This is a genomic window from Marinospirillum insulare DSM 21763, from assembly GCF_000686905.1.
Taxonomy (GTDB): Bacteria; Pseudomonadota; Gammaproteobacteria; order Pseudomonadales; family Halomonadaceae; genus Marinospirillum; species Marinospirillum insulare.
Map to the genome: position 1 here is coordinate 1 of NZ_JMLW01000023.1, position 49566 is coordinate 49566.

Consider the following 49566-nt stretch of genomic DNA (forward strand, 5'->3'; position numbering starts at 1 on the left):
GTTTGCTGAGCATCAAGCCATTGCAAAAGCACTGAATTGTGACTTTTACTTTGCAGACCCTTATGCTTCTTGGCAACGTGGATTGAATGAAAATACAAATGGCTTAATACGTCAATACTGCCCCAAAGGTTCATGCTTTAAGCACTTAGATGATGAGCATTTTGAATTCATTATGCATCGTTTAAATAACCGACCTAGGAAAACACTTGGAATGAAAACACCAAATGAAGTATTGTTTGAAGAATTACAGGCTGTTGCACTAGCAAGTTGAATCCAAGCTTTCTGTTGGAGCAAGTGTTGATCTAACTGAAGGCTTGCAGCTAGTTGTAGATCATCATAGGGAGGATAAAGAATCGCAGTATGGCTCTGGCAAACCCTCTGAATACGAATATAATTCGACTGATTTAGCATTAAAATACAAAGATTCAGACCTTAGCTTGATTTTTGGAGTTCAAGGTTTTGATGGCGAAAGACAACAAGCGGCTTCACAGTACAATGCAGAAAACAAAACTACCAAAGCTAATCTAGCTGGTTTTGTACTAGGGCAATATAAGTTTGGCTCTAGTTTAGTTAGTGCGGGTGCCCGTCATGAGAAAGTTGATTATAAATACAATGACGGAACAAGCGTGTTAAAAGATGATCACAAGCTAACTGCCTGGGATGTAGGCTTTAATCAGCAGTTTACCCAAGAGTTGAGTGGTTTTATTAACCTGAATCAAGCTTACCAAGCACCTGATATTGATCGTTTTTTTAAAAATGAATTAGACAGCTTTTGGGCTTATGATAAAACTATTTTTAATGGTTTTATTGATCCAGCCAAAACTAAAACCCTTAACTTGGGTTTAAACCACTTAACAGAAGCCAACAAGCTTAAAGTAACGGCTTTTTATACTAAGTTAACAGATGAGATTTACTACTATAGTGCGCCTTCGCCAAATGATAAAAATACTAACATTGATAAATCATATAAGTATGGTTTGGAAATTCAAGACCAGTGGCAAATCACCGAGCAATTAAGTACTAACCTAAACTATGCTTGGGTTATCGCTAAAATAGACAAAGAAGATGAAGGTGCTGGCGCTTATAATGGTAAAGATCTACCAGGCGTTTCAGAGCACAACGTTTCTTTAAGCCTAGATTATGCAATTACTGAAAAATCTACTGTGATGTTAACCCAAGTTTGGCGTAGTAAAGCCTATGCAGCCAATGATTTCGAGAATAATTTTAGTCAAAAGCAGCAAGCCTATAACCTTACAAATTTAGGCTACAGCCATAAGTTAGAGCAGGTAACCTTATTTGCTAAGGTAGATAATATTTTTGATAAAGGTAATGGCATCTGGATTAGTGATAATAATATTTACCCAGTAAACTTTACTCGCACTTGGCAGTTGGGTGCGCGTTTAGATTTCTAAGCTTAAATAAACAAGCCCTTAATTACCTAGTAGTTAAGGGCTTGTTAACAGAGGTAGTTATGACAGAATCAAGCAAACCTGAACGCCATAAAAAGCGTATGGAACGCCACAAGGAAATAGTCGATAGTAAAATTGCTCAAGCCACCACAGAACGCGGTGTAGTGGTAGTGCATACCGGCAATGGTAAAGGTAAAAGTACCGCTGGCTTTGGTATGGCGGCCCGTGCGCTAGGTCATGGTATGCAAGTGGGCATAGTGCAATTTATTAAAGGCAGCTTTAGTACGGGAGAAGAAGCTTTTTTTCGCCGTTTCCCCGAAGTTAGCTACCATGTAATGGGTCAAGGCTACACTTGGGATACGCAAGATTTAGAAAAAGACCTAGCCACCGCTGCTAAAGGTTGGGCGCAGGCTAAGGCTTTTTTAGAAGATGAGAAAGTTGATTTAGTGGTATTAGATGAGCTGAATATCGCTCTAAAATACAACTACATTGCTATGCAAGATGTATTAGATGCCCTAGCTAATCGCCCAGCTATGCAGCATGTAGTCATTACTGGCCGTGGTGCCAGAGACGAACTCATCGCCGCTGCCGATACAGTTTCAGAACATAAAGAAATTAAACACGCCTTCCACGCTGGGGTAATAGCGCAAAAAGGCGTGGAGCTTTAAATTTTAGTGGCTGGTACTGGCATCTAGTGGTATTTGATTTAGGCGTGTTAAGGCTAAGTCTAACCTTGCTCGGCTAAAAATTTTAAGCTTTCGGTCTGCCCAGTATTTACCCGCTGGCCAATTAGCTAGCCCATCTAATAGTGCTGGTGCAGTAGCCGCCACTTGTTGCTGGCTTATTAACCAATCAACCGTAGAAAGTAACTCCATACCAAAAGGTGATTCAAACCCATCAATTAGCTGAGTGGTTTTTTCTAAGGCTGGTAAGTAATCTTTTGCTTCATTTTCTAGGTAACTTTTTAGTTGATTATACTTACTATCATTAAACCAGATTACATCGTGTGGACCACAATCACTAATACGCTTGTCACTTATAAGGTAGCTACCATCTAAACCATCGAGTAAATGACGTAATTTATCAGCATAAGGGCCGTAGTTTTTAGCATTAAACTTCAAGTTTAATGGGTTAGTTAATTTTTGTGATTCAATAGCTCTTTCTAAAAACCAGGCAAGTTTTTGAATTTCTAATAGACTGCACTCCATTCCCAGTATCCAATAACGGCGTACTAGTTCAGCAATAAGTGCTCGAGCAGGCGTTAGCTTCTCAAAGCCACTAGCTTTCCTTATGTTTTGATATTCATAAGTAGGTTCATAAATAAAAATATCTACATTCTCTAAATCAAAGAGTGCTTCTTCTATATGCTGTTTAACTTCAGACCAATTTAAACCACCATTACCAGCACCTAAGGGTGGTATTGCAATAGATTGCACGTTGTTTGCTATTATAAAACAACGTAAATCAGCTAGGCCATCAATAATCCATTGCATTTGTGATTTAGAACGCCAGTGCTGCTTAGTTGGAAAGTTGATTATCCAGCGCGGTGCTAAAAGTTCATTAGTTTCTGTTACAAACATCTTGCCAGTTTTTACTTCTTTATCCTTACAAGCTTTAGCATAGGCTTTCATGTTGTCAGGAAAACGCTCTTTAAACATTAGCGCTATGCCTTTACCCATAACACCAACGGTATTAACTGTATTAACTAAAGCCTCTACCTTAGCTTCTAACAAGTTGCCTTGAGTATAACTAATCATTTAAGCTCCTAAAAAAACCAGTTTGGGCGACAAATAACTTTAAGTGGAATACCAGGATCTTCGACATGCTTTTGTACTGTCTGTTGAGTTGATTCTGTATAGCAAACAACGCCTAACAAACCTTCTACAGGTAGCTTTTTAGGAATAAGAGCTTCAGCTTGGTAACGCTCAATCTTTTCTGGATCATTAGGGTCTCTTTGAAAATTTCTTACCTGTAGCAATGGCCAATTTATAGCATTTAGACTATCTAGCTTATTGAAGTAATTAGCTGTAATTGAATAAGCATGACGGTCTGTGAATACGAAAGGCAGTCCTAAGCTATGCAGATGGTACAGGCTAGACACTAGAATGATAATCTTAGAGTTCTCAACCTTGCGAACACCCCCACGCCCAGTATGTATGTTATACAGCATAGGCGAAAAAGGAGTGAAATAAAAAGGAATGTAGTCGTTAAGATAGCCACCTGGAGAAATAGGTACTTGGCGCGTGGCTCGTTTATTAATTAGGTCAATGTTACCAATAATTTCCCAGCTGTTCGAGTGGATTGGACTATTTGCTGCATGTAATCCATTCTCAAGTATCCAAGGCAGGTTGTCTCTATGAGTAATTCGCCAAATTAGAGCTTTGTCAGGGTTCAAGTCTTTATAAGTCATTTTATTAAACCAAATGCCAAGTTTGGGTGGTTGTTTCGTATTCTGCTAAGCCCACTGCTGCTAACGATTGTAAGCCTTCTTCAATTGATTTGGTGGGTTTGCGTTTAAAGGTTTCAGCTAAGCTTTCTAAAGTGTAGGAGCCTTCGGTTAGGGCTTCACGAAGCACTTTTAACTGTTCTGGTAGTGTTTTAGGGAAGCTGGCTTTATCTTTGGCTGCAATAGCTTTTGGTTTGCTGGCGGCAACGGTTTCAAGTGCAAGGTCGGCTTGCTCTTGAACGTCATCGGGTGCTTGATAGTCTGGGCGTAACCAGCGAACAATACCTTTGGCTTCTTCTTCAGCACGTTGTTTGTTTAGTGCTACCAAGCGCATGAGCAGCTCCTCTTCTGCTTCGGCTTGTTCGGCTGGCTTGTCAGGTAACGGTGTTGTTGCACCAGGCTTGCCGACTAGCTTTTCGGCTAAGTCTGACCAGCCGTAAGCTTCAAATACTGCGGTGTCTAGGTCGTCGTGGAGTTCGCGCAACAAAGACAGCAAACCCTCTTGATGAGTGGTTTTATCTTTTTCAGTGAGTTCTTCGCCTGCTCTAAGCTTTTCTAAGACGTTGTACATACCTGTTAATGTTAAATTAGGGTGTGCTGCTTGCTGGCGCTTACGGTGGGTGTCGATTTGTTCAGCAAGCTTGGCTATTTTTACTGACTGTTCATCATTTAAAGTAGGGAAAGGAAAAGCTTCAAAGCATTTACCTTTGTTGTAAACAGGGTCATTACCAGCACCAAGAGCACCGCCAGCAACTAAAGCCCAAAGCATACTAACTCGGCTAGATAAAACTCCTAAACATTGCGCATCACTTAGAGCAATGGCGATAAGTTTATCATCAGGCACAATTTCAGAATTAAGAAAAGTGAAGTATCTGTGTTTAGAAGTTTGGACAGTAGCTATGTACTTTGTTAAACCTTCGTGAGCAGCACGTAAAACTTTTCTTGGTTCAGCAAAGCGCCACCATCTTTCACGCACTGACTTTCTTTTGTTTTCGTCACGGTCGGGTTTTACACGTTCAAAAAGCCATTGCCATGTTTCTGGGTATTGTTCTTTTAGTTGCTCTTCTTCTAAGTCAAAGGTGTCAAGAACTAATACACCGCGTGGTTTGCTAGCTAAATCGCGTCCATTTCTATAAGGGCGCATCAAAGCACCCTTATCTAGGTTCTTGCCTTGCTCATGAGTAACTAAAAAGCCTTCGCCATGCGGAATCATGCCACGGTTACTGATTAAATTATTGGATTGCAAAATAACAGCACTAGCAATATCTGCACCTATATTAAGGTCTGAAAATAGTTTGCCTTTTTGCTGTTTCAGGTTGACTAAGCGGCTTCCATCTTCACTTTCAGATTCAGAGGTTAGGGTAAAAAGTGCGCCTGACAACTCACCTTTAGCACCAACAGTCATCGCTATTCTTACTGCTGCACCATCATTACCGTCTACCCAAGGATGATCTGGAATAGCGTACAACAATGAAAGAGGTTTTTTTGTATTATGAAGGTGAGGCTCTATAACACGACGATTAAAAGTCTGCTTAATGCTATTAGTGGTTATAAAACCAAAGCGATTAACTTCACCTAGTCGGGATTTTTCAGCAGCGATATGCCACCAGAACATAACGAAGTCGGCTGACTCTGGAACAGAACCTTTATATACCTGACGAATAGCATCTACATAGCCGTCACCTAGGGCATTTCTAAGTCGCTTGTTACCAATAAACGGCGGATTACCAATAATATATTCTGCATCTGGCCAGTGCGCTGGGCGTGGGTTTTGGTAGTTGTAAACTGTCGCTCGCCCTGTTTCATCTGGAATTAACTCGCCCGTAGTGGGGCTGGCTTTCATGCTAATACCGTCCCAAATAGTCACTGGGTTGCCGCTGTCATCTAACAAAGCTTTTCGGCTGTCGTAGTCAATTAGGGCATCACGGCATTCAATGTTTTTAAAGTCTTTAAGAATGGGTTCAGGAATGTTTAGGTTGCCATTTAAACGGTAATGCCACTGTAAATAGCCTATCCATAGCACCAGTTCGGCAATTTGTGCGGCTCGGGTGTTAATTTCTAAACCTAAAAATTGGTGTGGGCTAACGGTTAAACCTTCGGCATCTAAGGCGCTTTGCCCACCACTTAATTCAGCAATAAAAGCTAATACTTCGCCTTCTAAACGCTTCATGTGTTCTAGCGCAACGTATAAAAAGTTGGCACTGCCGCAAGCTGGGTCTAGCACACGGGTTTGGCAAAGCTGAAAATGAAAGGCTTTAACTTCTTCTAGTGCTTTGTCTTGTTTGCCTTGGCGTAATAAGGTTTCCGCAGCGGCTCGAATATCACCCCATTGTTCGCGTAAAGGGTCTATTAGCGTTGGCATTACTAAGCGTTCTACATAGGCGCGGGGCGTGTAGTGTGCGCCTAACTTGTGGCGTTCTCTTGGGTCTAGGGCGCGTTCTAACAAAGTACCAAAAATGGCAGGTTCAACGTAACGCCAGTCAGCATTGGCGGCATCTATTAGCAGTTGAATTTGGTTGGTGTCTAGTGCTATGGGGTCTATACCTTTGAACAGCCCACCATTAAAGCATTTAACATTAATCATTAAGCGTTCGCTGTAGCCACCCGTATTCATGGTTTCCCAAAGAGCTTTTAGTGCATGGGGGAAGGCTTCAGGGTTTTTATTTTTAATATCAACCAGTAGGTCATGAAAAGAAGAGGCAGGTAAAAGGTCAACATCTTCTGCAAACATGGTAAATAAGCAGCGTTTTAAAAAGCTGGCTACCCGCTCAACGTCATAACCGCTTTGTTCTAACGATTTGGCTAGTTGTGCCAGTTTATTACTGACTTGGCGAGTGACTTTAGCCGTGTGTTTGCTTGGGTCTAGACTGTCTGGGTCTTGCCATAATTTGCGTAAACGCTCTTGTATTTCGGGCTTGTGTAGATCGTCTAGCTTAATTTCGTGGTGGCGAGGGTCAGGATAAGCAACGTAATTACCGCCGGTTCGGGTAAATTCCGAATAGGTATAAATGGCGTTGCCAACATCCACCACAATAATAAAAGGTGGGCGGCCTTGTTTTATTTCATTTTTTGGTAAGCCGCGTACATAGCGTTCGGCTTGGGCAACGGCTGCATTAATGGCGTTTTGGTGAGTGCGTGTGGCGAGCTCTTTGCCGGTTTGTTTGCCTTCTAGTACAAAGTGGTCACGCTTGTAGAGGTCAATAAAACGCTTTTCGGTAGTGGAGTCGGCACGCTGGGGTGCAATAAAACGTTCAAAAACATAAGCGTTTTGACTAGCTTCACTTTCACCCGGCTCAGGGTGAGGAAGGTCTAACAGGGTGCAAAGGTCACGAATAAAGGATTGAAAGTTAGAGCGTTCACTTCCGGCATTTCCTTTCCAGCGTTTTAAAAAATCTTCTACAGCAGCAGGGGTGGCGATGGCATCCAAGCGGGTTACTCCTTAACTAGAGCTAGATATTGAGTTTTTAGGCAGATTATACAGCCTATCACTTAATTTCTATAAGGCTACCTAGAAAAAGCCTCTTTGGAAGCTTGCTGTGACTAAAGATACCTTTATAGTATAGGTTTGCTGTTGATTAACTTAAGAGGGTTAAATTATGGAACTTGGAACGATTAAAATTGCGAATATGCAGGGTGAAGACTGCGTAGCTACTATTAACAAAGCACTAGGCGATATAGGTGGTGTGACGAGTGCTAAGGCATCTCTAGCCAACCAAAATGTAGCGGTTAGCTTTGATGAAACAGTTACTTCTTTAGACAAGCTAAAAGAAGCCGTTCTAGCCAGTGGCTTTAATTTAGCTGTTCATGGTGAAGATGGTAATTGCTGTGGTGGTTGCGGTAGTTAAAAAGTCACTTCTGGTAGGCTTTCAAATGCAGGTTTTGCAAAGTAGTAGCCTTGCATCAGCTCTATACCTGCATTTTTTAGCCATAGGTATTCTTCTTCAGTTTCTATGCCTTCTGCTAGGGGTTGAACACCTAAGTCTTTAAACATGCTTAAACAGTTTTTAACTATATGCTGGCGAACTGTGCTGCTAGCTATATTGCGAATAAGCTCCATATCTAGCTTGATAATATCGGTTTGAAAATCTGCCAGTAGGTTTAAGCCAGAATAGCCTGAACCAAAGTCATCAGTAGCTGTTTTAAAGCCTAGAGATTGGTAGTACTCAACCACAGTGCGTATGTGGTTGTTATCTTCTAACTTTTCCACTTCTGTAAACTCAAACATAATGTTTTCAGTAGGGAAGTTGTATTTATGGGCTGCCTCTAAGGTGGTTCTTATGCAGCGTTCGGGCTTGTAAATGGCATTAGGCAAAAAGTTAATGCTAAGCATAGTGGTTATTTTTAGGCGGGCAGCTAGCTCTATGGCTTTAATGCGGCAAAGTTGGTCAAAAATATAGCGGTTGTCATCGTTTACTTGCGAAATAATGGAGTAGGCAGATTCATTATTCACGCCACGCACTAAAGCTTCGTAACCAAAAATTTCTTGAGTTTGGCAGTTAACTATGGGCTGAAATGCCATAGTAAAATCAAAGCCTAGGTTGTCTGCATCTGCACATTGGCTACATAAAAAGCGTTTAAGTTCAGTTTCTTGGTTCATAAATATTTTCCTAGTTCAGCCAGCGAGCTTGGGTATTCCATTGCTCTAGCCAGAGTAAAAATTGTTCTTTAGGTAGAGGGCGGCTAATACCGTAGCCCTGTACCCACTTGCAGCCTAATTCTTGTAAGCGTAGACCATGTTGTTGGGTTTCTACCCCTTCAGCGATAACGGCTAATTTAAAGGTGTCTGCCATGCTTATAACGCCTTTAACTATCGCTAGGTCATCTGCATCATCTATTAAGTTGCGTACAAAGCTTTGGTCTATTTTTAGTGTGTTGACTGGCAGGTGTTTAAGGTAGCTTAAAGAAGAATAGCCAGTACCAAAGTCATCAATCGAAATAAGTACACCTTGCTGCCTTATTTGTAATAAAATTTCTGATGTTTTTTCTAAGTCTTCAACGGCAATGTTTTCTAACACTTCTATTTCAAGGTTATTAGGGTTGACTAATGGGTAGTCAATAAATACTTGTTTTAAGTTATTTATAAACTCAGGTTCATGCAATAAATTAGAATCCATATTTATACTGATGGGGCATAGAATACCAGCTTGCTGCCATTCATTAAGCTGTTTGGCTGCAGTTTGCATTACCCAATAGCTAACCTGCTGCATAATAGTATGATTACTAATATCTGGCAAAAATAACCCGGGTGCTAAAAGCCCTTTAACTGGGTGGTTCCAGCGTATCAGTGCTTCAGCACCTATAACCTGGTTGGTTAGGCTATTAATTTTAGGTTGGTAATACAGTTCAAATTCACTGTTATCGAGTGCTTTTTGAACCTCTTTTGCCTTGGTTGATAAGTTGCGCAGGTTTAAGTCGAGCTGAGGATCAAAAACCTCAAAGCAGTTTTTGCCTTGTTGCTTGGCGGCATACATGGCTTGGTCTGCATGGCGTATTAACTGTTCTGTATCGCTTGGGTCTTGTGGGTAGTAGGTAACGCCAAGGCTTGCTGTCACTTTTATGACTTCATCATTAGCTAAGCTACGCTTGGCAATGGTTGCCAGTAGTTCATTGAGTAAATCGGTAGACTGCTGAATGTTTTCAAGCTGGGTAAAAACTAAGATAAATTCGTCACCGCTTAATCTACCAAACAAGTCTTCTGGTTTAAGCAGCCTTTTTATACGCTTGGTTAATTCAACTAGTAGCTGATCGCCCGTTTCATGCCCGTACTTATCGTTAATTTTTTTAAAGCTATCTAAGTCAAAATAAACCACGGCAAGTTGGGTATTTTGTTCGTTTGCTTGAATAATAGCTTCACGAAGCTGTTGGGTTATTAGCCGCTCATTAGGCAAGTTGGTTAGGGTGTCGTAGTGGGCAAGAAATTGCAGTTGTTTTTCGTTGTCTTTTATATGAGTAATATCAGCGGCTACGGCTAGGTAGTTGGTAATTTCTTTAGGGAGTTTTTCATTGTAAATTGTATTGACAGACAAAGTAACCGCATAAGGTTTACCGTTACTTTTTTTGCTCCACAGCTCACCCTGCCAGTGCCCTTTATAAGCTAGCGCCTTCTCAATTTCTTGGTAGGTTTCTGCGTCTTGTTGGTTAGATTTAAGCAAATTGGGGCTTTTGCCTAAGAGTTCAGACTTTTTATAGCCAGAAATACGCTCGAAGGCGGTGTTTAGATCAACTATTTTACCGTTTTGGTCGGTGATAATGATGGCATCATAGGACTGTTCAAATACCTGTGCCGCTAGTTGCAGTTCTTGTAGGTATGCCTCTTGCGTCTGCTTGTTCTTTTTCTCGCGCAAATAGCTAGCATATAAACCAAGGATACCCAAAAGGCCTACACCTAGGTGGGTAACTAAAAGCTGGTATTTATGCTGTTTAAAGTTGGCGAGGTAGGGGGTTAATAAAACTGAAGCAGTAATTCCACCTCTAACTTCGCCTACCTTATAGCCTTGATGAGCATGGCAGCTCAGGCATTCAGCTTCTACATAAAAGGGGTGGATACTTTTGTAATAGGTTTGATTATCTATCTCTACCAGATCACTAACCATATCTTGTTGATCAGTGAAGCCGGCTAGCACTTTTTCTTCCCAGGCATCGGCTTGGTTATTGGGGTTAATAGGGTTGCTGCTGATGAGCTGTGTTTTAATCCCTAAGTTGGTGACTGACTGTTCTTGCAAGTCTCGCATTAAGTAAGCTGGGTTGAGTAGGGTGAGGTTAAGGTCTTGTTGAGTGGTTAGGTTTTTGAGTGGATGAACCAAGTAAGGGTTAATGTCACTGTCTGGATTGGCTAACACATAAACACCACCTTTTTTTGCAGCCCAGCTTCTAAAGCTGATATCTCTATCAACAGTAGCTTTAGCAGCAGTGCTAGCGTTTCTAAGGGTTTCTTGGTAAGCAGCATTATGATTGTAAATAAATGAGGCTAAAAGTGTTAGTACCCAGAGAAGAAGAAAAAATAGGTATTTTTTTAACATTTAGTGATGGTGCCTTAATAAAAAATACGGTCAAGCTTTGGCTGTTGCTAGGTAAGGTTTATACTAACTCATGACCTGTAAAATTGTTACACAAAATTTCATAAGCCAACAACTAAACTAGCTTGTTTCTACAAGACGAGAGATAGAATGCCGCATTTAAACAGACTGAGATGGTTTTTTATTGTGTCAGTCTCATTTCTCTCAAAGCTCACAAAAAACAACATGGACTAGAGTGTTTTTTGCGCTCTGTTACAAATCTTTTTGTAATTCAGCTAGGTTTACTTGGTTTCTACCTTGGGCTTTGGCTAGGTAAAGGGCTTCATCGGCCCGGTTGATAGTGCTTTCAATGGATTCTTGGTTGGCAATATTCATTTCTGCAACGCCAATACTGATGGTTATTTTAAGGTTGGTTTTTTCATCTATAACAATGCTGTGTGCTTCTATACCTTGGCGAATGCGTTCGGCACATTCTTTGGCTGCATTAGAGTCAGCGCTGGGCAGAAGAATAACAAACTCTTCACCACCAAAACGGGCGATTAAATCTTGCTCTCGGCTAAGAGTATTAAATAGGTTGGCGACTTGGATTAACACTAAATCACCTGTTTTATGCCCATGTTGGTCATTGATAGCTTTGAAGTGGTCTATATCGAGCATCATAACCGATAGGTGGCTGGTATTTTGCTGTGCTTTCTCAACTAGGTGGCTGGCTTCTACTAAAAAATAACGGCGGTTATACAGCTGGGTTAGAGGGTCGGTAGATGCTTGTTTGGTTAGCTCGGCTTGTTTGGCACGAATGCTTTCTAATATTTTTATGCGGTGAGAAATAATAAAGGCTAGGGTTAGTGCTTCTAGCACTATGCCTATACCTACACCGTGGCTGTTTACATAGTTGGGTTCTATTAAGCCTTTGTAATACAACACGGCATAGGCATTAAAAATAACAAAGAAGGTATGGCCGATTAAAAAGTATTTAACCAGCGGATTGCCTTTGCGGAATAAGGAAATGCTAACGGAAAAGGTGACTAGCATCATGATTAACGCTAGGCTGCTGGCGTATTTTAATGCACTGGAAATATCAAACAGGCCATAGGCAAACCCCAGAACCAATAAGACTAGAATAGCTTGTAAGCCTTTATGTTCTTTAGGGTAGGTTTGTGAGGTTTCAAAAATAGCCATCATAAACAAGACTAAAAAAATAGGCATGGTGAAAACCGTTAAGTTAAGCATAAACACCCAATCACCATAGACATTAAAGGTTTTGCTAATTAACCCGTAGGCAAGGGCTATCCAGACCTGACCTGAAATTAGGTAAAGCGAGTAGAGGATATTTTCTTTTTTGCTAGTGGCTAGGTAGAGCAGGCTATTATAGAAGACAAGTGCGGCCAGCATGCCAACCAGTAGGGCAATATCTAAATGCCCACCCACTAGGGCTTTTTTAGATTGTTCATCGTCGTAAATCTCTGCCGCAAACCATTGGTGCGAATAGGCGTGGCTTTTAATGTATAAACTAGTGGTGGTTTGTGCTGGCAGTGTGAAGGGGTAAACCACTGTGCCTTGGTACATTAAAGGGTGGTTGTTGGCAGTGTTTAGATCGATCGAAGCTTGGTTTATTAAAGAGGAAGATTCTTCAAATATGGCTACTGAACGTAAGTGATAAGCTTTAGGTAGATGCAGGTAAAGTTTTTGCTGTTGTTTTTCTTGGTTGTGTAGTTTTATTCGATACCAAGTAACCGATGCTTGATTGCCTAGTGTGGTGGTGCTGTTGGTTGGGTGAAAGGTTTGGTTACGCAATTGTTCAAACTTCATTGTTTGTGAAGTGTCGATAAAATATTCGATAGAGTAATTTTTTAACTTTGTTGTGTCTTGATTGATATTGATGATAGGCGAGGCTAGTGCACTTAAACTAAAGATGCACAAGAAAAATGACAGAAAAAATAGGCGAGAGCTTGCCACTAAAAAGAACCTTTTTTTGGTTAGGTATTTATTGGTTAGAACGTTGATAAAGCCAGTTTAACAGTCTGTTTTTTTTAGAATATCGCATAGGTAAGGGTTTTGATAATCATTTATTTATTTTGGAGTGGCTATGCGTCAGCTTGTTTTAGGTGGTGTGCGTTCAGGTAAAAGCCGTTATGCAGAAAGCTTGGCTAAAATAACAGGCTTGCCAGTCATTTATATTGCTACAGCAAGGGCTGGTGATGATGAAATGCAAGCACGTATTCAGCAGCACCAGGCTTACCGACCTGCTGACTGGGTTACTTTAGAAGTGTTTGATGCAGACTTGCCCAAGCAGCTTGCCAAGCTGATGCAGCAGCCTAAGGTAATTCTTTTAGATTGCTTAACGCTTTGGTTAACTCAGTTGCTATGTGAAGCGCCTTTAAGTGAGGCTTTGTTGGAAAAAGTAGATGGGGTATTAGATGAGCTAGTGGAAATAGTTGCCGCTGGTGGGCAAGCAGAGTTAATTATGGTGGGCAATGAGACAGGTTTAGGCATTATGCCAATAGATGCTCTTTCTAGAGCTTTTGGTGATAGGGCAGGGTTGCTGCATCAGCGTTTGGCTGAAGTGTGTGAGAAAGTGGTATTAACCGTTGCTGGCTTGCCTTTAGTGGTTAAAGGTTAGCTGTAAGAAATTTAATTATGGCCTGTTTAGTGGCCTGATAGAATTTTAGGCAAAAAAAAGCCCCTGATAAATCAAGGGCTTAAAGAATAAGTTGGTGGAGGGCCAGAGATTCGAACTCTGGGAGGGCTCACACCCTCGTCGGTTTTCAAGACCGGTGCTTTCGACCACTCAGCCAACCCTCCAACACGGGGCGTATATTACCACCAGAATATTTTGCGTCAAGGCTTTTCTACAATATTTGTAAATTATCTATTTTCTATTTGAATCAAGGGGATATCTATTGCATCCATTAGCCTTGGTGCTGCGGAAAGATCATAAATTTCACCGTCTTTTACTGATTTAGAATTAATATCTAGGCTTTTTGCAAAGTCGCAGTGGGCATCTTGGTGATAATCTTCACCATGCATAGCGAGTAGGTGTTTAGGTCGTAGCCATTCATAGAGCTGTTTAATTTCATCTTGAGCAGGGTGCCCAGAAGCATGAATAAGGCCATCTTCATCAGTTAATAGCTGAATACCGCGTGCGGCAAGCTGTTCTGTTAGGCGTTCTACGGCTTCTTCATTACCAGGAATGGTCTTTGAAGAAAAAATAACATGATCACCTGCTTCTAATTCCAAAAACTGGTGCTTGCCTTCAGCTAGTCTGGCCAGCGCTGCTTTCGGTTCACCTTGGCTACCTGTACAAATAATTAACTGCTCATGGCGGGGTAGGTAGCCTAGCTCTTGGGCTGCTACTAGTTCTGGAAAGTCATTTAGGTAGTCGAGTTTTTTACCTATGCCATGAATCCGCTGCATGCTTCTACCTAAAAGGGTGACTTGCCGCTTAGTTTGCTGGGCAATTTTACCCAAGCTATAGATGCGGGCTAAATTACTAGCAAAACAGGTCACCAATACACGGTTGGGCAGGGGGCGAATCATGTCTAGCAGACCTTTTTGTACACGGGTTTCTGATTCGCTGTGTCCTGTTAAAGGTGCATTAGTAGAGTCACCAATAATAACGTCTATGCCTTGCTTACCTATGGCTTGTAAACGCTGGGTGGCAGTTGTTTTACCTAGCACTGGCGCTGGGTCTAGCTTCCAGTCACCCGTATGGTAAAGATTACGACCTGCAACCTGTATAAATAAGCCGTTAGCCTCGGGTATAGAGTGGGTAACGGGAATCCATTCAACACTAAAAGGGCCGAATTGATTGGTTTTTAGGGGCTCTATGCTATGTAACTGACTAAGTAGGCGTTTATCTTTTATGCGTGAAGCTATCAGCTCTAAGGCGAAGGGGGCTGAATAAACAGGGCATTTAAGTTTTTTCCAAAGATGCGGTAAAGCACCTATATGATCTTCATGCCCGTGGGTAATTAATATGGCTTGTATTTTTATACCGTTATCTTTGGCTGCTTGTATGTCTGGGATCAAAACCTGTGGATCACCGCTGGGGTTATTGATAAAACCTTGTCCGCAGTCAACGGCTATCCAATATCCTTGACTACCATACAGATAGAAGTTTGCACCTATCTCACCTGCGCCCCCAAGGGGCATAAAAAAAGGACCTTTTTTTTCTTTAATTTCCAATTTATTTTTACTTAACACTATTAATCCTAACAAGTTGATAGTAAAGAACAATTAAAACAATACTGTATAAATAAATATACTGTTTAAAAGAACAGTAAGGAGTTTTGTAATGCTAACAGCAGAATACGTCACTGGCCTGTCGATTAGAAGAGGCACCGCAGATCGTAAGTGGGTTGCCTTGGTTGATGTTAATAATTTTTATGTAAGTTGCGAGCGTGCTTTTGCTCCTAGACTCATTGGCCGGCCTGTTGCTGTGCTTTCTAATAATGATGGTTGTGTTATCGCTAGAAGTGATGAGTTAAAAGCTTTGGGTGTAGAAATGGGTAGGCCAACTTATAAGCTTAACCACCTTGTAAGGCGTTACCGTGCGGTGCTTATGAGTTCTAACTATGCACTTTATGCGGATATGAGTCGCCGATTCAATGATGTATTAGGGCGCTTTTCAGATGAAGTTGAGCCTTATTCTATTGATGAGTCTTTTGTTGCCTTGCCTGGATTTTTTACTGACACGCTACGCGAGCTAGGTCAGTCGATTGAAAAGACCGTAGCTAAAGAGGTGCATTTACCCGTGGGTGTGGGAGTTGCTCCAACGCGTACTTTAGCTAAGTTGGCTAACCGGGTTGCAAAAAAGCTGCCAGAAGGTCAGAGGTTCTACTTGTTAGAGCCAGATTCTAAAGAAACAGAAAGTTTATTAAAACAGACAGCTATAGGCGATGTATGGGGTATAGGTGCAAAATTATCTGAGCGTTTACAGTCACTAGGTATTAATACTGCTTGGCAGTTGCGTGAATCTTCTGAAGATTTAATTAAGCAGCGTTTCTCGGTTACTTTACAGCGTACCCAGTTAGAGTTGCGTGGAATAAGCTGTCAGCCATCTACTCAACAGGTTAAGTCGCGTAAGCAGTTGGTTGTTTCTCGTTCTTTTGGTCAAGCAAGTGCTGAAGTGTTGGATGTAGCTGAAGCTATTCGTAGTCATGTTAACCGTGCTGCGCAAAGGCTTAGAAAGCAAAAGAGTGTGGCCAAGGCTATGACGGTATTTATTAGAACAAATCCCTTTAACCAAGATAAACCCCAGCATAGTGATTCATTGGTTTGGGTGTTTGATGAGCCAACCTCTGATACGTCTGAAATGTTGCAGGCTGCACAAAAGCTTTTAAGGAGAATTTGGCGTAAAGGTTACTTTTACCATAAGGCTGGCGTGCAGCTGATGGACTTAACAGACTCATCTTCTGCCCAGTTATCGCTTTTAGATGAATCCAAAACTGCTGAACTGCGCGCAAGAAACCAGCGTTTAATGGATGTTATGGATAGCATTAATGAGCAACAAGGTCGCGATACTTTGGTAATGGGGGCTAAACGTAAGGTTGCTGCCTGGCATACTAAACAAAAGGCCTGCTCACCTGCTTACACAACGGCTTGGTCTGATATACCTAGGGTTGTTGCACGGTGAGCAGTGCTTGGGTGTTTAGGCTGACTTTTTAATTGCGTTAACTGCAGCTGAGTGACTTGAGGATGAAGGGCTTTCCGTAGCAGTGTTAGTAGGATTAACAGCCTTTTCTTTGATGTTGGTTTCTTCAGTCACAGCTGTACTGCTGATTGCGACACAAAAACCGCCGGCTGTTGCTACATAACCTTTTTTAGACATAGTTGTCTCCTGCTCTTCTTAGGTTGAGGAAAGGAGCGGTAAGCGAGTACCACTGATGTGTGTTTTTAGGTTCGGAAAAGACAATAACTGCTTTATTATGTAATTGAAAGCCTTTTCTTGTGCATTGCACAAAAAGTCTAATACAGGTCAACTGTCTGCTTTTGGCTTCAAATGAGTTCTTCTAGCAGGAATTTGCCTTGAGTTCCTTGCATTAGCAACGCATTAAGTTCGGGTAGTAGGCTCTTAAAATCTGTAGCTAGGCAGTAGGGTGGATTGATGATTAACATGCCGCTACCAGTCATGCCTCGGCCGCTGGTTAAGGGTAAAGGCAAGTGTTCAACTCTTAATAAGTTGGGTAGTCCTGCTTTTTGAAAGCGCTTTATCCAAGCATTGGTTGCTTGAGCTTGGAGTACAGGATACCAAATAGCATAGGTGCCTGTGGCAAAGCGTTCTAAACCATTTTTTACAGCTTTTATGAGTAGGTCGTAATCGGCTTTAACTTCGTAAGAAGGATCAATAAAGATTAAACCACGTCTTTCAATGGGCGGTAGTTGCGCTTTTAATGCAGCAAAACCATCACTAGCTTCTATTCTAACCCGCTTATCTTTTTGAAAGTTGTTGGTTAGCTTTTGGTTATCTTTTGGGTGTAGTTCATGCAGTACCAGTCTATCGGTTGGCCGCATTAGTTTTGCTGCTATAGCAGGTGAGCCTGGGTAGAAATCTAATCGACTAGCTGAATTGAAGCTGCTAATAAGTGTTTTAAATTCTTTTAAAAGAGGGTGTTTGGGTTGGCTTAAAAACAACCTTTCTATACCTTCACGAAACTCTGCTGTTTTCTCTGCCTCTGGTGAATGCAGTGAATATAAGCCTGCACCTGCATGGGTGTCTAAATAAAAGTAGGGCTTGTCTTTGCGATTAAGGTAATTAAGTAGATAGCTAAGGGTGAGGTGTTTGAGTAGGTCGGCAAAGTTGCCAGCATGAAAACTGTGACGGTAGCTAAGCATTACTGGGTATCCAAAAGTGTAAGGTGGCTAATTTTTAAGGGCTAGAATAGCAAAAAGCCGCATCTTCTATTAGATTGCGGCTTTTATTTTACTTAGCAGACAAGAAAGGGGTTAAATCCAACCTTGGCTTTTTGCGTGGGCTTCCATTTCGGTATAACCACCTATGTGGGTTTTATCGAAGAAAATTTGTGGAACGGTATTGACTGGCTTACCGATAGTTTTTTCCATGTCTGCTTGTGAAATACCTTCGGCATGAATATCGATATAACGGTGAGTAGCACCTTGAGAGGCTTCTAGCTTTTCTGCTAGCTCTACGGCTCTTACACAAAATGGGCAGCCAGGACGACCAAAAATTACTATATGCATTTTTCACCTCGAAAAATTGAGTTAGTTAAATTGCCACTTAAGCTTTAATTGGGATTTTCGCCTAGTAGTTTAACTAAATCCAATCTAAAAAAACTAAACAGGTGATTAAATTTTTGTATCTTGTGTTTTTTCTGGGCTTTAGAAAGCGAAACGCCCCGCTTAAGCGGGGCGCAGACAGCAGACTTTATTAGTCTGTGTACTTCTCAACTGCTATTGAGATTCTTGCCTGTTGAGCAGCTGGACTCCATGTCCTAAAGCTCAGAACCTATGTTAGAGAGATCTTGGTGTTGAGTGTAGATGTAATTGCGTAGCTTCTTGTAGGAGATTGCGTACAAAACCTTGTTTTCTTAGGGGTTATATTTAAGCTGGGTGAGCCAAGCGTAACTGTCTGTTGAAGCGGAAGGAAACTCTGCTGCTAACCAACCTGAATAACCTAGTTGCTTCAGCTGGTTAAAGATAGCTTGTAAATCTATTTCACCACTGCCTGGATGACTGCGCCCTGGGTAGTCGGCAAACTGTATGTGTGCAAGAGCAGCTGCATATTCATCTAGCAGCTGAGTTAGAGGTTCTTGCATTCTAGCTGCATGATACAAGTCTAACTGTAAACCAAAGTTGGGTTGGTTTACCTGCTTAGCTAAGGCTTGCCAGTCACTCGCTCTTGAAATTAAGTAGTTGGGTTGGTCTAGGTTATTAATGGGTTCACAGCTAACCGTTATTGGGTAGTCGGCTAGGGTTTTGCAGGCTAGGCTGATGTTTTTGATTAGCTGGTTTAAGCAGGCTTGTTCACTAAAACCAGCTACTTGTCTGCCAGCTAAAATATTGACAACCTCAGGTTGCAGCTTTTCTATATACGGCAGGCTTAATTCTAATGCTTGGATAAACTCATTTTGGCGTTTTGGGTGGCAGGCTAGTCCATCACCACCTTGCATCAAGTCACCAGCTGGCAAGTTAACCAAGATAAGTGGCAGATCAGCTTCTGCAAGTAAAGCTTGCCAGGTTTCTACTGGTAACTCGTACGGAAACTGTACTTCAATGCCTTGAAAGCCAAGCTCAGCCGCTTTTGAGGGGCGCTCTTGTAAGGGTAGGTCATTGAACATTAGGCTGATATTGGCAGCTATTTTCATGGTTTAATCTTTACCTATTCTTCGCTTACATCATTTATATATTGGCGCTTCACACGGGGCAGTAGGCAGGTCAACAGGGTATAGCTGATGGTGTCGCAATAGCTGGCTACTTCATTAACCGATAAGTTTTCACCCCAAAGAATTACCTCGTCGCCTACTTGTGCGTTAGGACAGTTGGTTAAGTCTAGGGTTAGCATATCCATAGATACACGACCTGCCAGTTGGCACTTAATACCCTTAACCAAGGCGGGAGTACCGTCAATAGCTTGGCGTGGATAGCCATCACCATAGCCGCAGGCAACAACACCTATGCGCGTAGGTTTTTGGGTTACAAAACGTGCGCCATAGCCTACGGGTTCACCGGCTGGTAAATCCCGAACACTAATCAGCTGGCTTTTTAAGGTCATAACTGTTTGTAACTGGTCGCCTAATAAGTGACCGGGAGCAAAAGGCGATGCACCATAGAGCATAATGCCTGGACGCAAATAACCAGTTTGGCTAGCTGGCCAGCCAAGGGTGGCAGGTGAATTGGCAATGCTGATAGGGCAGGCGAGTTGTTTTTGTAAATCAGTTAAAAGTTTTAGTTGTTGGTTGGTGGCTTGGCTGGTTAAATCATCGGCACAGGCAAAGTGGCTGGTTAGGGTTATTTCTTTAATGGCAGCTAAGTCTTTTAATTGGGTGTAAATATCTGCCGTTTGCTCTGGTGAAAAACCTAAGCGGTGCATGCCTGTGTCTACTTTTAACCAAAGGCTTAAACTTGCTTTAGCTTGTGGATGCTCAGCTAGGTAATGAATTAACTCTGTTACTTGCCAGTGGTTATGAATGAGCGGTTGATAGCTGTTAGCAAAAATAGTGGGTAATTCGCTAGCATCAAAAAAACCTTCTAATAAGGTTATGGGTTGTGTAATACCTGCAGTTACCAACTCATTGGCTTCTTCTATACTAGCCACTGCAAAGGCTGGGGCAAGGTCAGCTAAGGTTTTGGCAACTTTAACAGCACCATGCCCATAGGCATTAGCTTTGACCACTGCCAGTGCAGAAGAGGTTGCAGACTGACTCAATGCCAGTTGATAATTATGACGCAGTGCAGCTAAGTTAATTTCTGCAACAAGAGGGCGTGCCATGCCTGTCTCCAAGTAGTTGGATTTTAGAGTCGTTTATTGAATGTTAACTAAAATTTTAAATGTCTGCTCATGTTGATGAGTTTAGTGATTGCACATAGAGGTGCAAAGGGCACAGCACCAGAGAATACACTGCGCGCAATTCAGTTAGCCGCTGAGCAGGGTGCCCAATGGGTTGAACTCGATGTTATGCTGACTGCTGATCAAGTACCTATTATATTCCATGACCCAGTCTTAGTTTTATCTGCAGAAGTTCCTCTTTTAGTAAAAGATACGCCTTGGAAACGCATGCAAAACTTGCAAGTGGCTGCGCCGGTGGGGAGTAAAGAAGCCTCAGCACCTATAGCCACCCTTGAGCAGGCAGCTAAGCTAATTCACCAATTAGGGATGGGATTAAATTTAGAAATTAAGCCGGCTGCTAAAGGGTTAGGTGAACTAACATTAAAACGCAGCTTAGAGGTGTTAGAAAAGAGTCCAGCACTTAACTTGGTGATATCTAGCTTCGATTTTACTGCTTTGCAGGCAGCTAAACAGTTAGCACCCAATATTCCCCGCGCTCTTTTGTATGAAACCTTAACAAAGCATTGGCGTGATGAAGTTCGCAACTACCAAGTTAGATCCATTCATTTAGCTGATGTAGCTAGTTTAAATCCAACAATTATTGCTAGTATTCGCGAGCTAGGCTTGGAAGTGTACGTTTATACCGTTAACTCTGTTGAGCGAGCAGAAGAACTTATTAGTTGGGGAGTGAAGGGGATTTTTACCGACTATCCAGCTAAGTTTACTCGCTTAATAGCCACAACTAGTAAGCGAGTCAGTGCTTATGGTGACCCTGTTTAGGTTAGATGTTAAAAGTAGCTAGTTGCTGTCAGATGCTAATAATAGTTGCACCAGTTCATCATGAATCGCAGGCGTAGTAATAACCCAATCACGGGTATCTAGGTAAAAAGAGGTGTATTCGCTAGGGTAAAGGTGACTTAGCTTAGCACCGGCTTCTTCTGCTATAAGGACTGCTGCTGCAAAATCCCATAGACTTAAACTTTCGTAATAGCCATCTAAGCTACCATTTGCAACATGACAGATATCTAAAGCTGCAGAACCACAACGGCGCAGGTCTTGGCATTCTGGTAAAATAGTGGCTAAACGATCAATTAAGTGCCTAAGTTGGCTTTTATCGTAAGGAAAACCTGTCGCAATAAGTGCAGGTCGTAACTTGTTTAAACCGCTAACTTTAATAGCTTCTTGATTTAAAAAAGCACCCTGACCTTTAATGGCTGTAAAAGTTTCTTGTAAAAAAGGCGAGTGTACAACACCTACTTGGGGAACACCTTTAGAATAAAACCCTATAGATACTGCAACATGCGGCTGACCGTGAGCAAAGTTGATGGTTCCATCAATGGGGTCTAGTATCCAAAGCCCTTCAACTTTCTCTGCGTTCTCGCTATCGGTATCATTTTCTTCACTAAGAATTTTATCTTCAGGAAAAGCTGCTTGAAGTTCACGACACAGAAAGTCATCTATTTCTTTGTCAGCACTGGTAACTAGTTCTTCATGGCCTTTATAACTTTGGCTAAAGTCACCTGTTTGGCGAGCTTTTTGCATTAGTTCACCCGCTTGTAGGGCTAAACTGAGCGCAACTGACTGACGTTTTTTAAGCTCATCAAGAGTGTAGGTTGCAGTTTTAAATATATTCAATTTTTCGGCTTCCAGTTGACTTTGTTCCATGCAAGGGTAGCATTCTGGGCAGTATAAACAAAAGGCTAGGTATAATGGATGGTAGAATAACTACAGGACTCGGCTGGTTTTTTGGCTGTTCACTTATTTTAATAGGCTTCTGGCTGACTGGCTTTTATTTTTTATCGGGCGTGGCTTTAGCTTTAGTTGGTTTTTTATGGTGGCCACCTTCACGACAGCAAATTATTCAGCGTTTGGGCCTACCTAAAATGCCTGTGTTGCATGTGGCCTTAACCCTTTGTTTGCTAGTCGTTGCTTTGTTCGCTTTTATTGGGCGTTATTCCGCTTTATTAGAAGAACAGGCGTTAGAAGCTGGTTATCCAAGCATTGAAGCTTGGCAAGATGCTCAATTACAAGAACAGAAGCAAAAAAACTAATGTCTAAAGACCATCATTTACACCCATTACAAGAAGATGAGCTCGAGCTAGGGCTTAAATTACCTTGGACAGTTTATAGTGCCAGTGGTCAGCTATTGATGAAAGAAGGCGCACTCGTTGATAACCAGCGTAAGCTAGATAACCTGCTCATGAATGGCCACCGAGAAAAGCTAGGTAAACCCGGAAATGATGCTGAGCAAGGCCCACCACCAGACGAACCTCAACCCGTTAAATTTGCTGAAAATACTAACCCTTTTGCTGAATTAGATGAATTAGGCTATCAGCTAAAAACACTTTTTGAACGCATCGATGAGCAGCGTGTTAAACCAGGTGAGGTAGAGCGTAAGTTTTATGAAATGGCTACCCAAATTCAAGGGCTGGTCATTTTAAACAGTGATGCTGTTTTGGGGGCAGTGCATTTAAACCGTCAACATGAATACATTATTCAGCATCCTCTGCATGTTACCGTTATGGCTGCTTTAATCGGTAAAACCTTACAGATACCGCAAAAAGTTCAGCTTTCTATGCTGGCTGCTTCTTTAACCCAAAACATTGGTATGAATGGCTATCAAATGCGCTTGCATGGCCAAGCACAACCCTTAGATAAAGAACAACGTAAAAAAGTAGACCAGCACCCTTTAGTGGGTGTAAAAATGCTGAGTGAAGCAGGTGTTACCGATAAGCTGTGGCTGCAAATTGTGTTTCAACACCATGAAAAAATTAATGGTACTGGCTACCCTAAAAAACTTAAAGGTAATCAAATTCGTGCAGAAGCACGGATTGTAGCTTTAGGTGATGTTTATTCAGCACTTGTCAGTGGTCGACTTTATCGCCCTGGGCTTAGTGCTCAACAAAGCTTGCGCTCCATCTTCTTAGAACGAGGGCAGCAATTTGATGAAAAACTAAGCCGGGTTTTCTTGAATGAGCTAGGTCTTTACCCACCTGGTGCCTGCGTAAAGTTAAAAAATGGTGAAATAGGAGTGGTGGTCAAGCGTACTTCAGACAGTCGCGCACCTAAAGTTACGAGTGTTATGGATGAAAAAGGGCAATTATTTATGCGTATGCAAGAGCGCGACACCAGTGACCCTCAGTATGCTTTGGTAGCCAATGTTAATCCTCAACACATGCCGCGTCTTAATCCTACTTTGCTCTGGGGAATTAAGCTTAAAAGAGTGAGTTAAGAAGAATGTTACTAAATCGATTACGTCTTATAGCCTGTTTGTTTCTTGTGGTTTGGTTTTCAGCTAGCCCTGCTGAAACCGATCTTTTAGACGAGGGCATTAGTGCTGAAGAGGTAAACTTACGCATCGATACTTTTGATGAAATGGATCAGCTTTTTAAAGCTTTAAGGTTTAAAATCGTAAACCAAAGAAGCACTAATCGAGAAGCTGCTTTAATCTATTCTAACCAACTGGTGACTCTTTCTTATCGCTTACCTGATTTGTTTGATCTGCCTTCTTCAAGAGAGCAGTTTCCTCAAAGCCGTTCAAGGCCAGAAATTTGGACTCGTAAAGCACGTTTTGATCACTTGTTAGAAGGCTTTGTTATTAATCTAGAAAAGATTGATGACGAAATTAAAGATGGAGACCTAACCAAAGCTGGACGCTTGATAGATGAGACTGCAAAAGGCTGTCGTCGCTGTCATAATGGTTACCGTTATAGATAAGCAGCAATTATTTTTTTAAGTAGAAGGTTTTATTTATGTCTAAATTTGATTTTGATTTACTAGTAATTGGTGCCGGTTCTGGTGGTGTAAGGGCAGCACGTACCGCTGCTGGCCAGGGTGTTAAAGTAGGTATTATTGAAGACCGTTACTGGGGTGGTACTTGTGTAAACGTAGGTTGTGTTCCTAAAAAACTTTATTCTTATGCGGCACATTTTGCCGATGATTTTGCAGATGCTGCGGGTTATGGCTGGACGCTAAACAAACCAGAGTTTAACTGGCCAACCTTGCGAGATAACCGTGCTGCTGAAATTCTACGTTTAAATGGCATTTACAATAACCTGCTTGAAAACAGTGGTGTTAAACGCATTGAGGGGCGGGGTAAAATTCTCACACCCAATAGCGTAGAGGTAGGCAACCAAACCTACACAGCTGAACGACTATTAATTGCTACTGGTTCTTGGCCTTTTATTCCTGAGTTTCCAGGTTCTGAGCATTGCATAACCTCTAATGAAATTTTTGACCTACCCGAGTTCCCTAAACGCTTTTTAGTTTATGGTGGTGGTTATATTGCTGTTGAGTTTGCTTCTATTTTTAATGGCTTAGGTGCTGAAACTCACTTAGTTTACCGTGGTGAAAAGCCGCTACGCGGGTTTGATGAAGAAGTACGTGATTTTGTGCAGAAGGAAATCACTAATAGCGGTGTGCAAATGCAACTGACTTGCGAAATCACTAAGATTGAAAAACAGGCTACAGGCCTAGTCGTTAGTTTAAGTGATGGTCGCACTATTGAAGTTGATCAAGTACTCAGTGCCACAGGTCGTCGTGGTAATGTAGAAAATCTTGGTTTAGAAAATGTAGGCTTAGAAGTAGATAAGAATGGCGAATTAAGTGTAGATAGCAGCTTTTGCACTCAGGTTCCCAGCATTTATGCTCTAGGTGATATTGTTGGCGGTCCACAATTAACACCGGTGGCTTTGGCAGAAGCTATGGTGTTAGTGCATAACCTTTACAGCGGCCAAGAACCAAGACAAATGGATTATAACAACATTGCTACGGCTGTTTTCTGTCATCCAAACATAGGTACTGTTGGTTTAAGTGAAGAAGAAGCGCGCAAGGAATATCCTGCAATCCGAGTTTATTCAACTAACTTTAAACCTATGCGTAATACTTTATCTGGCAATACAGGTCGAGTATTAATGAAACTGGTTGTTGAAGATGCCACTGATAAGGTTGTTGGTTGCCACGTGGTAGGGGCTGATGCTGGTGAATTAATTCAGGGTATAGGCATTGCAGTTAAAGCAGGGCTAACCAAGGCAGACTTTGATGCCACCATTGGAATACACCCAACCTCGGCAGAAGAGTTAGTGACCATGCGTAGCTTAACGCGCAACTAATTTGTATTTGTAGCTATCAAATTAAACGGCCTACGGGCCGTTTTTTCGTTATTAGCTGGATGACAGTCCACTATCATAATTTTAAATTATGCATCTGTAGCTTATTGATAATAAAGTGTTTGATTTCTGAATCTGAGCTGTTATCCTTGTAGCCATCTTAGACAGAGACCCAAGTTTTTATGCCTTCCAAAAATCTGAAGATTAGAAAACCTAATGCCAATGATGGCGTGGCTATTCATCAGCTCATTGAGAATTGTCCTCCGTTAGACCTCAACTCAACTTACCTTTATTTGCTGCAAACTACCCATTTTGCTGAAACCTGCGTTGTTGCAGAGGTTGAAGGCAAAGTAGCAGCCTTTCTTTCTGGTTACATCAAACCAGGTTCACCCAATACATTTTTCTTATGGCAGGTTGCTGTAGGTGATGTGTTGCGTGGCAAAGGAATGGCTAAGCAGTTAATTAATGAGGTTTTAAAGCGTGATGCTTGTAGCCAAGTCGAATTTCTAGAAACCACTATTACACCCGATAACCAAGCCTCTTGGGGACTGTTTCGTAGCTTTGCTAAAGAGCGTTCAGCCCAGCTTGAAGATAAGGTGTTTTTTACTAGCGAGCAGCTAGGTGGGGAACACGAAGAAGAAGTTTTAGTAACAATTGGTCCATTTTAATCAAATATTAATAGGTAATTAAATGACAACTCCACATGTAAACTCAGAATCGTTAGAACGTTTAGAATCAGAAGTGCGTACCTATAGTCGTTCTTTTCCAACTGTTTTTACTCGTGCTCGCGGTGCAACTCTTTATGATGAAAACAATAAAGAGTACATCGACTTTTTAGCCGGTGCCGGTACGCTTAACTATGGTCATAACAACCCTAAACTTAAAAAAGTGCTTTTAGACTATATGATGGATGATGGTCTAACTCACGGTTTAGATATGTGGACTACAGCTAAGCGTGACTTTGTAGAAGCCTTAGAAGAGTTAATTTTTAAGCCTCGTGGTTTAGAGTATGTAGTACAGTTTTGTGGTCCTACAGGTACTAACGCCATTGAAGCAGCTTTAAGAATTGCGCGTAATGCCACTGGTCGTACTAACGTAGTTTCTTTTACCAACGCTTTCCACGGTGTCACCCTAGGTGCTTTGGCTGCCACTGCTAACGGTAAATTCCGTCACGCTGCTGCTATGCCTACTCAGGGCGTATCGTTTATGCCCTACTGTGGTTATATGGAAGGTGACTCTTCAAGCCTAGCCTTCCTAGAAAAAACCTTAACAGATAACTCTAGTGGCGTAGATTTACCCGCTGCTATCTTGTTAGAAACCGTACAGGGTGAAGGTGGTATTAATGTTGCTTCTATCGAATGGTTAGAAGGCATAGATAAAATTTGTAAGAAGCACGGTATTTTACTGATTGTTGATGACATTCAAACGGGCTGTGGTCGCACAGGTAAGTACTTTAGCTTTGAACACGCTGATATTTCACCCGATATAGTGACTACTTCTAAATCTCTATCGGGTTACGGCCTACCTTTTGCTGCCGTATTTATGAAGCCTGAGCTAGACCAGTGGAAACCAGGTGAATACAACGGTACTTTCCGTGGTAATAACCTAGCTTTTGTTACTTCTACGGTTGCTATGCGTGAATACTGGGCGAATGATGACCTAGCCAAAGAAGTAACTCGTAAAGGTACAGTGGTTGAATATCGCTTTAAACAACTGGCTCGTATGTATCAAGATGCTGGCATAGAAGCTGAAGAGCGTGGTCGTGGTTTAATGCGTGGCCTAGACATAGTGAAAGGTGATCTTGCCGATGAGCTAGTGGCTGAGTGTTTTGAACAAGGTTTGGTAATAGAGACTTGTGGTCCAGATGGTCAGGTTGTTAAATGCTTGTGTCCTCTATTAATTACTGATGACGAGCTAAACAAGGGCTTAGATATTTTAGAAGCCGCAGTTGAAAAGCAACTTAAAGCGCTAGCTGCAAAATAAAATATGAAAACTGCTGAAGGATAATTTGATTTATGTTTGTAAGAAACTTAGAAGAAGCACGTAAAGAAGGTCGTATGGTTACCGCTGAGGGCGGTAACTGGGATTCAACGCGTTTAGTTCTTGCTGAAGATAAAATGAACTACTCGTTTCACATTACGCGTATTTATGCTGATACAGAAACGCCCATTCACTATAAGCATCACCTAGAAACTGTTTATTGCATTGAAGGTGAGGGCGAAGTAGAAACAGTTGCTGATGGTAAAATTTGGCCGATTAAACCTGGTGATGTGTATGTGCTAGATAAGCACGATCAACACCTGCTAAGAGCCAGCAAAACCATGACTTTGGCCTGTGTTTTCTACCCTGCAATTACGGGTACAGAGCGCCACCGTGCAGACGGTTCTTATGCGCCAGCAGATGAAGTTGAAGGTTAATTAGTTCAAAGTTTTACTTGAATTTTTAAGCTTTACTATAGAAAGCCGCCTTTATTAGGGCGGTTTTTTGTTTGAGTTTTTTTATAGTAGGGTATTTATTGATAGGTAACTGGCTACTTTTTCTGCGCTAGGTTCCTCTAAATAGGGTACTTGCCCTAAGCAGGGCGCTGAAATTTGTTTTTTTAAGGTCGCTAAAACTTCTTTTAATCGGGCGCAATTAGGGTCAATTACATTTGCCACCCAACCAGCTAACTTTAAACCATCGCTACTAATTGCTTGTGCTGTTAGCAAAGCATGATTGATGCAGCCTAGCTTTACTCCCACCACTAAAATAACGGGCAAATTAAGTGCTATCGCTAAGTCAGATAAAAATGCTTGGTTGTTTATAGGCACTCGCCAGCCACCAGCGCCTTCTATAAGCGTAAAATCTGCTTGCTGGTGTAGAATAATCTGAGCAGCCTTGTATAAATCGCTGACTTTTAATTCAATTCCAGCTTCTTTAGCAGCAATATGCGGTGCTATGGCTGGAACAAAGGCATAAGGATTTACTTCTTGATAAGGGCGTTTAATGCTGCTTTGAGCCATTAAAGCTAAAGCATCGCTATTGCGTAATCCTTGCGTGTTTACTTCACTTCCTGAAGCAATAGGTTTCATGCCTAGAGTGCTTAGTTGTTGTTTTTGTGCGAGATAGAGTAAGCCTGCTGCCATAGTGGTTTTTCCAGCATCGGTATCGGTACCTGTTAAAAAATAGGCTTTTGTCATCAGTTATTCCCCTTTTCTTAAAACACCATAAACCACCTGCCAAGTTGCGGGTAAACCTTGTGGCTGACGGTAAGTTTCATAGGTATTTAGAAAGCGTTGAAAACCCTTTCTGCCGACCAGACCTTGGGCTCTTCCAGTTTGAATATGATTTGCACCCAAGTATTTAAGTTCATGAGTTAGATCTCGAACTTTTTCATAGTGATAAATATGCTGGTAACAATGCAGGTCGATCATTTCTAAATCACTACTGGAAACTAGGTTTGTATAGTTTTTAAAAGTGCGGAATTGGTTGACATGTTTTTTTGCATCTACGGCTTGCCAGCTTTTATTAAGTTCAACTAGCGATCCATCAGCAATGCTACTAAATAATAGTAATCCACCCGGCTTTAATACCCGTTTAATTTCATTTAAAACAGCTGAAAAGTCAGGACACCACTGTAAGGCGAGGCTGCTAAAAATCAGGTCTTGGCTGTTATCAGCTAGTGGCAAGTGTTCAGCATCGGCGCAGAGGTAGTGAATCGGAGGGTAGCGAAGGCGTGAAAACTGCAGCATACCTTCAGCAAGGTCTAACCCTATGCCTAGAGCCTTAGGCCATTGTTTTTGGAGTTGTCCAGCAAAGTGCCCGGTTCCACAGCCTAGGTCTAACCAGTTATTTATGGTTTTAGAATTTAAAGGCTGTTGTACTTTTTCTGGCAGCAACTCTTCAGGTAACAAGCTTAATAACCGTGTACCCACAGCACGTTGTAAATCGGCGAAGCTGTCGTAAGTAGTTGCAGCTTGTGAAAAAGAGGCAGCAACTCGTTGTTTTTCTTGTGGCTTAAACATATTGTTGGCTCGCTATAAAAGCTGCCATGCGTTGAGCAATTAATACAGGTTCAATAATCGGACTAGCGTGACTTTTACCTAGTTGTTCAACCACCGCACAAGGGTTTAAAGCTTTTAGCTCATTAATAACCTCAAGAGGAACTAAAGTATCGTTTTCTGCTAAAAGATGTAATTGTGGGCCAGCGTAATGAGTGATGGTCGCACGATTATCTAAGCTAGCTAACAAATCTAAACCTGCCAACAGCTCTAACGGATTGGTGCTAGCTGTTGAAATCATGGCTTGCAAAGCTACTGCGCATGACCGAGCTTGATGTTGAATACCCCCTTGGCTACACAAGAGTGTAAAACGCTTTAAACCCAGCCTTATGTCTTGTTCGCATAACTTATAAAACTCAGTAAAAGTACTGGCTGGCATGGCATTCAACCAAGTGACATTAGCTACAAAACAAGCATTGCTTGCCAAGGTGATTAAACCTGCACCTGTTTGTTGTTGGCGCTTGGCAGCTAGGGCAGTGGCAAGCATTCCACCTAAAGACCAACCAGCTAACCAGCAGTTTTGTGGAAGCTCAGTATCAAGCTGCTGAATAATTTCGCTGCACTCTTTACCTGAGCTAAGAGGTAAAGGATGCAAGAGCACTTTAAAATTGGAAAAAACACTTTGTAATTCTGTTTCTAAACTAATCGCTAAAGCGTTAAGTGGCTGTGTGCCTAAGCCCCAACCTGCGAGCAATACTAGCGTATTATTCATCACAACCCTCATTATCACACGTTTTTAATCCACATTTAGCCAGTGCTTCAAGCAAAGCTTCAACCTGAGCATGGCTATGCGCTGCCGTTAGGGTGATACGTAAACGTGCTCTGCCTTGTGGTACGGTGGGAGGACGAATGGCACCCACTAAAATACCTTTTTCACTAAGCTTATTAGCTGTAGCCATGGTTTCTGCTGAGTCACCAATAATAATCGGCTGAATGGGGGTAGGACTGTTCGTTAATTTCAAACCCAAGGCTTGTGAACCTTCACGAAACTGTTGAATGAGTACTTGTAGATGTTCGCGCCGCCAGTGTTCTTCTTCTAGAATTTTTAAACTAGCTAAGGTTGCACACGCAATAGCCGGTGGGGAGCTAGTGGTATAAATATAGGGGCGAGCAAATTGAATTAAGGTTTCAATAAGTTCTTCGCTACCGGCAACAAAGGCACCCGCTGTACCAAAAGCTTTACCCAGGGTGCCAACCAGCACAGGTACATCAGCTTGGGATAGCGCATAATGTTCAACTAAACCACCGCCTGTATTACCCAATACACCAAATCCGTGTGCATCATCAACCATTAACCAAGAACTGTTAGCTTGGGCTAAGGCTGCTAACTCGGGTAGGGGCGCTAGGTCACCATCCATGCTAAATACGCCATCGGTGACTATTAAGGTATTGCCTTGTGCTGATCGTTCTTGTGATGAGTGCAAACGCTTCGCTAGGCTTGCCATGTTTTTATGTAAGTAACGGCTAAAACGCACACCCGATAAAATCCCAGCATCCAGTAAAGAAGCATGGTTTAAGCGATCGTGAAGAAGCGTATCGCCTTTACCCACCAGCGCAGTAATTACCGCTAGGTTAGCAAGATAGCCACTACTGAAGACCAAAGCACGTTCACGCCCAGTGAATTTAGCTAAGGCTAATTCTAGCTGTTGATGGGGTTCACTATGGCCTAGCACTAAATGTGAAGCACCGCCGCCAACACCCCAATCTTTTGCACCTTGCTGTAATGCAGCGACTACTTCTGGATGATTAGCTAAGCCCAAATAGTCATTGGAAGAAAAAGCTAAATAGTTTTTTCCGTTTACTTTTATGCTTGGATTTTGTGGACTTTCTACAAGTGAGCGTGAGCGATAGAGGTTTTTTGTTTGGTGATTAGCCAAGCGCTCAGCAAGATTAAAGCTCATATTTAAAGGCTTTCTCATTCAATTTGCTTAGGGTATAAGTTAGCGTGTAAACTCGATTAAAAATATAGGTTAACAAGATAAGAGAAACCAGTCGACACTTTTTTAATTTAGGAGAAATCAGTTGAGTTTAAATAATGCGTGGATGCAGCGTGATTTAGCCGTGTTATGGCACCCTTGCACACAAATGAAAGACCACGAACAACTGCCTTTAGTGCCTATTCATAAAGCGCAAGGTATTTGGCTAGAAGATTTTGAAGGGAAGCGTTATTTAGATGCAGTCAGTTCTTGGTGGACGAATATTTTTGGGCATTGTAATCCACGCATTAATGAGCGTATCAAGCAGCAGCTAGACCAGTTAGAACACGTTATGTTAGCTGGTTTTAGTCATCAGCCAGTCATTGAATTATCTGAGCGTTTAGTGCAAATAACCCCACAAGGTTTAGACAAGGTTTTTTATGCAGACAATGGGTCGGCAGGAATAGAAGTAGCGCTAAAAATGAGCCATCACTACTGGCTAAATACTGGGCAGCCTAATAAAAAACGCTTTGCTACAATCAGTAACGGTTATCATGGGGAAACCCTTGCTACTATGGCGGTAAGCGGTGTTTCTTTATATACAGAAACCTATAAAGCACTGTTAATGGATTGCATTAAAGTGCCTAGCCCCGATTGTTATTACCGCCCAGAAGGGGTGAGTTGGGAAGCCCATTCGCGCTTAATGTTTGAACAAATGCGCCAAACCTTAGAAGAGCACCATCAAGAATTATCTGCTGTTATCTTAGAGCCGTTGGTGCAAGGTGCTGGTGGTATGCGTATGTACCACCCCATTTATTTAACCTTATTGCGTGAAGCCTGTGATTATTATGGCGTGCATTTAATTGTTGATGAAATTGCTATGGGGTTTGGGCGCACCGGCACGCTGTTTGCCTGCGAGCAGGCGAATATAACACCTGACTTTATGGTTTTATCTAAAGCCTTAACCGGTGGTTATTTGCCTATGGCTGCGGTATTAACCACTGAGCAAATCTACCAAGCTTTTTATGATGAATACGCTAGCCTACGTGCTTTTTTACATTCGCATACTTATACAGGTAATCCTTTAGCTTGTGCTGCGGCCTTGGCAACTTTAGATATTTTTGCTGAAGATAAGGTTATAGAAAACAATAAACTGTTAGCCAAGCAAATGGGGAGAGCAACGGAGCATTTAATTGATCACCCTTATGTGAGTGAGGTAAGACAAACCGGTATGGTTTTAGCAATAGAGATGGTGAAAGATAAAGCCACTAAACAACCCTTTGCTTGGCAAGAACGCCGTGGTTTAAAAGTGTATGAATATGCAATGCAAAAAGGCGCTTTGCTGCGGCCTTTAGGTAATGTGGTGTATTTTATACCACCTTATATTATTACCCCTGAACAAATTAATTGGTTAGCTGAAGTGGCTACCGAAGGGATAGATTTAGCAACTAGGAATTGAGTTTAGGCGGCTAGTTTTAGGTACTTAAGTCTTGGTAGCCTTCTTGGGTGTAAAGTAAAATACGATTCCGACCAGTCCGTTTTGCACTATACATGGCCTGGTCGGCTGCTTTAACTAGGCTGTCTGCATCTTCAAATTGCAGCTGCTTATCATCAGTCTCGGTTAAATCGTGTACCGCTAACCCCATGGAGGCTGAGATATAAATATCTTCTTTGTTATGGCTAAGTAGGGGTGTAGTTGCTAGGTGCTCTTGCAAGCGTTTAGCAAAGGTCAGTGCTGCTTTTTGACCATAACCCGGCATAAGCACTACAAACTCTTCGCCACCATAGCGACCAGCCATGCTACCAATATCAACTTCCTGCTCTAGCGTTGAGGCAAAAGCACATAGGGCTGCATCGCCTATAGCATGACCATACTGGTCGTTAATCGTTTTAAAGAAGTCTAAGTCTATAAAAATAACAGCTAAGCTGTTATCAATACTTGGCATAGTCTTGAAATATTTATTTAACTGCTTTTCAGTGTATTGACGATTATAAATACCAGTTAACGGATCTTTCTTTAGCTGTTCTTGAAGTTTTTTAGAGTTTTTACGCAGTTCATCTATTTCTTTTTGCTGCTTTTCTAGCTTTTGCATCATGCGTAAATTACGTTCAACCAATAGTTGCTTGGCTTCTTGTAGCAGCTTAAAGGTATCAATTTTAGCGGGAGTTTTGATTTCAAAAAGCTTGGCTACCTCAGGTAGCTTGTCTTGAATGCCTACCAATAAAAGGCTGAACTGCTGTTCACTCATACCTAAGTATTCTTGGCTAGCTTGGTAAGCCAGAGTCATGGCCATTTCCTGGTTATGGGATATCCAAGGATCAGCTAGTAACCCAGATAGGGCTAATACTTTTTCTGCAATGGCATGACTAGGAATTTTTTTAGCTGCCAAGTGGCTAGTAGCAATTAATTGAGTGTATTTAGCAGGTAAGCCCCAGTGAGTTCCTAACCAATACCCCACTTGGGCATGGCAAGTGCCATATTCCCTTTCTTCAAAAGACGCGAGTTGACGGTGTGAACGTGAGCTATGGAAGATTACTCCATAAATATCTGGGTCTAGCTCATTAAGTGCCAGCATACCGATATCTTGAATAATCGCTGCTAAGAAGATGGTTTCTACATCAAAGGTTAGTTTGAGTTGTTTTTTTATTTCTCTAACCACCATGCCACTGATAACCGAGCGCTTCCAGAAGGTATCTAAGCACATACCATTGGTTTTTTGTTTAGAGTGGCGTGTTAGCCCAAAACTTAGTGCTAATGAAAGCGCTGAATCCATACCCAAACGGTTAATAGCATGTTGTAGCGTGCCATGTTCATCGCTACCGTAAAATACCGAGTTAGCTGCGGCTAAAATTTTGGTGCTTAGGGAGGGGTCGCTAGCTATGAGTTGAGCAAGATCGCTTGTGCCAGCGCTGGGTGAGCGGGCTAGCTCAATTATTTTAAGAGCAATAATGGGTAGGGATGGCAGAGTTTTACAGCCCTTAAGTTTTTCTAATAAGGTCGCTGGCATAACTGGCGCAGTAAAGTCTGGCATTCCGTGTATCCTGAATAGCTAAATCTCGAGCTCCCACTATACAAGCACCTAGCCAACCCTGCAAAAAAGTTAGCTAGGGGGGTGCTTTTAAAGTTCTTGCAAAGCTTCTATATGCCTATGGACCGAACGAGCTAAGGAGTTTAAGTCGTAACCACCCTCTAATACAGACACTAGTCGTCCATCACACTGACTTTTAGCTTGGTCCATTAAAAAGTTGGTGATCCAGTGGTAGTCATCGTCTTCTAAATTAAGCTCTCCCATAGGGTCTTCGCGGTGAGCATCAAAGCCTGCAGAAACCAGAATAAGCTGAGGTTTGAACTTTTGTATGGCTGGTAGCCAACTAGCTTCTATTGCGCGACGAAAGTCTAGGCTTCCAGAGTGTGCATCTAGCGGAGTGTTAATAATGTTATCTAACTCTGTATCTGCATAGCGCCAAGGGTAGAAGGGGTGTTGAAAGCTAGAGCAAACCATTACACGTGGGTCATCTCTAAATACATCGACCGTACCGTTACCGTGATGCACGTCGAAATCAAAAATAGCGACTCTATCTAGCTTGTGGTGCTCTAAAGCATGCAGCGCACCCACTGCCACATTGTTGTAGAAGCAAAATCCCATGCTTTCGACTCGCTCAGCGTGGTGGCCGGGTGGACGCACAGCACAAAAAACATTGTCAGCTTGGTTTTTAAATATTTGATCGACACCACGAACAACTGCACCAGCAGCAAAAGAGGCGGCTTCCAAAGACCTAGGAGCTAAGAGTGTTTCATCTTCAATACTGGTGAAACCCTGCTCGGGCAGACTGAGATGCAAAGAACGAACGTGCGCCTTAGGATGAGCACGAAACAGCTGCTCATCGGTTACTGGCCGAGCTTTATACTGCATTAGCTGGTTCATTAAGCCACTCAGCTTGAGCTGCTCAATTATGGCATTTAGGCGCATCGGATTCTCTGGGTGCCAAGGCCCCATATCATGAAGTGCGCAGTCTTCGTGAGTGATAAACGATGTAATCATGTTAAGGTCCGTTTAAGTTTAAATATAGTGTAATCTTGTTGCGGATTAATGGATACTGGGCAAACGTCGTAAGGTTTGCAAGAATATTAATTAGATAAGACCTAATTCAAGCATGGAGGTTAAGATGAGCACGCGTTTTTTAAGGTATTTTTTTGAACCTAAAAGTTTAGTGGTTCTAGGTGCTTCGGAAAAAAACTTTAGCCTAGGCGGGCAGGTAGTCGCTAATATGCTAGATGCCAAGTTCCCGGGTGATATTTGGGTAGTTAACCCCAAGCCTTATGAAACAGTGCATGGTTGTCCCTGCTTCGATGAAATCACTGAACTACCTAAAATACCTGATTTAGCCGTGGTTTGCTCCCCAGCGGCGAGTGCACCCGATGTTGTTGCTGAACTGGGGCGCTTTGGTGTGAAGGCAGCCCTGGTGCTAACGTCTAACCAAGGCCATCGCCAAACCAATTATAAAGCACGTTTATTAGAGGCCGCTCAATCATCTGGTATTCGGGTTATGGGGCCTGAGTGTATGGGTATTCTAGTGCCCTCACGCAAGCTCAATGCCAGTTATGCACCACAAAACATTAAGCCGGGTAAGGTTGCCTACATAGGTCAGTCTGGCATGTTGGGTAATGCCATTATTGACTGGGCGAATGGTCGTGGCATAGGTTTTTCACACTTAATTACCCTAGGCGACAGTGTAGACGTGCGCTTAGCAGACGTTATTGACTATGTTAATCGTTATTCTGGTGCACAAGCTATTCTGCTGCATTTAGAGGATGTGCCTGACTCACGTCACTTTATGACGGCTGTGCGTGAAGCATCGCGTAATAAGTTAGTGCTGGTCATTAAATCGGGTCGCACCATGGAAGCTCAAGGTAACCCAGACATTTTCACACCTGGCTTAATTAATCGTGACCCTATCTACAATGCTGCTTTTTCTCGTGCGGGTATGGTACGAGTTGATAACAGTGAAGAGCTTTTTGATGCCTTAGAAACGCTGACTCGTATGCGCCCTGTTAGGGGTGGTCGTTTAGCCATTATTAGTAATGGTTTGGGTCCTAGCATGTTGGCGGTAGACCGTTTAATTCACCAAGGCGGTTATTTAGCTGAACTCAGCCCAGAAACCCAAGCCAAGTTACAAGACTGGCTGCCAAGTGACCGGGAAAGAGTTAACCCTTTAGACATAGGTGGCGGTGCAACACCTGAGATGTTTGTTGAAGCCGTTCAAATGGTAACCGAGGATCCAGCAGTTGATGCAGTATTGGTCGTTCATGCTCCAACTCGTTTAGCACCGAGTAAATCGACTGCTTTAGCTTTAATTGCCAATAAAAAACTGTTCAAACGTAATTTGCTCACCAGTTGGATGGGCTTAGAGCATGCTATTCCTGCTCGCCATGAGTTTAACCTAGCGGGTATTCCAACTTATATTTCACCAGAAAAAGCCGTACAAGCTTTTATGCATCTGGTGAATTACCAGCGAAATCAGCAACTATTACAAGAAACGCCGCCCAGCTTACCTTTTGAAACCACGCAAGATTTAAGAAAAGAAGCGCGTGAGATGCTTGAATCTATAGCTGCTGAAGGCCGTGATCATTTAAGCCATGAAGAAACCCACCGGCTTTTAACCGCCTATGGTATAGAGGTTGCGCCAGTGCGCTACCCTAAATCGCTTGATGAAGCGGCAGCTATGTCTGCAGAGTTTCCTGGCCCTAAAGCATTAAAAATTAACCATACCGCTAACTCTCACCCGTTTGTTTATCGTAAACATCCTCACAGATTTTCTTCTGGTCTTTTACAAGATTTAGAAACCGAAGAAGATGTTCGCACTGCTGCTCAACGCTTGCTAGAAAAAGTAGAAGAAACCTTCCCCACCAGTCAGTTTCATTCTTACGTTCTGCAGCCTATGCAGCGTGGCAAACATTCTATGCAGTTAAACCTTGGCATTACCCGTGACCCACTTTTTGGTCCTATTATTCTTTTTGGTATAGGTGGCTACAAAGTCAATATTTTGGTTGATCGTCAAATCGCCTTACCTCCGTTAAATATGAGTCTGGCAAAAGATCTAGTGATGCGCAGTCATGCAGGGCAGCTAATTAAAGAGCACAGTAATGACCCTAAAGATGACTTAGAAAGGGTGTGTATTTTATTAGTGAAGCTTTCACAGCTTTGTTCAGATATGCCGTTAATTAAAGGCTTAGAAATCAACCCCTTGCTGTTAAATAATCAGGAAATGTTTGCTATCGATGTGCAGTGTGACCTAGGTTCGCCTGCCTATCATGCAATTATGCCCTACCCAGAAGACCTACGAAAACTAGCCCAGTTAAAAGATGGTCGCGCTGTTGAGGTTCGACCTATCAGGGGAGAGGATGCCGTTGCTTTATTACGTTTCCATAGTCGTTTGTCTGAAGAAAGCATACGTTTCCGTTATTTCCATAACAAAGCGGACTTAACTAAGCGTGATTTATCTTTGCTGACGCAAATTAACTATGATCGACAAATGGCATTTATTGCTGAGGAATTAAAAGAAGACGGGAGTCGAGAAATTTTGGGCGTTTCAAGAATATGGACCGACCCAGACAATATTCGTACTGAGTTTTCGGTGATTATTCGCGATGATTTACAAGGTTTAGGGCTAGGTTCTTTATTGATGAATGCCATCATTGATTATTCGCGTAGCGTAGGCACGCTAGAAATGATCGGCAAGATAATGGTTGAGAATCATCCTATGCGCGGTCTAATGAAATATTTAGGCTTTAAAGCAAGTTATAACATGGAAGAACAAGTGATTGATGCCGTACTGCCACTCAATGAACCCACCACTGAATGGCAGCAGCACCGACTCAACAACCCAGTCGATTAAGTCAGTGGGCTAGGGAGACAGTCGCTCTCTAGTCCATTCTTGCTGGTTATCTTGTTTTTGCTTAAAACGTAAACGGTCATGTAAGCGGCTTGGTTGACCCTGCCAAAACTCTATACTGGTAGGTATAACTTGATACCCGCCCCAGTGGGGTGGGCGAGGTAAGCTATCCATGCCTGCATATTGTTCGGTAATTATCGCTTCTCGCTCACTCAAAACTTCGCGACCACTAATTATTTGGCTTTGCTCTGAAACCCAAGCACCTAGCTGGCTTTCACGCGGGCGGCTAGTGTAGTACTGATTAGACTCTTCTTCACTTAACTTCTGTACATAACCTTCAACCCTTACTTGCCGCTCTAATAACTCCCACCAAAAAAGGAGTGAACAGCGTGGGTTGTTTCTAAGTTCCTCACCTTTGCTGCTTGTATAGTTGGTGTAAAATACCCAGCCCAACTCTTTAGAGAATCCCTTTAAGAGCACAATGCGGGCTTTGGGCTGCCCGGTTTCATCAACGGTTGCTAGGGTCATGGCATTAGGATCAAGCGTTTCTGTTTTTGCCGCTTCAGTCATCCAGCGGTTAAATAAAGCATAAGGACAGGATCCGGCGTTTGCTTCTGCTAGGTCATTGGCTTTATAAACACGCCGCATATCTGCTAATTCGCGATTCATCTTGCTATCCTCTTGCGGTAAAGTAAAACTAGTTAACAACTTTAACTTAATTTAGGAGCTTCTTATTAATGACACCACCTAACTCCAACCAGAATATCAAAGTATGGGACTGGTCTATACGAGTTTTTCACTGGTCTTTGCCTTTATTGATATTTTTGCTTTGGTTTTCACAAGATCAAGGGGAAATGGCACGCCATTTTCTATTTGGTCAAATCTTACTAGCGGTTCTGGTTTATCGCATTATTTGGGGTTTTATAGGTACACCCTATGCAAGGTTCAAACATTTTTTGTATGGACCTAAAGCTTTCTTAGCTTATTTTAAGCATTTTTTTTCTAGCACTAAACCCCGCTACCTGAGTCATAACCCTATGGGTGGCTTTATGGTTTTAGTGTTGATGGGTGGCGTTATTTTCCAGTTGGTGACAGGTCTTTACACTACTGATGATATTTTTACCTTCGGACCTTTATATGAAACAGTCAGTCGTTCAACGTCTGCTTGGATGTCGCGTTGGCACTATCTGTTTTTTGATGTGTTGCTGGTACTGATTGGCTTACACCTATTAGCCATACTGCTATATAAAATACGCGGTGAAGGCTTGGTTAAAGCTATGTTTAGCGGTAAAAAACCAGCTGCTGAGGAGAATCAAGACCAATTACCTGCAGAAGCAATGCAAAGCTTTCCTTGGTTACGTTTTGTTTTGGCAGTGGCGATAACTAGCCTGGTTGTATTTGTTGTTTTCCATATCAACTACGCATAAAAAAAGCCCCAGATGGTTAAATTTTACCATCTGGGGCTCTAGTTGTTACTGAATATTACTTAGCGCGGTAGTCGTCGTGACAACCTTTACAGCCTTGTAAAACAGCGCCAATGGCTGGGCGTGCAGTTTTTAAATCAAAGCCAGGCTTAGAAGAAGCTTCAATTAACTCGCCTAGGGCTTTACCAAAGGTTTGGCCTTTAGACTGGAAATCTTCCATATTCGACCAAGCGGCAGCTTTAAGCTTAGACTCTTTTACATCACGAGTCGCAGGGAAATAGGTGTCGCCTAACATGGGTGCAATTTTACCTAGGTTGGTTGCACGCTTATTAATTTCCGCAGCATCAAAATCAATTTTCCCTTGTGCCATACCACCCATAACACCGGCTTGGGCTGAGAAAACCTGATAAATTGCTTGGCGATACTTAACTGCATCTTCAGGTTTGAATAAATCTGCCGACTGTACACCAGTGCTACCGAGTAAAGTCAGAGTAGCTAGGGCAATAGCCTTCTTTAACATAGCGAGAACTCCATTTAATTTAATAAATTAATTATTGATCTGGGGGTTTATAAGTGTTTTCTTAAGGAAGGCGTGACTTTACAATAAAAACTTGCTTTACGCAAAAGAATACCTTTAATAGGGAGAGCTCAGTTGAAATTTATAATGAGTATTTTTTAAGTACTTTTTGCCTGCCACCAGCAAGCGTGTTTTTAAGTAAAAAAATATTATTGGCGGCAACAAAAGCCTTACTTCTAGGGCTGTTCAAATGGTGTAAGACTGTTATTATAGATCACTGCGACTTGATAGCTTGTCTTAGGATTAAGCAAATAACCGATGTAACTAAAACTTAAGGATCGCAATATGGATCTTGCTACACTACTTGGCCTGGTACTGGGATTTACGCTCATCATCTTGGCTATCGTTACCAGTGCTGACCTAGGTTTGTTTCTTAGCTTACCTAGTATTCTGATTGTAGTAGGTGGTACTTTTGCCGCAGCTCTAATCAAGTTTCGAGTTCAGAGCTACTTAACAGGGATAAAAGAAGGGGTAACCTCTGCTTTTTTTGACCGCAGTGATAACCCACGTGAAATCATTGCCCTGGCTAACCGCCTTTCACGCATTGCACGTCGTAACGGTCTGCTAGGCTTAGAAGATGAGCCCATAGACAACCCTTTCTTCCAAAAAGGGGTGCAAATGTGTGTTGATGGTAGTGCGCCAGAGTTTATTCAAGAAGTTCTTCAAAAAGAAATGCTCCTCACCATTGATAGAAAATCAGTGGCAGAAAAAGTGTTTCGTGCCTTTGGTGACCTAGCACCGGCTTTCGGTATGATAGGTACCCTAGTTGGTCTTATTGCTATGCTTAACAACCTAGATGACCCTACCAAACTTGGTCCGGGTATGGCTTTAGCACTAATTACAACGCTTTATGGTTCAGTTTTAGCTCAGCTTATTTTTATTCCTCTAGCCGATAAGCTAGAAATGAAAAACGATGAGTTAAGAAACAATATGGCTCTGATTGTAGATTCGGTAATGGGTATTTATAACGGCATGAACCCTCAAGTACTCGATGAGTTGCTTGAAACTTACCTACCTGAATATCAGCGTGGCGCTATGAATATGACTGAAGAAATAGAGTAGATATTTATGAGTAAGGCCGCATTACCAGAAAAGAAGAAAAAAGAAGTTAAGGGAACACCCATTGCGCCTTGGATGGTAACTTTTGCTGACATGATGACGCTCTTGCTGGTGTTTTTTGTTCTTATCTTATCTTTCTCAACTATGGAAGTAGAAAGGTTCCGTGCGGTATCTATGGCACTGCAGAATTCTTTTGGCTTTCAGATGATGAATCCGCTGAATATGATTCCAGTGGATAATCCACCACGCACTGAAAATATCATTGCACCTATTAAGCCCGAACCTCCTACTACTGAAAATACTGGTATGGAAAATCAATTAGACACTTTAGGTAATCGCCTAGACACTAACTTTATTGATGAAATTGAGAAGGGTTTGATCATAGTAGAGCAGGACGAAGATCACATTATCATTCGTTTTCCAGATGACGCTGCCTTTGGTTCAGGTAGTGATTGGTTAGAGCCACAAATGGTGCCTATTATTCAGCGGGTTGGTGAGTTAATTTCAGACTTTGATATGTATGTTGTGGTGGGTGGTCATACCGACAACATTCCAATTAACACTGAAAGATACCGTTCTAACTGGGAGTTATCCTCAGCACGTGCAACTTCTGTTGCCCATGAGCTCACTTGGATGAGTGACCTAAATGAAGAGTATCTTTATGTAGTTGGTAACGGGGATGCTAGGCCGATTACCTCAAACGCTACACCAGAAGGGCGTGCAGGAAACCGTAGGGTAGATATTCTACTCATGGAGCGTGACCTCACAGAGGAAAGAGAAGTTTTCCAAGGTATTCAACAAATACCTACCTACCGTTAAGTTAAAACTTTAACGATTAGAAATGACTAAGAAGCCTGTTATTTTATTGAATAGCAGGCTTTTTTTTGGTTAAACTTTTAGACCTTGCCAACGTCTACGCTGCCAAACCCTGACAAATACCACCGAGTTAATCATTCTATAGGCCAGTTGGGCTACCCAAATACCTATCAGCCCACCTTGTAAGTAAATACCTAAAAACCAAGCTGCAGGAAGAAAAAATAACCACTGCATAGACAGACTGATTTGCATAACTGACCTATGCGCACCTGCCCCTTGTAAGGCTTGGTTAAAAACAAGCGCTGCTGAGTCTAGGGTAATCATAATTCCCGTTAGCATGAGAGGAATTTTACCCAGCTCAATTAGACTTTCTTGATGTAAAAATAAGCCTAAGATTGCTTCGGGAGCCAGCAGCATGGGCAGGCCTAAAAACGCTAATATAATGGCGGCTAGGCGCATGCCTTCCCAGCCCCAACGGTGGGCTTCTTCTTGGTTGTTTTCTCCTAAGCTGTGACCAACCAAGGTCATGGCTGCCATACCTAAGCCAACGCCAGGTAATATAAGTAAAAGCGACAAATGTACTAATACATGGCCCACTGCAACGCTAGCCGTGCTTATTTGTCCTAAAAACCAAAATAAAACGGCGTAGCTAACTGCAAATAAAAATTGCTGCAAAGAGTTAGGAGCCACCAAACTTACTAGGCTCCACAACAAGGTAAAACTGGGAGATTTATTTAAAAAACCATTAGGCCGAGCATTGCGCCAAGTAAGCCAGCCCCAAACTAAAGCACCACTTGTCACTGAAATGCTAGTGCCCAGCGCCGCACCAGTAGCACCTAAGGCTTGTATCCCTAAGCCACCATGAATAAGCCAAATACTCAGCAGAATATTCAAGGTATGGGTAAAAATAATAATACGAAAATAAACCCCAGTTTTTTGAATACCATGCCAATAGCCACGAAAGCTTAGGGTTAATGCAATTGGTAGTAAACTAATCACTCGCCACTGAAAATAGTCATTGGCAACCGTTTGCACAGCAGTTGTTGGGTTTATCTTTGCAACTAGCCAACTAGAATTAAACCAACCCACTAAACTTAACGGCAAAGTAATCATTAAAGCCAGCAAAATAGCGGCATTAAGCGGCAAAGCTAGCTGAGTGTATTGTTTCGCACCTTGTCGGCGCGCAACCTGAGACTGTACGCCAGAACTAAGCCCGGCAACCAAGGCCGACAGCATAAAAATGGCGTAACCACCCACTCCAACACCCGCCAGTACTGTTTCGCCCAAGCTTCCTACTAGAATTGCATCCACTAAATTCAGCAAACTCTGGCTAAGCATGCCACCCATAATAGGTAGGGCTAAAGCCAGAATTTTTTGCCTGCGCTGGGTAGCAATCATTGTCTAGGGCAGCTAACTAAGCTTGGTCAGGATCATAGCTAAGGGCTGGTAATAACCAACGCTCCATAGTGTCAACTGGCATGTTTTTGTGCTTAGCAGCCGATTCCACTTGATCTCGGGTAATTTTACCTAGGTTAAAGTATTTACTATCTGGGTGAGCAAAATACCAACCCGACACAGCAGCGGTTGGGTACATAGCAAAGCTTTCGGTTAAAATTAAGCTGGTATGTTCGGTAGCATTTAATAGTTCAAATAAATGCTCTTTTTCTGTGTGATCAGGGCAGGCTGGGTAACCCGGTGCAGGGCGAATGCCTTGGTAGGCTTCTTTAATGAGCGCATCATTGTCTAGCTGTTCATTGTTAACATAACCCCAAAACTCTTTGCGTACTCGCTGGTGCAAGCACTCGGCAAAGGCTTCAGCTAGGCGGTCAGCCAAGGCTTTTAACATAATGGCGCTATAGTCATCTAAGTCTGCTTCATACACCTTGGCTAACTCATCCACGCCAATACCTGCGGTTACCGCAAAACCGCCAATCCAATCTGGAATACCACTGTCTTTAGGCGCAATAAAGTCGGCTAACGATTTACAAAAGCCTTGTTTGTCAGGGGTTTGTTGACGTAACTGGGTTAGCTTTTTAATAACTTGCTGACGGGTTTCATCGGCATAAACTTCAATAACATCGTCATCAACACTATTAGCAGGCCACAAGCCTATAACACCTCGAGCTTCAATTTTTTGCTTGCTAACCAGTTGTTTTAACATGGTTTGCGCATCAGTAAAGAGTTTTTTAGCTTCTTCACCCACCACTTTATCTTCAAAAATAGCTGGGTATTTACCTACCAAGTTCCAGCTAATAAAGAAGGGTGTCCAATCAATGTATTCAACCAGCTCTTCTAGGGAATAATTAGCAAAGGCTTTAACGCCGAGTTGCTTAGGGGCAACCGGTGGTTTGGATTCAAAATCTAATTTCAGCTTACGGCTTCTTGCTTCGGCATAATCACAAGAAGCGCCTTTTAAAACCCGTTTACTTTGGCGGACTCTAATTTTTTCATATTCCTCTGCAATTTCTTCCATATACTTAGGCTTGTGTTCAGCAGATAAAAGATTGCTGGCTACACCTACGGCACGCGACGCATCGCTAACATAAACCACGGCTTCATCGTAGTTAGGGTCTATTTTAACCGCTGTATGCGCTTTTGAAGTGGTAGCGCCGCCAATCATTAACGGAATAGTAAAGCCTTGGCGCTGCATTTCTTTAGCGACAGTTACCATTTCATCGAGGGAAGGGGTGATTAAGCCGGATAAACCAATAATATCCACGTTTTCTTCACGGGCTTTTTCTAGAATTTTATTGGCAGGCACCATAACGCCCATATCCACTACTTCGTAGTTGTTACACTGTAAAACCACGCCAACAATGTTCTTGCCTATATCGTGAACGTCGCCCTTAACCGTGGCCATTAAAATTTTGCCTTTGGTTTGCACTTCGCCCGTTTTTTCAGCTTCAATGTAGGGAATAAGAATCGCCACGGCTTGTTTCATAACCCTGGCTGATTTAACCACCTGGGGTAAGAACATTTTACCGGCACCAAACAAGTCACCCACCACATTCATACCCGTCATTAGTGGGCCTTCAATTACGTGGATAGGCCGGTCAGCCTGCTGGCGAGCTTCTTCAACATCAACATCTATAAAAGCCGTAATGCCTTTCACCAGAGCATGAGAAATGCGCTCATTCACAGGTAGGTTACGCCACTCTAAGTCTTCTTTTTTCTCTGTGGTAGAACCATCGCCTCGGTATTTTTCGGCAATATCTAGTAGGCGTTCAGTGCCATCGTCACGGCGGTTAAGCACCACATCTTCAACTGCAGTTTTAAGTTCTTCGGGCAGGTCATCATAAAGTGCAAGCTGCCCAGCATTAACAATACCCATGCTCATGCCAACTTTAATGGCATGGTATAAAAACACGGAATGAATGGCTTCACGAACGGGGTTATTACCCCTAAAAGAGAAGGAAACGTTAGATACGCCGCCAGAGATCATCGCATGGGGTAGGTTCTTGTGTATCCATTCTGTGGCTTGAATAAAATCCACGCCATAGTTGTTGTGCTCTTCAATCCCTGTGGCTATAGCAAACACGTTAGGGTCAAAAATAATGTCTTCGGCAGGAAAGCCTATATCATCGACTAATAAGCGATAGGCTCTTTCACAAATTTCAATTTTACGTTCAAAAGTATCTGCTTGGCCTACTTCATCAAAGGCCATCACAATAATTGCCGCACCGTAACGCTTACAAAGCAAAGCCTGCTCACGGAAAGCGGTTTCGCCTTCTTTCATGGAAATGGAGTTGACGATGGGCTTGCCTTGCACACACTTTAAGCCCGCTTCTAAAATCGACCATTTAGAAGAGTCTAACATAATAGGAACACGGGCAATGTCTGGCTCACCGGCGATCAGATTCAAAAATTTCACCATGGCGGCTTCTGAATCCAACATGCCTTCATCCATGTTGATGTCGATCACCTGTGCGCCATTTTCAACCTGCTCTAAAGCCACTTCTAATGCAGTGTTGTAATCTTCTGCAAGAATTAACCTTTTAAAGCGTGCCGAGCCAGTAATGTTGGTACGCTCCCCCACGTTAACAAACAGTGAGTCGGGGGTAATATTAAAGGGCTCTAGGCCAGATAAACGGCAAGCAGGTAGAATAGTTGGCACTTGGCGAGGTGGAATTTTTGCTACGGCTTCGGCTATTGCTTTAATGTGATCTGGCGAAGATCCACAACAGCCACCAATAATATTCATTAAGCCGGCTTGGGCAAATTCCACCAAAATACTAGCCATTTCTTCTGGGGTTTGGTCGTATTCCCCAAAAGCATTGGGTAAGCCTGCGTTAGGGTGTGCCGACACAAACGTATCAGCAATGCGCGAGAGTTCTTCTACATAGGGGCGTAAATCTTCCGCACCCAAAGCACAGTTAAGCCCTACAGAAATGGGTTTTGCATGGCGAACACTATTCCAAAAAGCTTCCGTGGTTTGACCTGAAAGTGTGCGCCCAGACGCATCAGTAATGGTGCCAGATATCATAATGGGCAGCTCAAACCCAAGTTTTGCAAACACTTCCTGGACAGCAAAAATAGCTGCTTTAGCATTTAAAGTGTCAAAAATGGTTTCGATCATAATTAAGTCGACACCACCACGAATCAAAGCTTCCGTAGATTCTATATAGTTTTCGACGAGTGCATCAAAGGTGACATTACGAAAGCTGGCATCGTTAACATCAGGAGAAATAGATGCAGTACGGCTGGTAGGGCCTAAAACACCTGCTACATAACGCGGTTTTTCTGGTGTAGAATGCTCGTCCGCAGCTTGGCGAGCTAAACGTGCACCCGCTTCGTTTATTTCAGCAGCCAGTTCCTGCATGCCGTAATCAGCTTGTGAAAGACGGGTGGAGTTAAAGGTGTTGGTTTCAACTATATCCGCACCAGCCGCTAGGTATTCACCATGTAAGCGTTGAATTAGATCGGGTTGTGTTAGCACTAAAAGGTCATTATTGCCCTTAAGATCACTGGGCCAATCAACAAAGCGTTTACCCCTAAAATCTGCTTCAGCTAGTTTTTGATTTTGGATCATCGTACCCATGCCACCATCAAGAATAACTAGTCTCTCTGCTAGGCTTTTTTTAAGGGCGGCGGTACGTGCCTTAGCGGCTTGGGCAAGGGTGTTCATTGAGAAGGCAGACTCCGAAATAAATTTTGCGCTAGTGTAACAAAAAGCGCCCGTTAAGGTCATATTAAAAGACCCATTAAAACACTAGGGTATTGTCCTTAAGGCTAGGTTTAGCATAAGATGTTCACAAGTTAAGCCTTATCTCTAAAGAGGAAGCAAGATCAATGAGTGACACAGAAGCAGTTAGCAAACCACTAGAAATTACCAGTAACGCTGAAGATTACTTAGCAGAGTTACTAGCTAAGCAAGATGTAGAGGGTATGTCGGTTAGAGTGTTTATTACTCAGCCGGGTACTCCTTACGCTGAAACCTGCTTAGCCTATAGCCGCCCTGGTGAAGAAGAACCGACCGATGAGCTGCTAGAACTAGATAAAATTAAAGTTTATTTAGAAAAAAATAGCCTCGCTTTTTTAGATGAAGCAGTGGTCGATTTTAACCCAGACCGTATGGGTGGTCAGCTCACCATTAAAGCGCCCAATGCAAAAATGCCTAAAGTCAGTGCGGATAGCCCACTAGCTGACCAAATTAACTACATTCTTTATAGTGATATTAACCCAGGTTTAGCCGCTCACGGCGGTGAAATTAAACTGGTAGAACTAACAGAAGATGATGTTGCTGTTCTTCAGTTTGGTGGAGGTTGCCAAGGTTGTGCAGCGGTTGATTTAACCTTAAAAGATGGCGTAGAAAAAACGCTATTAGAGCGTTTGCCACAATTGCGCGGTATACGTGACGAAACAGACCACACGGTAACTGAAAACGCTTATTACAAATAAAAGCCAAACAAATCAGCAAATTGGTTTGACAGGCAGCGAGTGACTGCCTAAATTCAAGGTGTAGGATAAAACCAATAAAAATGGCTTGGGAGAATAAAAGCATGTCAATGCTAAGAAAAACACTGGCAACAGCGGTTGTCACTGCAGGTTTAGGCTTAGGAGCTGCTGCAGTTAGCTCTACAGCACTAGCAGAACAAAGCTTTATTACAGTAGGTACAGGCGGTGTTACTGGGGTTTACTACCCAACAGGTGGTGCAATTTGCCGCTTGGTGAACCGCACTCGCAAAGACCATGGTATTCGTTGTTCTGTTGAAAGTACCGGTGGTTCTGCTTACAACGTCAACACCATTCGTGCGGGTGAGTTAAATTTTGGTATTGCCCAATCTGACGTACAGTTCAATGCTCACCGAGGTGAAGGGCAGTTCGAAAAAGCCGGTGCTTACACTGATTTACGCTCTGTTTTCTCTCTACACCCAGAAGCCTTTACTGTTGTAGCTCGTGCAGATGCTAAGGCAAAAGAATACGATGACTTACAAGGCAAGCGAGTTAACGTAGGTAACCCTGGCTCTGGCCAACGCTCAACTGTTGAACAGCTGCTAGAAGTGCGTAAGCAAGATATGGGCATTTTTTCTTTAGCTGCCGATTTACGCGCTGCAGAAATGTCTAGCGCCCTGTGTGACAATCGTATTGACGCAATGATCTATGTGGTTGGTCACCCTAGTGGTTCTATTAAAGAAGCCACCAGTAGTTGTAAAAGCAACCTAGTTAACGTACGTGGTGACTATGTTGATGCACTGCTGAAAAAATACCCTTACTACCGCCGCGCAGTCATTAAAGGTGGTGAGTACAATGGTAACCCTGAGGACACTCACACCTTTGGCGTAGCAGCAACTGTAGTGACTAGTGCAAAAACCTCTGATGAACAAGTTTATCAGCTAGTAAAAGCTGTGTTTGATAACTTTGATACTTTCACTCGCCTGCATCCTGCTTTTGCAGACTTGAAGAAAGATGAGATGGTGAGCGCAGGTCTATCTGCTCCTTTACACCCAGGTGCAGTAAAATACTACCGTGAAGCAGGATTGCTTAAATAAGCAGTCTGTACCCGAGTAGGTAAGCGGGTAAATAAGAACCAGCTATACAATATTTGTTTAGCTGGTTTTTTTATCTGCCCTTGGATTCAACTTGCTAGTGCAACAGCCTGTAATTCTTCAAACAATACTTCATTTGGTGTTTTCATTCCAAGTGTTTTCCTAGGTCGGTTATTTAAACGATGCATAATGAATTCAAAATGCTCATCATCTAAGTGCTTAAAGCATGAACCTTTGGGGCAGTATTGACGTATTAAGCCATTTGTATTTTCATTCAATCCACGTTGCCAAGAAGCATAAGGGTCTGCAAAGTAAAAGTCACAATTCAGTGCTTTTGCAATGGCTTGATGCTCAGCAAACTCTTTACCAT

General features: G+C 42.4%; 45 protein-coding genes and 1 tRNA gene. 21 read left to right on the plus strand and 25 right to left on the minus strand.

The features are described from left to right. From BP27_RS0109995 to cobO, 3 genes are all read left to right on the plus strand, one after another. Window positions 1–271 (plus strand): IS30 family transposase (locus BP27_RS0109995; protein ID WP_027851434.1); only part of this gene is annotated, 271 nt, incomplete at its 5' end. A gap of 43 nt (window positions 272–314) precedes the next feature. Continuing rightward, entirely contained in the window at window positions 315–1412 is a 1098-nt protein-coding gene (locus tag BP27_RS15925) for a TonB-dependent receptor (protein ID WP_051610503.1), read from the plus strand. A gap of 59 nt (window positions 1413–1471) precedes the next feature. After that, window positions 1472–2077 carry a cob(I)yrinic acid a,c-diamide adenosyltransferase gene (gene cobO, locus BP27_RS0110005; RefSeq protein WP_027851435.1) on the plus strand — a complete coding sequence of 202 codons (606 nt, stop codon included), beginning with the start codon at window positions 1472–1474 and terminating at the stop codon, window positions 2075–2077. Window positions 2078–2080: 3 nt separating this feature from the next. Here the strand turns inward: cobO and darG are convergent, their stop codons facing one another. From darG to BP27_RS0110020, 3 genes are read right to left on the minus strand one after another with little or no spacing between them, the layout of a single operon-like run. Further along, window positions 2081–3166, minus strand: a complete 1086-nt coding sequence (gene darG, locus BP27_RS0110010) for a type II toxin-antitoxin system antitoxin DNA ADP-ribosyl glycohydrolase DarG (protein WP_027851436.1) — start codon at window positions 3164–3166, stop codon at window positions 2081–2083. Window positions 3167–3174: 8 nt separating this feature from the next. Then, window positions 3175–3819: a type II toxin-antitoxin system toxin DNA ADP-ribosyl transferase DarT gene (gene darT / locus BP27_RS0110015; RefSeq protein ID WP_027851437.1), complete on the minus strand. Its 645-nt coding sequence runs from the start codon at window positions 3817–3819 to the stop codon at window positions 3175–3177. A gap of 4 nt (window positions 3820–3823) precedes the next feature. Continuing rightward, window positions 3824–7282: a class I SAM-dependent DNA methyltransferase gene (locus BP27_RS0110020; RefSeq protein ID WP_027851438.1), complete on the minus strand. Its 3459-nt coding sequence runs from the start codon at window positions 7280–7282 to the stop codon at window positions 3824–3826. A gap of 169 nt (window positions 7283–7451) precedes the next feature. Here BP27_RS0110020 and BP27_RS0110025 point away from each other — a divergent pair, with 169 nt between their 5' ends. Further along, entirely contained in the window at window positions 7452–7700 is a 249-nt protein-coding gene (locus BP27_RS0110025) for a heavy-metal-associated domain-containing protein (RefSeq protein ID WP_027851439.1), read from the plus strand. Here the strand turns inward: BP27_RS0110025 and BP27_RS0110030 are convergent. The 3 genes from BP27_RS0110030 to BP27_RS0110040 all read right to left on the minus strand — a co-directional run bounded on the left by BP27_RS0110030 (window position 7697) and on the right by BP27_RS0110040 (window position 12827). Beyond that, complete coding sequence (locus BP27_RS0110030) at window positions 7697–8452, minus strand: EAL domain-containing protein (RefSeq protein WP_027851440.1); 756 nt, start codon at window positions 8450–8452, stop codon at window positions 7697–7699. The genes BP27_RS0110025 and BP27_RS0110030 overlap by 4 nt on opposite strands. Before the next feature lie 10 nt (window positions 8453–8462). Then, window positions 8463–10874 (minus strand): EAL domain-containing protein, encoded by a 2412-nt coding sequence (locus BP27_RS15930; protein WP_051610504.1) that lies wholly within the window; start codon window positions 10872–10874, stop codon window positions 8463–8465. 249 nt (window positions 10875–11123) lie between these two features. Next, window positions 11124–12827: a sensor domain-containing diguanylate cyclase gene (locus tag BP27_RS0110040; protein ID WP_027851441.1), complete on the minus strand. Its 1704-nt coding sequence runs from the start codon at window positions 12825–12827 to the stop codon at window positions 11124–11126. A 130-nt stretch (window positions 12828–12957) separates the two neighbouring features. Here BP27_RS0110040 and cobU point away from each other — a divergent pair, with 130 nt between their 5' ends. Next, window positions 12958–13491: a bifunctional adenosylcobinamide kinase/adenosylcobinamide-phosphate guanylyltransferase gene (gene cobU, locus BP27_RS0110045; protein ID WP_027851442.1), complete on the plus strand. Its 534-nt coding sequence runs from the start codon at window positions 12958–12960 to the stop codon at window positions 13489–13491. Between the two features lie 92 nt (window positions 13492–13583). On the opposite strand, the gene BP27_RS0110050 is transcribed toward cobU, so the two are convergent. Both BP27_RS0110050 and BP27_RS15935 read right to left on the minus strand, forming a co-directional pair. Further along, window positions 13584–13673: transfer RNA gene (locus BP27_RS0110050), tRNA-Ser, on the minus strand. A 63-nt stretch (window positions 13674–13736) separates the two neighbouring features. Further along, a complete protein-coding gene (locus BP27_RS15935) occupies window positions 13737–15023 on the minus strand; it encodes a ribonuclease J (RefSeq protein ID WP_150112049.1) in 1287 nt (428 codons plus the stop codon). Window positions 15024–15165: 142 nt separating this feature from the next. Here BP27_RS15935 and BP27_RS0110060 point away from each other — a divergent pair, with 142 nt between their 5' ends. After that, entirely contained in the window at window positions 15166–16506 is a 1341-nt protein-coding gene (locus BP27_RS0110060; RefSeq protein ID WP_084324578.1) for a Y-family DNA polymerase, read from the plus strand. A 15-nt stretch (window positions 16507–16521) separates the two neighbouring features. Here the strand turns inward: BP27_RS0110060 and BP27_RS0110065 are convergent, their stop codons facing one another. From BP27_RS0110065 to alr, 5 genes are all read right to left on the minus strand, one after another. Further along, window positions 16522–16701 carry a hypothetical protein gene (locus tag BP27_RS0110065; protein WP_027851444.1) on the minus strand — a complete coding sequence of 60 codons (180 nt, stop codon included), beginning with the start codon at window positions 16699–16701 and terminating at the stop codon, window positions 16522–16524. A 167-nt stretch (window positions 16702–16868) separates the two neighbouring features. Next, the gene (locus tag BP27_RS0110070) at window positions 16869–17705 is read right to left on the minus strand and encodes a 23S rRNA (adenine(2030)-N(6))-methyltransferase RlmJ (protein ID WP_027851445.1); all 837 of its coding nucleotides are present in this window, start codon (window positions 17703–17705) and stop codon (window positions 16869–16871) included. A gap of 111 nt (window positions 17706–17816) precedes the next feature. Next, window positions 17817–18071, minus strand: a complete 255-nt coding sequence (locus tag BP27_RS0110075; RefSeq protein ID WP_027851446.1) for a GrxA family glutaredoxin — start codon at window positions 18069–18071, stop codon at window positions 17817–17819. Window positions 18072–18418: 347 nt separating this feature from the next. Then, a complete protein-coding gene (locus BP27_RS0110080) occupies window positions 18419–19195 on the minus strand; it encodes a hydroxypyruvate isomerase family protein (RefSeq protein WP_027851447.1) in 777 nt (258 codons plus the stop codon). 14 nt (window positions 19196–19209) lie between these two features. Then, entirely contained in the window at window positions 19210–20319 is a 1110-nt protein-coding gene (gene alr / locus BP27_RS0110085) for an alanine racemase (protein WP_027851448.1), read from the minus strand. 69 nt (window positions 20320–20388) lie between these two features. Here alr and BP27_RS0110090 point away from each other — a divergent pair, with 69 nt between their 5' ends. Beyond that, the gene (locus BP27_RS0110090) at window positions 20389–21156 is read left to right on the plus strand and encodes a glycerophosphodiester phosphodiesterase (protein ID WP_084324579.1); all 768 of its coding nucleotides are present in this window, start codon (window positions 20389–20391) and stop codon (window positions 21154–21156) included. 18 nt (window positions 21157–21174) lie between these two features. Here the strand turns inward: BP27_RS0110090 and BP27_RS15940 are convergent, their stop codons facing one another. Further along, on the minus strand, window positions 21175–22011 hold the full coding sequence (locus tag BP27_RS15940; RefSeq protein ID WP_245597837.1) for an inositol monophosphatase family protein: 837 nt from the start codon (window positions 22009–22011) through the stop codon (window positions 21175–21177). Window positions 22012–22085: 74 nt separating this feature from the next. Here BP27_RS15940 and BP27_RS0110100 point away from each other — a divergent pair, with 74 nt between their 5' ends. From BP27_RS0110100 to BP27_RS0110130, 7 genes are all read left to right on the plus strand, one after another. Beyond that, window positions 22086–22427 (plus strand): hypothetical protein, encoded by a 342-nt coding sequence (locus BP27_RS0110100; protein WP_027851450.1) that lies wholly within the window; start codon window positions 22086–22088, stop codon window positions 22425–22427. Next, window positions 22427–23608, plus strand: a complete 1182-nt coding sequence (locus BP27_RS16785) for an HD-GYP domain-containing protein (RefSeq protein WP_051610506.1) — start codon at window positions 22427–22429, stop codon at window positions 23606–23608. The genes BP27_RS0110100 and BP27_RS16785 overlap by 1 nt, the downstream gene beginning before the upstream one ends. Window positions 23609–23613: 5 nt before the next feature. Beyond that, window positions 23614–24093, plus strand: coding sequence for a cytochrome c (locus tag BP27_RS0110110; protein WP_027851451.1), 480 nt, complete (start codon window positions 23614–23616; stop codon window positions 24091–24093). A gap of 35 nt (window positions 24094–24128) precedes the next feature. Next, window positions 24129–25487 (plus strand): glutathione-disulfide reductase, encoded by a 1359-nt coding sequence (gorA, locus tag BP27_RS0110115; RefSeq protein WP_027851452.1) that lies wholly within the window; start codon window positions 24129–24131, stop codon window positions 25485–25487. A 179-nt stretch (window positions 25488–25666) separates the two neighbouring features. Beyond that, window positions 25667–26152 (plus strand): diaminobutyrate acetyltransferase, encoded by a 486-nt coding sequence (ectA, locus tag BP27_RS0110120; RefSeq protein ID WP_027851453.1) that lies wholly within the window; start codon window positions 25667–25669, stop codon window positions 26150–26152. A 22-nt stretch (window positions 26153–26174) separates the two neighbouring features. Then, window positions 26175–27467 (plus strand): diaminobutyrate--2-oxoglutarate transaminase, encoded by a 1293-nt coding sequence (ectB, locus tag BP27_RS0110125; RefSeq protein WP_027851454.1) that lies wholly within the window; start codon window positions 26175–26177, stop codon window positions 27465–27467. Window positions 27468–27499: 32 nt separating this feature from the next. Then, window positions 27500–27901, plus strand: coding sequence for an ectoine synthase (locus BP27_RS0110130; RefSeq protein ID WP_027851455.1), 402 nt, complete (start codon window positions 27500–27502; stop codon window positions 27899–27901). An 81-nt stretch (window positions 27902–27982) separates the two neighbouring features. Here BP27_RS0110130 and bioD read toward each other — a convergent pair whose 3' ends face one another. Genes bioD through bioF form a run of 4 tightly spaced genes read right to left on the minus strand, consistent with a single transcriptional unit; the run spans window position 27983 to window position 31425 of the window. Beyond that, window positions 27983–28663, minus strand: coding sequence for a dethiobiotin synthase (bioD, locus tag BP27_RS0110135; RefSeq protein WP_027851456.1), 681 nt, complete (start codon window positions 28661–28663; stop codon window positions 27983–27985). Window positions 28664–28666: 3 nt separating this feature from the next. After that, complete coding sequence (bioC, locus tag BP27_RS0110140; RefSeq protein ID WP_027851457.1) at window positions 28667–29488, minus strand: malonyl-ACP O-methyltransferase BioC; 822 nt, start codon at window positions 29486–29488, stop codon at window positions 28667–28669. After that, the gene (locus tag BP27_RS0110145; protein WP_027851458.1) at window positions 29481–30236 is read right to left on the minus strand and encodes an alpha/beta hydrolase family protein; all 756 of its coding nucleotides are present in this window, start codon (window positions 30234–30236) and stop codon (window positions 29481–29483) included. The genes bioC and BP27_RS0110145 overlap by 8 nt, the downstream gene beginning before the upstream one ends. Beyond that, a complete protein-coding gene (gene bioF / locus BP27_RS0110150) occupies window positions 30229–31425 on the minus strand; it encodes an 8-amino-7-oxononanoate synthase (protein WP_027851459.1) in 1197 nt (398 codons plus the stop codon). The genes BP27_RS0110145 and bioF overlap by 8 nt, the downstream gene beginning before the upstream one ends. A 121-nt stretch (window positions 31426–31546) precedes the next feature. On the opposite strand from bioF, the gene BP27_RS15950 reads away from it, so the two are divergent. After that, the gene (locus BP27_RS15950; RefSeq protein WP_036240047.1) at window positions 31547–32899 is read left to right on the plus strand and encodes an adenosylmethionine--8-amino-7-oxononanoate transaminase; all 1353 of its coding nucleotides are present in this window, start codon (window positions 31547–31549) and stop codon (window positions 32897–32899) included. 16 nt (window positions 32900–32915) lie between these two features. On the opposite strand, the gene BP27_RS0110160 is transcribed toward BP27_RS15950, so the two are convergent. Both BP27_RS0110160 and BP27_RS0110165 read right to left on the minus strand, forming a co-directional pair. Continuing rightward, on the minus strand, window positions 32916–34472 hold the full coding sequence (locus BP27_RS0110160) for a sensor domain-containing diguanylate cyclase (RefSeq protein ID WP_027851460.1): 1557 nt from the start codon (window positions 34470–34472) through the stop codon (window positions 32916–32918). An 87-nt stretch (window positions 34473–34559) separates the two neighbouring features. Beyond that, window positions 34560–35483 carry a histone deacetylase family protein gene (locus BP27_RS0110165; RefSeq protein ID WP_027851461.1) on the minus strand — a complete coding sequence of 308 codons (924 nt, stop codon included), beginning with the start codon at window positions 35481–35483 and terminating at the stop codon, window positions 34560–34562. A gap of 124 nt (window positions 35484–35607) precedes the next feature. Here BP27_RS0110165 and BP27_RS0110170 point away from each other — a divergent pair, with 124 nt between their 5' ends. Next, entirely contained in the window at window positions 35608–38337 is a 2730-nt protein-coding gene (locus tag BP27_RS0110170) for a bifunctional acetate--CoA ligase family protein/GNAT family N-acetyltransferase (protein WP_027851462.1), read from the plus strand. A gap of 9 nt (window positions 38338–38346) precedes the next feature. Here the strand turns inward: BP27_RS0110170 and pdxH are convergent, their stop codons facing one another. After that, a complete protein-coding gene (gene pdxH / locus BP27_RS0110175) occupies window positions 38347–39003 on the minus strand; it encodes a pyridoxamine 5'-phosphate oxidase (protein WP_027851463.1) in 657 nt (218 codons plus the stop codon). 68 nt (window positions 39004–39071) lie between these two features. Between pdxH and BP27_RS0110180 the strand changes: the two genes are divergently transcribed. Next, window positions 39072–39761 carry a cytochrome b/b6 domain-containing protein gene (locus BP27_RS0110180; RefSeq protein WP_027851464.1) on the plus strand — a complete coding sequence of 230 codons (690 nt, stop codon included), beginning with the start codon at window positions 39072–39074 and terminating at the stop codon, window positions 39759–39761. Between the two features lie 55 nt (window positions 39762–39816). Here BP27_RS0110180 and BP27_RS0110185 read toward each other — a convergent pair whose 3' ends face one another. After that, window positions 39817–40278 (minus strand): c-type cytochrome, encoded by a 462-nt coding sequence (locus tag BP27_RS0110185; protein WP_027851465.1) that lies wholly within the window; start codon window positions 40276–40278, stop codon window positions 39817–39819. 342 nt (window positions 40279–40620) lie between these two features. Between BP27_RS0110185 and BP27_RS0110190 the strand changes: the two genes are divergently transcribed. After that, on the plus strand, window positions 40621–41397 hold the full coding sequence (locus tag BP27_RS0110190; RefSeq protein WP_027851466.1) for a MotA/TolQ/ExbB proton channel family protein: 777 nt from the start codon (window positions 40621–40623) through the stop codon (window positions 41395–41397). Window positions 41398–41403: 6 nt separating this feature from the next. After that, window positions 41404–42213, plus strand: coding sequence for a flagellar motor protein MotB (locus BP27_RS0110195; RefSeq protein WP_027851467.1), 810 nt, complete (start codon window positions 41404–41406; stop codon window positions 42211–42213). Window positions 42214–42282: 69 nt separating this feature from the next. Here BP27_RS0110195 and BP27_RS0110200 read toward each other — a convergent pair whose 3' ends face one another. Beyond that, window positions 42283–43608, minus strand: coding sequence for an MATE family efflux transporter (locus BP27_RS0110200; protein WP_036240036.1), 1326 nt, complete (start codon window positions 43606–43608; stop codon window positions 42283–42285). A gap of 16 nt (window positions 43609–43624) precedes the next feature. Further along, window positions 43625–47335, minus strand: coding sequence for a methionine synthase (gene metH, locus BP27_RS0110205; RefSeq protein ID WP_027851469.1), 3711 nt, complete (start codon window positions 47333–47335; stop codon window positions 43625–43627). 164 nt (window positions 47336–47499) lie between these two features. Here metH and nfuA point away from each other — a divergent pair, with 164 nt between their 5' ends. Both nfuA and BP27_RS0110215 read left to right on the plus strand, forming a co-directional pair. After that, window positions 47500–48108: a Fe-S biogenesis protein NfuA gene (nfuA, locus tag BP27_RS0110210; protein ID WP_027851470.1), complete on the plus strand. Its 609-nt coding sequence runs from the start codon at window positions 47500–47502 to the stop codon at window positions 48106–48108. Window positions 48109–48215: 107 nt separating this feature from the next. Then, a complete protein-coding gene (locus BP27_RS0110215) occupies window positions 48216–49199 on the plus strand; it encodes a TAXI family TRAP transporter solute-binding subunit (protein WP_150112050.1) in 984 nt (327 codons plus the stop codon). 86 nt (window positions 49200–49285) lie between these two features. On the opposite strand, the gene BP27_RS0110220 is transcribed toward BP27_RS0110215, so the two are convergent. Continuing rightward, on the minus strand, window positions 49286–49566 hold a 281-nt coding region (locus BP27_RS0110220), incomplete at its 5' end, for an IS30 family transposase (protein WP_027850490.1).

Bases quoted from the DNA above. Each gene is read 5' to 3' on its own strand.
- BP27_RS15930 (WP_051610504.1), bottom strand. From the start codon at position 10,874: ATGTTAAAAAAATACCTATTTTTTCTTCTTCTCTGGGTACTAACACTT.
- darG (WP_027851436.1), bottom strand. From the start codon at position 3,166: ATGATTAGTTATACTCAAGGCAACTTGTTAGAAGCTAAGGTAGAGGCT.
- BP27_RS0110060 (WP_084324578.1), top strand. From the start codon at position 15,166: ATGCTAACAGCAGAATACGTCACTGGCCTGTCGATTAGAAGAGGCACC.
- BP27_RS0110215 (WP_150112050.1), top strand. From the start codon at position 48,216: ATGCTAAGAAAAACACTGGCAACAGCGGTTGTCACTGCAGGTTTAGGC.
- cobU (WP_027851442.1), top strand. From the start codon at position 12,958: ATGCGTCAGCTTGTTTTAGGTGGTGTGCGTTCAGGTAAAAGCCGTTAT.
- BP27_RS0110165 (WP_027851461.1), bottom strand. From the start codon at position 35,483: ATGATTACATCGTTTATCACTCACGAAGACTGCGCACTTCATGATATG.
- BP27_RS0110025 (WP_027851439.1), top strand. From the start codon at position 7,452: ATGGAACTTGGAACGATTAAAATTGCGAATATGCAGGGTGAAGACTGC.
- gorA (WP_027851452.1), top strand. From the start codon at position 24,129: ATGTCTAAATTTGATTTTGATTTACTAGTAATTGGTGCCGGTTCTGGT.
- BP27_RS0110030 (WP_027851440.1), bottom strand. From the start codon at position 8,452: ATGAACCAAGAAACTGAACTTAAACGCTTTTTATGTAGCCAATGTGCA.
- cobO (WP_027851435.1), top strand. From the start codon at position 1,472: ATGACAGAATCAAGCAAACCTGAACGCCATAAAAAGCGTATGGAACGC.
- BP27_RS0110200 (WP_036240036.1), bottom strand. From the start codon at position 43,608: ATGATTGCTACCCAGCGCAGGCAAAAAATTCTGGCTTTAGCCCTACCT.
- BP27_RS0110065 (WP_027851444.1), bottom strand. From the start codon at position 16,701: ATGTCTAAAAAAGGTTATGTAGCAACAGCCGGCGGTTTTTGTGTCGCA.
- BP27_RS0110075 (WP_027851446.1), bottom strand. From the start codon at position 18,071: ATGCATATAGTAATTTTTGGTCGTCCTGGCTGCCCATTTTGTGTAAGA.
- darT (WP_027851437.1), bottom strand. From the start codon at position 3,819: ATGACTTATAAAGACTTGAACCCTGACAAAGCTCTAATTTGGCGAATT.
- bioF (WP_027851459.1), bottom strand. From the start codon at position 31,425: ATGAGCTTTAATCTTGCTGAGCGCTTGGCTAATCACCAAACAAAAAAC.
- BP27_RS0110130 (WP_027851455.1), top strand. From the start codon at position 27,500: ATGTTTGTAAGAAACTTAGAAGAAGCACGTAAAGAAGGTCGTATGGTT.
- nfuA (WP_027851470.1), top strand. From the start codon at position 47,500: ATGAGTGACACAGAAGCAGTTAGCAAACCACTAGAAATTACCAGTAAC.
- BP27_RS15935 (WP_150112049.1), bottom strand. From the start codon at position 15,023: ATGCCCCTTGGGGGCGCAGGTGAGATAGGTGCAAACTTCTATCTGTAT.
- pdxH (WP_027851463.1), bottom strand. From the start codon at position 39,003: ATGAATCGCGAATTAGCAGATATGCGGCGTGTTTATAAAGCCAATGAC.
- BP27_RS0110100 (WP_027851450.1), top strand. From the start codon at position 22,086: ATGGATGGTAGAATAACTACAGGACTCGGCTGGTTTTTTGGCTGTTCA.
- BP27_RS0110190 (WP_027851466.1), top strand. From the start codon at position 40,621: ATGGATCTTGCTACACTACTTGGCCTGGTACTGGGATTTACGCTCATC.
- ectA (WP_027851453.1), top strand. From the start codon at position 25,667: ATGCCTTCCAAAAATCTGAAGATTAGAAAACCTAATGCCAATGATGGC.
- BP27_RS16785 (WP_051610506.1), top strand. From the start codon at position 22,427: ATGTCTAAAGACCATCATTTACACCCATTACAAGAAGATGAGCTCGAG.
- BP27_RS0110160 (WP_027851460.1), bottom strand. From the start codon at position 34,472: ATGCCAGACTTTACTGCGCCAGTTATGCCAGCGACCTTATTAGAAAAA.
- BP27_RS0110070 (WP_027851445.1), bottom strand. From the start codon at position 17,705: ATGCTTAGCTACCGTCACAGTTTTCATGCTGGCAACTTTGCCGACCTA.
- BP27_RS0110180 (WP_027851464.1), top strand. From the start codon at position 39,072: ATGACACCACCTAACTCCAACCAGAATATCAAAGTATGGGACTGGTCT.
- bioC (WP_027851457.1), bottom strand. From the start codon at position 29,488: ATGTTTAAGCCACAAGAAAAACAACGAGTTGCTGCCTCTTTTTCACAA.
- bioD (WP_027851456.1), bottom strand. From the start codon at position 28,663: ATGACAAAAGCCTATTTTTTAACAGGTACCGATACCGATGCTGGAAAA.
- ectB (WP_027851454.1), top strand. From the start codon at position 26,175: ATGACAACTCCACATGTAAACTCAGAATCGTTAGAACGTTTAGAATCA.
- BP27_RS0110110 (WP_027851451.1), top strand. From the start codon at position 23,614: ATGTTACTAAATCGATTACGTCTTATAGCCTGTTTGTTTCTTGTGGTT.
- BP27_RS0110195 (WP_027851467.1), top strand. From the start codon at position 41,404: ATGAGTAAGGCCGCATTACCAGAAAAGAAGAAAAAAGAAGTTAAGGGA.
- BP27_RS0110145 (WP_027851458.1), bottom strand. From the start codon at position 30,236: ATGAATAATACGCTAGTATTGCTCGCAGGTTGGGGCTTAGGCACACAG.
- alr (WP_027851448.1), bottom strand. From the start codon at position 20,319: ATGGCACGCCCTCTTGTTGCAGAAATTAACTTAGCTGCACTGCGTCAT.
- BP27_RS0110080 (WP_027851447.1), bottom strand. From the start codon at position 19,195: ATGAAAATAGCTGCCAATATCAGCCTAATGTTCAATGACCTACCCTTA.
- BP27_RS0110090 (WP_084324579.1), top strand. From the start codon at position 20,389: ATGTTGATGAGTTTAGTGATTGCACATAGAGGTGCAAAGGGCACAGCA.
- metH (WP_027851469.1), bottom strand. From the start codon at position 47,335: ATGAACACCCTTGCCCAAGCCGCTAAGGCACGTACCGCCGCCCTTAAA.
- BP27_RS0110185 (WP_027851465.1), bottom strand. From the start codon at position 40,278: ATGTTAAAGAAGGCTATTGCCCTAGCTACTCTGACTTTACTCGGTAGC.
- BP27_RS0110170 (WP_027851462.1), top strand. From the start codon at position 35,608: ATGAGCACGCGTTTTTTAAGGTATTTTTTTGAACCTAAAAGTTTAGTG.